The organism is Sphingomonas oligophenolica (assembly GCF_039522915.1).
GTDB classification, from domain to species: domain Bacteria; phylum Pseudomonadota; class Alphaproteobacteria; order Sphingomonadales; family Sphingomonadaceae; genus Sphingomonas; species Sphingomonas oligophenolica.
Window position 1 is genome coordinate 57,430 of sequence record NZ_BAAAEH010000016.1, and the last position, 57,671, is coordinate 115,100.

Annotated in this window: 50 protein-coding genes (2 of these 50 only partly in view); 21 read left to right on the top strand and 29 right to left on the bottom strand. The window is 61.1% G+C overall.

Annotated elements, in window-relative coordinates:
* A protein-coding gene (locus ABD050_RS09340; protein WP_343889018.1) for an NRAMP family divalent metal transporter crosses the window boundary here: on the top strand, window positions 1-764 show its 3' portion. The gene continues 436 nt to the left of window position 1, outside the view; 764 of the gene's 1,200 nt are visible here — the last part of the coding sequence; its start codon lies beyond the left edge, outside the window; the stop codon is at window positions 762-764.
* 121 nt (window positions 765-885) lie between these two features.
* On the top strand, window positions 886-1,107 hold the full coding sequence (locus tag ABD050_RS09345; protein ID WP_343889021.1) for a hypothetical protein: 222 nt from the start codon (window positions 886-888) through the stop codon (window positions 1,105-1,107).
* Between the two features lie 298 nt (window positions 1,108-1,405).
* On the opposite strand, the gene ABD050_RS09350 is transcribed toward ABD050_RS09345, so the two are convergent.
* The 6 genes from ABD050_RS09350 to ABD050_RS09375 form a co-directional block, all read right to left on the bottom strand.
* Window positions 1,406-2,716, bottom strand: coding sequence for a tyrosine-type recombinase/integrase (locus ABD050_RS09350; RefSeq protein WP_343889022.1), 1,311 nt, complete (start codon window positions 2,714-2,716; stop codon window positions 1,406-1,408).
* A gap of 130 nt (window positions 2,717-2,846) precedes the next feature.
* Window positions 2,847-4,448 carry a recombinase family protein gene (locus ABD050_RS09355; protein ID WP_343889023.1) on the bottom strand — a complete coding sequence of 534 codons (1,602 nt, stop codon included), beginning with the start codon at window positions 4,446-4,448 and terminating at the stop codon, window positions 2,847-2,849.
* A gap of 898 nt (window positions 4,449-5,346) precedes the next feature.
* Window positions 5,347-5,979: a class I SAM-dependent methyltransferase gene (locus tag ABD050_RS09360; protein WP_343889024.1), complete on the bottom strand. Its 633-nt coding sequence runs from the start codon at window positions 5,977-5,979 to the stop codon at window positions 5,347-5,349.
* Window positions 5,980-6,061: 82 nt separating this feature from the next.
* Window positions 6,062-6,520 carry a nuclear transport factor 2 family protein gene (locus ABD050_RS09365; RefSeq protein ID WP_343889025.1) on the bottom strand — a complete coding sequence of 153 codons (459 nt, stop codon included), beginning with the start codon at window positions 6,518-6,520 and terminating at the stop codon, window positions 6,062-6,064.
* A gap of 54 nt (window positions 6,521-6,574) precedes the next feature.
* A complete protein-coding gene (locus tag ABD050_RS09370; protein ID WP_343889026.1) occupies window positions 6,575-7,174 on the bottom strand; it encodes an NADPH-dependent F420 reductase in 600 nt (199 codons plus the stop codon).
* Between the two features lie 29 nt (window positions 7,175-7,203).
* Complete coding sequence (locus tag ABD050_RS09375) at window positions 7,204-7,956, bottom strand: SDR family NAD(P)-dependent oxidoreductase (RefSeq protein ID WP_343889027.1); 753 nt, start codon at window positions 7,954-7,956, stop codon at window positions 7,204-7,206.
* A gap of 272 nt (window positions 7,957-8,228) precedes the next feature.
* On the opposite strand from ABD050_RS09375, the gene ABD050_RS09380 reads away from it, so the two are divergent.
* Window positions 8,229-9,122: a LysR family transcriptional regulator gene (locus tag ABD050_RS09380; RefSeq protein WP_343889028.1), complete on the top strand. Its 894-nt coding sequence runs from the start codon at window positions 8,229-8,231 to the stop codon at window positions 9,120-9,122.
* A gap of 93 nt (window positions 9,123-9,215) precedes the next feature.
* On the opposite strand, the gene ABD050_RS09385 is transcribed toward ABD050_RS09380, so the two are convergent.
* The 7 genes from ABD050_RS09385 to ABD050_RS09415 form a co-directional block, all read right to left on the bottom strand.
* Window positions 9,216-9,680: an SRPBCC family protein gene (locus tag ABD050_RS09385; protein WP_343889029.1), complete on the bottom strand. Its 465-nt coding sequence runs from the start codon at window positions 9,678-9,680 to the stop codon at window positions 9,216-9,218.
* A gap of 195 nt (window positions 9,681-9,875) precedes the next feature.
* On the bottom strand, window positions 9,876-10,151 hold the full coding sequence (locus ABD050_RS09390; protein WP_343889030.1) for an HU family DNA-binding protein: 276 nt from the start codon (window positions 10,149-10,151) through the stop codon (window positions 9,876-9,878).
* Between the two features lie 75 nt (window positions 10,152-10,226).
* The gene (locus ABD050_RS09395) at window positions 10,227-10,901 is read right to left on the bottom strand and encodes a lytic transglycosylase domain-containing protein (RefSeq protein ID WP_343889031.1); all 675 of its coding nucleotides are present in this window, start codon (window positions 10,899-10,901) and stop codon (window positions 10,227-10,229) included.
* A 17-nt stretch (window positions 10,902-10,918) separates the two neighbouring features.
* Window positions 10,919-13,879: a MobF family relaxase gene (gene mobF / locus ABD050_RS09400; protein WP_343889032.1), complete on the bottom strand. Its 2,961-nt coding sequence runs from the start codon at window positions 13,877-13,879 to the stop codon at window positions 10,919-10,921.
* Window positions 13,876-15,924 (bottom strand): type IV secretion system DNA-binding domain-containing protein, encoded by a 2,049-nt coding sequence (locus tag ABD050_RS09405; protein ID WP_343889034.1) that lies wholly within the window; start codon window positions 15,922-15,924, stop codon window positions 13,876-13,878. Before ABD050_RS09405 ends, mobF begins: the two co-directional genes overlap by 4 nt.
* Window positions 15,924-16,085 (bottom strand): hypothetical protein, encoded by a 162-nt coding sequence (locus ABD050_RS09410; RefSeq protein ID WP_343889035.1) that lies wholly within the window; start codon window positions 16,083-16,085, stop codon window positions 15,924-15,926. The genes ABD050_RS09405 and ABD050_RS09410 overlap by 1 nt, the downstream gene beginning before the upstream one ends.
* A complete protein-coding gene (locus tag ABD050_RS09415) occupies window positions 16,082-16,381 on the bottom strand; it encodes a ribbon-helix-helix protein, CopG family (RefSeq protein ID WP_343889036.1) in 300 nt (99 codons plus the stop codon). The genes ABD050_RS09410 and ABD050_RS09415 overlap by 4 nt, the downstream gene beginning before the upstream one ends.
* A 522-nt stretch (window positions 16,382-16,903) precedes the next feature.
* Between ABD050_RS09415 and ABD050_RS09420 the strand changes: the two genes are divergently transcribed.
* Window positions 16,904-18,169 carry a tyrosine-type recombinase/integrase gene (locus ABD050_RS09420; protein WP_343889037.1) on the top strand — a complete coding sequence of 422 codons (1,266 nt, stop codon included), beginning with the start codon at window positions 16,904-16,906 and terminating at the stop codon, window positions 18,167-18,169.
* A complete protein-coding gene (locus ABD050_RS09425) occupies window positions 18,162-19,349 on the top strand; it encodes a tyrosine-type recombinase/integrase (RefSeq protein ID WP_343889038.1) in 1,188 nt (395 codons plus the stop codon). Before ABD050_RS09420 ends, ABD050_RS09425 begins: the two co-directional genes overlap by 8 nt.
* A 297-nt stretch (window positions 19,350-19,646) precedes the next feature.
* Here the strand turns inward: ABD050_RS09425 and ABD050_RS09430 are convergent, their stop codons facing one another.
* The 3 genes from ABD050_RS09430 to ABD050_RS09440 form a co-directional block, all read right to left on the bottom strand.
* The gene (locus ABD050_RS09430; RefSeq protein WP_343889039.1) at window positions 19,647-20,573 is read right to left on the bottom strand and encodes a nucleotidyltransferase and HEPN domain-containing protein; all 927 of its coding nucleotides are present in this window, start codon (window positions 20,571-20,573) and stop codon (window positions 19,647-19,649) included.
* A gap of 66 nt (window positions 20,574-20,639) precedes the next feature.
* Entirely contained in the window at window positions 20,640-20,879 is a 240-nt protein-coding gene (locus tag ABD050_RS09435) for a sigma factor-like helix-turn-helix DNA-binding protein (protein ID WP_343889040.1), read from the bottom strand.
* Window positions 20,876-21,826, bottom strand: coding sequence for an ArdC family protein (locus ABD050_RS09440; protein WP_343889041.1), 951 nt, complete (start codon window positions 21,824-21,826; stop codon window positions 20,876-20,878). Before ABD050_RS09440 ends, ABD050_RS09435 begins: the two co-directional genes overlap by 4 nt.
* A 680-nt stretch (window positions 21,827-22,506) precedes the next feature.
* On the opposite strand from ABD050_RS09440, the gene ABD050_RS09445 reads away from it, so the two are divergent.
* Window positions 22,507-24,876, top strand: coding sequence for a P-loop ATPase, Sll1717 family (locus ABD050_RS09445; protein ID WP_343889042.1), 2,370 nt, complete (start codon window positions 22,507-22,509; stop codon window positions 24,874-24,876).
* A gap of 145 nt (window positions 24,877-25,021) precedes the next feature.
* Here the strand turns inward: ABD050_RS09445 and ABD050_RS09450 are convergent, their stop codons facing one another.
* Window positions 25,022-28,399, bottom strand: coding sequence for a TM0106 family RecB-like putative nuclease (locus ABD050_RS09450; RefSeq protein ID WP_343889139.1), 3,378 nt, complete (start codon window positions 28,397-28,399; stop codon window positions 25,022-25,024).
* Between the two features lie 49 nt (window positions 28,400-28,448).
* Here ABD050_RS09450 and ABD050_RS09455 point away from each other — a divergent pair, with 49 nt between their 5' ends.
* A complete protein-coding gene (locus ABD050_RS09455) occupies window positions 28,449-29,498 on the top strand; it encodes a helix-turn-helix transcriptional regulator (protein WP_343889043.1) in 1,050 nt (349 codons plus the stop codon).
* 43 nt (window positions 29,499-29,541) lie between these two features.
* Here ABD050_RS09455 and ABD050_RS09460 read toward each other — a convergent pair whose 3' ends face one another.
* On the bottom strand, window positions 29,542-29,805 hold the full coding sequence (locus ABD050_RS09460; protein ID WP_343889044.1) for a DUF3892 domain-containing protein: 264 nt from the start codon (window positions 29,803-29,805) through the stop codon (window positions 29,542-29,544).
* A 2-nt stretch (window positions 29,806-29,807) separates the two neighbouring features.
* The gene (locus ABD050_RS09465) at window positions 29,808-30,020 is read right to left on the bottom strand and encodes a hypothetical protein (protein WP_343889045.1); all 213 of its coding nucleotides are present in this window, start codon (window positions 30,018-30,020) and stop codon (window positions 29,808-29,810) included.
* A gap of 243 nt (window positions 30,021-30,263) precedes the next feature.
* Between ABD050_RS09465 and ABD050_RS09470 the strand changes: the two genes are divergently transcribed.
* Window positions 30,264-31,994 carry a hypothetical protein gene (locus tag ABD050_RS09470; protein ID WP_343889046.1) on the top strand — a complete coding sequence of 577 codons (1,731 nt, stop codon included), beginning with the start codon at window positions 30,264-30,266 and terminating at the stop codon, window positions 31,992-31,994.
* Window positions 31,995-32,286: 292 nt separating this feature from the next.
* The gene (locus tag ABD050_RS09475; protein WP_343889047.1) at window positions 32,287-35,994 is read left to right on the top strand and encodes an AAA family ATPase; all 3,708 of its coding nucleotides are present in this window, start codon (window positions 32,287-32,289) and stop codon (window positions 35,992-35,994) included.
* Window positions 35,995-36,299: 305 nt separating this feature from the next.
* Here ABD050_RS09475 and ABD050_RS09480 read toward each other — a convergent pair whose 3' ends face one another.
* Window positions 36,300-36,470, bottom strand: coding sequence for a hypothetical protein (locus ABD050_RS09480; protein ID WP_343889048.1), 171 nt, complete (start codon window positions 36,468-36,470; stop codon window positions 36,300-36,302).
* A gap of 123 nt (window positions 36,471-36,593) precedes the next feature.
* Window positions 36,594-36,914 carry a DUF736 domain-containing protein gene (locus ABD050_RS09485; protein ID WP_343889140.1) on the bottom strand — a complete coding sequence of 107 codons (321 nt, stop codon included), beginning with the start codon at window positions 36,912-36,914 and terminating at the stop codon, window positions 36,594-36,596.
* A 414-nt stretch (window positions 36,915-37,328) separates the two neighbouring features.
* Here ABD050_RS09485 and ABD050_RS09490 point away from each other — a divergent pair, with 414 nt between their 5' ends.
* From ABD050_RS09490 to ABD050_RS09505, 4 genes are all read left to right on the top strand, one after another.
* A complete protein-coding gene (locus ABD050_RS09490) occupies window positions 37,329-37,718 on the top strand; it encodes a hypothetical protein (protein WP_343889049.1) in 390 nt (129 codons plus the stop codon).
* Window positions 37,719-37,727: 9 nt separating this feature from the next.
* The gene (locus tag ABD050_RS09495) at window positions 37,728-38,315 is read left to right on the top strand and encodes a hypothetical protein (protein ID WP_343889050.1); all 588 of its coding nucleotides are present in this window, start codon (window positions 37,728-37,730) and stop codon (window positions 38,313-38,315) included.
* 738 nt (window positions 38,316-39,053) lie between these two features.
* The gene (locus ABD050_RS09500; protein ID WP_343889051.1) at window positions 39,054-42,269 is read left to right on the top strand and encodes a DUF4062 domain-containing protein; all 3,216 of its coding nucleotides are present in this window, start codon (window positions 39,054-39,056) and stop codon (window positions 42,267-42,269) included.
* Window positions 42,270-42,692: 423 nt separating this feature from the next.
* Window positions 42,693-43,718 carry a hypothetical protein gene (locus tag ABD050_RS09505; RefSeq protein WP_343889053.1) on the top strand — a complete coding sequence of 342 codons (1,026 nt, stop codon included), beginning with the start codon at window positions 42,693-42,695 and terminating at the stop codon, window positions 43,716-43,718.
* A 36-nt stretch (window positions 43,719-43,754) separates the two neighbouring features.
* Here ABD050_RS09505 and ABD050_RS09510 read toward each other — a convergent pair whose 3' ends face one another.
* The 8 genes from ABD050_RS09510 to ABD050_RS09545 all read right to left on the bottom strand — a co-directional run bounded on the left by ABD050_RS09510 (window position 43,755) and on the right by ABD050_RS09545 (window position 51,831).
* A complete protein-coding gene (locus ABD050_RS09510; protein ID WP_343889054.1) occupies window positions 43,755-44,039 on the bottom strand; it encodes a helix-turn-helix domain-containing protein in 285 nt (94 codons plus the stop codon).
* A 29-nt stretch (window positions 44,040-44,068) separates the two neighbouring features.
* The gene (locus tag ABD050_RS09515; RefSeq protein ID WP_343889056.1) at window positions 44,069-44,410 is read right to left on the bottom strand and encodes a type II toxin-antitoxin system RelE/ParE family toxin; all 342 of its coding nucleotides are present in this window, start codon (window positions 44,408-44,410) and stop codon (window positions 44,069-44,071) included.
* Between the two features lie 56 nt (window positions 44,411-44,466).
* Window positions 44,467-45,636 (bottom strand): hypothetical protein, encoded by a 1,170-nt coding sequence (locus ABD050_RS09520; RefSeq protein ID WP_343889057.1) that lies wholly within the window; start codon window positions 45,634-45,636, stop codon window positions 44,467-44,469.
* A complete protein-coding gene (locus ABD050_RS09525; RefSeq protein WP_343889058.1) occupies window positions 45,636-46,124 on the bottom strand; it encodes a hypothetical protein in 489 nt (162 codons plus the stop codon). The genes ABD050_RS09520 and ABD050_RS09525 overlap by 1 nt, the downstream gene beginning before the upstream one ends.
* A gap of 289 nt (window positions 46,125-46,413) precedes the next feature.
* On the bottom strand, window positions 46,414-46,797 hold the full coding sequence (locus ABD050_RS09530) for a hypothetical protein (RefSeq protein WP_343889059.1): 384 nt from the start codon (window positions 46,795-46,797) through the stop codon (window positions 46,414-46,416).
* Window positions 46,798-47,139: 342 nt separating this feature from the next.
* Window positions 47,140-47,460: a DUF736 domain-containing protein gene (locus tag ABD050_RS09535; protein WP_343889060.1), complete on the bottom strand. Its 321-nt coding sequence runs from the start codon at window positions 47,458-47,460 to the stop codon at window positions 47,140-47,142.
* Window positions 47,461-48,187: 727 nt separating this feature from the next.
* Entirely contained in the window at window positions 48,188-48,790 is a 603-nt protein-coding gene (locus ABD050_RS09540; RefSeq protein ID WP_425542427.1) for a response regulator, read from the bottom strand.
* Between the two features lie 26 nt (window positions 48,791-48,816).
* On the bottom strand, window positions 48,817-51,831 hold the full coding sequence (locus tag ABD050_RS09545) for a sensor histidine kinase (RefSeq protein ID WP_343889062.1): 3,015 nt from the start codon (window positions 51,829-51,831) through the stop codon (window positions 48,817-48,819).
* Between the two features lie 294 nt (window positions 51,832-52,125).
* Here ABD050_RS09545 and ABD050_RS09550 point away from each other — a divergent pair, with 294 nt between their 5' ends.
* The 8 genes from ABD050_RS09550 to ABD050_RS09585 all read left to right on the top strand — a co-directional run.
* A complete protein-coding gene (locus tag ABD050_RS09550) occupies window positions 52,126-52,809 on the top strand; it encodes an alpha/beta fold hydrolase (RefSeq protein WP_343889063.1) in 684 nt (227 codons plus the stop codon).
* Window positions 52,810-52,919: 110 nt separating this feature from the next.
* On the top strand, window positions 52,920-53,321 hold the full coding sequence (locus tag ABD050_RS09555; protein ID WP_343889064.1) for a nuclear transport factor 2 family protein: 402 nt from the start codon (window positions 52,920-52,922) through the stop codon (window positions 53,319-53,321).
* Window positions 53,322-53,400: 79 nt separating this feature from the next.
* Window positions 53,401-54,318, top strand: coding sequence for a hypothetical protein (locus ABD050_RS09560; RefSeq protein ID WP_343889065.1), 918 nt, complete (start codon window positions 53,401-53,403; stop codon window positions 54,316-54,318).
* 114 nt (window positions 54,319-54,432) lie between these two features.
* Window positions 54,433-54,954 (top strand): ester cyclase, encoded by a 522-nt coding sequence (locus ABD050_RS09565; protein WP_343889066.1) that lies wholly within the window; start codon window positions 54,433-54,435, stop codon window positions 54,952-54,954.
* A 256-nt stretch (window positions 54,955-55,210) separates the two neighbouring features.
* Window positions 55,211-55,930, top strand: coding sequence for a hypothetical protein (locus ABD050_RS09570; RefSeq protein ID WP_343889067.1), 720 nt, complete (start codon window positions 55,211-55,213; stop codon window positions 55,928-55,930).
* A gap of 57 nt (window positions 55,931-55,987) precedes the next feature.
* A complete protein-coding gene (locus tag ABD050_RS09575; protein WP_343889068.1) occupies window positions 55,988-56,746 on the top strand; it encodes an SDR family oxidoreductase in 759 nt (252 codons plus the stop codon).
* 42 nt (window positions 56,747-56,788) lie between these two features.
* Entirely contained in the window at window positions 56,789-57,541 is a 753-nt protein-coding gene (locus tag ABD050_RS09580; protein ID WP_343889069.1) for an alpha/beta fold hydrolase, read from the top strand.
* Window positions 57,542-57,639: 98 nt separating this feature from the next.
* Window positions 57,640-57,671: the start of a nuclear transport factor 2 family protein gene (locus tag ABD050_RS09585; protein ID WP_343889070.1), read on the top strand. Its footprint extends 376 nt past the window's final position; 32 of the gene's 408 nt are visible here — the first part of the coding sequence; it begins with the start codon at window positions 57,640-57,642; its stop codon lies off the right edge, out of view.

Sequence of the window (57,671 nt, forward strand, 5' to 3'; positions counted from 1 at the left end):
CATGGGGGGAAGTGGCGCTCCGTACGGTCTGGCCCAAATTCACGCCCAACGCGGCGGCAGCCACGGTGGTGGTCGGCGTTTTCGGCACGACCATCAGTCCCTACCTGTTCTTCTGGCAGACCTCGGAGGAGGTCGAAGACATGCACCGCAACAACCACGCAGCGCCCCTATTGCGTGATTCGCGCGAGGCCGTCCCGGAACTTCGCCGGATCAAGTGGGACACCTGGAGCGGCATGTTATATTCCGATGTCGCCTCGTTCTTCATCATCCTGGCGACGGCGGTCACACTCCACGCTGCCGGCGTCACCGATATCCAGACGGCAGCCCAGGCGGCAAGCGCCCTGCGCCCGCTGGCCGGCAACTTCGCCTTCCTACTGTTCACCCTCGGCATTCTGGGGGTCGGCCTGATCGGTGTACCGGTGCTGGCGGGTTCGGCCGGCTATGCGCTGTCCGAGGCCATGGGCTGGAAGGAGGGGCTCGAGCGAAAGGCGACCGATGCGCGGGGCTTTTATGGCGTGATCGCCATCAGTGTGCTCGCCGCCCTCCTCATCCAATACTCGCCGATCAATCCGATGAAAGCCTTGTTCTGGAGTGCGGTCATCAATGGCGTCGTGGCCGTACCTCTGGTCGCGGTCATCACGCTGCTCGCGTCCAAGAAGTCGGTCATGGGGGCCTACACAGCTGGCCGATTGCTCGTAATCCTCGGCTGGATCACGACTGGGGTCATGGGTGTCGCGGCTGCGTGGATGTTCGTGCCCGGCTAGGATGCCTCCGATCGGGGAGCCTTTGGGGTTTATACTTGTGAAGCCGTGGCTGCCCTGGCGTTCGGGCGCGCTATTTCGATTGGATAAGCGCGGAGGGCCGCGTCATGGAAGCGGGTCGTCGGTGTCTTTCATCGGCAATACCAAGCAGGTGAGTGCCGCGATCAACGAGGCCGATAACGCGCTGAGCGTCACTGCGGTGACGGCCGAGGTGGCCGAGCGCGATCGTCGGCATTGCTGGTCGGCAGCGCAATGTTTCTCCTTCTTCAGCGACCGACCACTGCTGCGCGGGCGGAAAATACAGGCTGACTGCGTGACGGCGACGGACATAGTGATGACTGAATAGCCTGCAACAGTGCGCCAACGAGGGGGAAGGCTAAGTACGCGCGCCGCCACGTCGTCCGCCTCCCCATATCGAAATTCGAATATCCTGCACGACGGACTGGCCTGGTCCTTGCGCCTCTATCATTTCAGCAATTGCAGTCGCCGGGACGAGGTCTGCAGGCAGTCGGTTCAACGAGACGGACTCCGCGGCGCGAAGACCGCCGGCGCGGCTTTTTTTTCGACACCGCGCATCCGGACCTTCCGCTTGGGGTACGTGCAACGCGGCTCTTTCCCGAAGGCCGGCGGCTTTCCCGGCATGTTCAGGCCGCCGTGGCGACAAGCGGGACGACGGCCCGCACCGCCAGCTCGTCCAGGCCTTCAGTGATCCAGCGCGAATAATGCCGCTCGATCATCGCGACCGAGGTGTCGTGGACGGCGGCTACCAGGCGAATGGGCAGCCCCATGCGCAGCCCGCGCACGATTGACGAGTGCCGCAGCGCGTAGGGGATGATCCTCACGGCGAACCCTGCGTTTTCGCACGCGTCGTTCCAGAGCCGCGTCATCTCGGAAGCCGTGACCCAAGGACCCCGCGTGTCGCGCTCCCAGACGCGGGTCGCATCGCGCCGTTCTCCGGTCTTGACCTGAACGTAGCGCCAGCGCTCGAGAAGAGGGGCCGAGAGCGGTCGGCCCTCCATTGCAGGCGCCAGGACAGCCAGCGTATCTGTCCCGACATGGACGCGGATATAGCCGATGTCCCGCTTGTTTCCCTTGAAGGATTCCGGCACCATCACCCTGCCATGTTCGGCTTGGACATCGCCCACCGTCATGCGGCGGAGTTGCGCAAACCGCGCGCCTGTGGCGGCGAGCAGAACGACCAGCCGCCCGAAATCTTCATCTAGCGCGAGCGCCGCTGTGATGATCCGGCGGATCATGTCGTCGGGCAGGATCTGGTTGTCTCGGACCGTCGCCTGCTGCTGTGGCGGCCCCTCTACCATCAGACCGTGCTTGATGACCACGGGCAGATCGGTCGGGAGGGCACGGCGATGCTGTTTCCAGGCTCTGTTCAACGCGGCCTTGAAGTCGTTCACCACGCGCTGGATGGTGCCCCTTCTTCGAAGAACACGCAGTTGCCAGGCCTCGAGATCGGCCTCGGTGAGTTTGGCGAGCGCAACCCCTGCAACCTGATCCTCCAGCACGTGTCGGGTGAGGCTACTGGATGCGTCGGACAGGACTGTGCGCCCGGCTTGCGAGGCGCGCCGTACATTGCGCATCGCGATATAGGCTTCGACCGCCTCGGCGACGGTAACGTCGGCATTGAGCGCGGTTTCAATGCCGCCCTTCTCCTGGAGACCGAACCAGTGCGTCGCCTTGTCGAGCGCCTGCTTCCAGCTGAGCACCGTCTCGCCGTTCGCGTCGCCAACATCGTCGGCGACGCCGAGCGATTGCTTGGTGCCGTTGCCGTCAATACCCGGTGGACGATAGCGCGCGATCCAGGTGCCGCCGCGCGGGCCTTTGTAGTAGCCGAGATGCTGGCCTTCGCAGACCATGCGCCAATAGGGATTGCTGCGCACTTTGAGGCGTGTGCGAGCGCTACGATCCTGTAGCCGCAGATCAGCCGAAACGCGGGCCATTTCAAGTCCATCGTAAAAACGTCGTCCATAGAATAGCTGGATTTGGTCGGACGGTGAAGCGCAATTTCCTCGTAACTTATTGATTTTATTAATATCTAAGCACGTCCATCAGCGTCCCGGAGGTGCCCTCTCACGGCGAAAACACGAGTTCGATTCTCGTAGGGGTCACCAAACTGTCAAAACCCTGATTTTCGGGTTGGTCTAGCCTGCCGAGAGTGAATGCGGCCAGTGATAATTCTTCAAGCATATCAAATGGTTGCCTGAATTCTACGGTCAGCCGATCATTGGCCCAAGTGCAGTTCGAAAGTACCAAATTTAGAGCTCGACGCCGGTATTCCGGGGCCATCTCCGCAAAGCCTTGGTGGGCGTTTCTGACTATATCGAGCAGCGCCACGCCATCGTCGACATAGGCCTCGTCGACATTATTAAGGTGCTCGAGGCCGCGGATCGCCCTCGCCCTCTCCTCCCGCCAAGTGGTAGCGATGCGATCGTGGAATTCCTTGGTGATCCGTCCATCGACCTTATCGAGGTAGATGGTGTCGAGACGCTCCTGGAGCTTGTCTGCCTCGGCAATCAGGCGCGCTTTGGCTTCCTCTCGCTCGCGGCTCTCGTCGCCGTGGCTCTCACGCAGCGCTCGCTGTACGAGACCGAAAATCTCGTCGTCGAGTCGGAGCCGCGAAAGCATCTGTTCGAAATGGACGTCGAGCGCTTCCTGGCGAACGTAACGCTCAGGGCATTTTCCCTTAAAGCCGGTGCAATGGTAGTAGATGTATTTCTGTTTCTTGATCTCAGCCACGATCGCACAGCCGCAATGGCCGCACGTCATCAAGCCGGTATAGACGAAATCTTTGGGACTCGCGCGGACGTTGGACGCGCTACGACCATCGATGACCTCTTGCGCTAGTTCCCAGGTCTCCAGGGAAATGATTGGATCGTGCAAGCCTCGATAAAGCTTGCCGTCCCACTCATACGAGCCGGTGTAGAGGCGATTTCTGAGAATATAGAAAATTGTGCTCGTACTGCTGACGAGTTTGCCGCTTCGACGATACCTCAAACCAAGATCGCGCGCCTTCGCTGCCAGCTCGTTGATCGAGAAATTACCGGTTCCGCACAGCTCGAACAGGCGCGCAATGATCGGTGCGATCTCGGGATCGACCTCGATTACCTTCCGCCCCGCATCGCTGCGGATGTTGCGGTAACCGAGTGGAGCGAGGGTAGGCCAATAACCTTGCGCGGCCTTTTCCGTCATTCCTTTGCGCGCTTCCTCAGAGAGATTGTCGATATAGTTCTTGGCCATCAGCACCTTGATGCCGTGCATGAACTTCTCGGAAGATCGGGACTCGTTGGAAAGGACGACGCCCTCCTTGGCGAGGTGGATCTCGATATCCAACTCGTCGAGCGTCACCCAGTCCTTGAGGTTGCGATACAGCCGATCAGTCTTCTCGACGAGGATCATTCGAACAGAGGGATGGCGTCGCAGATAAGCCAGCATTGCTTCAAATTCGGTGCGGCCAGCCTTCCGTGCAGTTTCTACATCGACATGTTCGGCTACGATATCGATGTCATTGATCGCTGCGTAGTCTCGGAGAAGTTTGAGCTGGGCAGGAATCGAGAATCCCTCGCGCTCCTGCTCCGACGTTGAGACGCGAGCGTAGAGAACCGCTTTCTTCAGTGCGTGGCGGACCGACGCACGTGCTACCGTCCGTCTCAACTTCGCTCGGGGTTTCGCCATTGTTCCACATTTCCTTCTCTGCTCTCAATCACAGTCCTCCCCCACTTCCAACCGCGAAACGCGCCTATCACTGGGGGATTGTGGCTGTGCCCGCCGTCCCGTTCTGTTCACTATTTATTCCGCGACAGCGCCGACCGGTCAAGCCGCCGATTCGGCGTAGACAACCGCTTGGCTGGGTTATCGGGCATTCGTGTCGTCATCGCATTCTCTTGACGGTTTTCGATCAATAATGGTCCGACGTCGGGCGATGGCGAGCTCATAGTAGTCGGTCAGATCGCCTAGCAGAATCCTCGCTTCGTCCTGAGAAACTGGCCGGCCCAGCCGTCGTGCGAAGATCGCGCTGGCATCCTCAATCAGCTGGCGTGAGAATTTGTCGCGTCTCGCAATGCGAGGTTCCCGGGGATCCTTCTGCGGAGAGTTCTCCGTTGAGAGTTCGCACGCAGACGGAGTGGGCTCCCTATCCGAAGCCTGAGCCCCGCGATGCGAAGGCGCGTTGGACTGACTACCAGGCGTTCGTGGCCCGGCCGAGGCATCAGTGGCGGTCCCGTACCTCGTGCTCGGAGATCGGGCACGCCTCATCGCCGGACGGTACGATTATCGCGTAACGGACATTCGCATCGCCTGAAGTCCCGAAACAAGGCGCCACCGAGGCCCACGCCCGTCGTGATCACGTCGCTGCTCCAATCGATGGAGCTCGGTCGGAATGTCTTGAAGCAACGCTATCGTACTTCGGGTGCCATCAATTATCAACAGTTCCTGCGCTCGGGCATTGGGTCAGTTTGAATTTCCGCTGCCAACCACTTGAGGTGGCCCGGCCATCAGAGCACGGTTCTTGACACCTATCGTTATTCTCGATCGCGCACGGTGCACATATCCTCGTGAGCCAGCGGGTGACCCGTCAGGGCTTCACGAACCGGTACACGAACCGATCGGTCTTGCCCTTGATTGTGGGGTCGAACACCTTGATCGAGTGCGGATCGTCCTTGTTCGCGAGCGTCGCGCATTGCGCCTCGAGCGCGAAGCCCGCCGCCTCCACTTCCTCGCGAACGGACGTTGGGTCGATCCGATGCAGCGTTTGGGTGTTGCTCGTGCCCGACCCAGTGGCGGCGGCGTGATCGACGATGACATAGGACCCGCCGGACTTCAGCCGTTGGTAGACGGCTCGATTGAAGTCGGCCGCCGTCGCGCCCCTGGTTTGCATCAGCGCGGTGTGGAGATCGTGGTAGAACAGGTGCACCCACACGACATCGGCTGGTTGCGTGGCTTCCGCCATCGCGACGAGATCGGCCGAGACGGCCTCGACATTCTCCCGACCAGGCTCCTGCGCGAGCGTCCGCATCAGGCCAACGGGATCATTCTTGAAGTGGGCGACTTCCGCCGGAACGAAGCTGTAGACGCGTCCTTCGGGTCCGACGACGTCGGAGAACAGGCGCGTCCAGTCGCCGTCGCCAGGGTAGACGTCGATGACGGTCGAGCCCGCATCGATGCGGGCGAAGCGGATCAACTCGGATTGCTTGGATTGGTCGTACATCGGAATTCTCCTTCATGGTCGGGCACGCGATGCGCGCGGGACATGCGACGCGGCGATCGATGGTTCACCGGATTCGCAGACGTCACGAGGCTCGTTGTGCGGCTCCGGTATCGTCGGCGTCGATGAGCGAGGGTGTCTGGTTCGCGTCCGCCTCGGAGGCCCGCGCCAGTGCCTGCGTGTCGACATATTCCCGGATCATGGTCAGTCTTCCGTCCCGGACCGTGATGGCGAAGACCCACTCGTCCTCGAACGTCTTGTCCGTGGCTTTGATCCTTCCGCTCGCTAAGCCGAGCACGAGGACCCGGTCTCCTTGCTCCACGAACTCGCGTGGTTCCGTGGACATTTCGATCGACCTGGATGCCGTCTCGAGCAAATCCGCCAGCCCCGCATGTCCGCGGCGCGTTCCGGCCAGCGGCCAATCCTCACCCGGAATGATCCACTCGATATCTTCAGCGACCAGCGCGAGCATGGCCTCCCTGTCGCCACGGCCGAGCGCGGCAAAGAAGTCCTTCACGGTCTGGATGTTCTTCTCGATACTCATGGGAATTTCTCCATTTCGCAACGATCGTGGCCGCCGATGGACACGCCGTGGTCATCAGTCGAACTTGACCAGGTCCTTGAAGATCAGCCGACCCCAGCTATTTCCGCGCGCCTGCACAAGCAGTCCGCCGTCGGAAAGCCCGCCGAGATTGATCGGTGCGAAACCGAGCCGTTCCGTGAGCTGACCGATTTCCTCGGCAGCTTCTTTGTCGTGACTCGCCAGGAACACGGCTCTCTTGCCACCGTGCACGGCCGGATCCTGGTCAAGAGTAGCGGCGAGCAAATGGTTGAAGCCCTTGACCAGTTTCGCACCGGAGAAGGCTTTCGCGATGAACGCGGAAGATGGGAGACCCCCCAGATCTTCAGGCGGCACGCCGTAGGCATTGGTCACATCGATGATCGTTTTTCCATGCCAGCTGGGAAGTGCCTTCGCGACATCCGGATGTGACTCGAAATGGACGGCCAGAAAGATGACGTCTGCTTTGACGGCGGCCGCGAGTGTCGTGGCAGTGACCTTGGGTCCGATCGCGACCGCGTCGGACGCGAAGCTTTCCGGGTCGCGCGTGGTTGCCACGGACACTTCGATGCCGCTGCGGGCAAACGCCTTGGCAAGGGCGTGACCAATCTTGCCGAAACCGATAATTGCATAGCTCATGATACTTCTCCGATCTTCAATGAGGTCGGTCAGACCTGGGCCATGCCGCCATCGACAGCGAGATCCACGCCGGTGATGAAAGAGCTTTCATCAGAGGCGAGGAATGTGACGGCATCGGCGATTTCCTCTGGCTTGCCCCTGCGCCCCATCGGGATTTGTGAGGCAAACTGTTCGGCGGCCTGCGCGGCCTGCTCTGGGGTAAGGCCCGTCGTCGTCTCCAAGGCTGGAGTGTCGATTGGTCCGGGGCTCATCGAGTTCACGCGAATTTTTCGGTCTTTCAACTCGAGTGTCCAGGCGCGCGCGAAGTTGCGCACGGCCGCCTTGCTGGCGGCGTAGGCGCTGAAGCCCGGCACCCCCAGAACATTGGATACCGACGAGGTCAGAATGATCGAACCGCCGTCCCTGAACAGGGGAAGTGCCTTCTGAACCGTGAAGAACAGCCCCTTCACGTTCACGTCGAAGGTCTGGTCGAAATGGGCCTCGGTCGCTGCGGCGAGCGGCGCGATCGTCCCGGCGCCCGCGTTCGCAAAGAGAACGTCGATGTGGCCGTGCTTTTCTTTCACGATGGCGTAGAGCCGGTCCAGATCTTCCAGCCGGGCCACGTCGCCGACGACCGTGGTAACGTTTCGCCCGATCAGAACTGCAGCCTCGTTGAGCTCTCTCTCGCGTCGCCCGGTAATTACGACCGCTGCGCCCTCTTCCACGAAGCGCTTGGCCGTGGCCAATCCTATGCCGCTGCTACCGCCGGTGATGACGGCGGTCTTTCCATTCAGTCTGGTCATGTCGTGCATCCTTCCAGGCGTTTTGCCTTGGTCATTTCGGGGGACGCCCCAAGACCCTCAAAATGGGTCTGCCGATGTCAGGCGATGAGTGCGGAAGCGCGCACATCCGTGGTGCGAAAACCATCCAGTCGTGCCATAACGCCCGCCGCGACGTTAAGTGTCCGCCGTTCGGAACTGGGTCGCGCTCGTAGACATGTTATGACCGTCGCCACGTCCTGCCGTACAACGAGTTATAGTTTTGGGAGGCGCACCGCACGGTGCCGGAATGCACCATGATCGACTGGGACGACGTTCGCTATTTTCTCGCCGTGGCGCGCGGAGGCTCAGTGCGGGCCGCAGCCGGGAATCTCGGGGTCAATCACTCGACCGTGCTGCGACGCATCGCGCAGCTTGAGGAACATCTTGGGGCGCAGATGTTCGAGAGGTTGCCTTCGGGCTACCGCCTGACGGCTGCGGGCGAGGAGGTCGTCGAACTCGCGAGCCAGATGGAAGCGTCGTCGCATCAGTTGGAGACGCGCGTCTTTGGGCGCGACCAGAGCGTGCGCGGGCTTTTGAGGGTAACGCTGCCGCCGCCCCTCACGGCCTATCTGCTCATGCCGGATTTCGCCGATTTCGTGCGCCTGCATCCGGACATCGAGATGGAAATCCTATCATCCGGCGAGTTGGCAAATCTGACCAACCGAGAGGCAGACGTGGCGATTCGCGTCGTCTACGACCGCGAAGCCCTACCGCTCAATCTTCACGGCCTGAAGGGGCCAGAAACGTTCGGCGGCTTCTACCTATCCGGCGCGCGCCTCGCCGAGTGGCGCGCGGGCTCGCCAGAACCCAGATGGATCACCGTAAGCGGTCATGGAGTACCGGACTGGGCTCGCGAAGCGGAGGCTCGCATAAAGAATGTCCCGTTCAGGACGACAGACTTCGATGCGCAGCTCGCGGCGGTACGGCAAGGGATCGGCATCACGATACTGCCGTGTTTCGTTGGAGATGCCGATCCTCTGTTGGAGAGGGTGCCAGATACCGACCTGCACCTGTATGGATCGGTCTGGCTTCTCACTCAGGGGGAAACCCGCAAGACGAAGCGTGTGCGGCTGTTTACGGAGTTCGTGTCCCGGAGGCTCGCCGCCTACGCTGCGCTGCTCTCGGGGCAGTCCATAGAGCGCGATTGATGCGCAGCTCCCAAGCCCCGTCGGTCCACATCAGGGCGACGGTGATGGCCCGCCTCAGACAAAAATCAAACTGACCCACTACCTGCTGCGGACCTATTCAACCAAATTTGCGAGGTTCTTCAATGACGAATCCATACCCATGCGATGGTCAACGTCGCTGATCCCAGGAGGGACGTTCTCGGCGGTTAACGTCACTTTCGTGCCGTTCGCGATCGGCGTTAATACCGCAGTCATCGTCATGGTGCCGGCAAAGGCAGGGTCGTCGGACTTGAACTCTACAGCCTCGACAATCTTTTCATTCGGTATCAGCTCGATGAAACGTGCCACGACAATGTCCGTGTCCGTCGTTGGTTTGCCCCGGCTATGGTCGGTCTCGGAATAGACGAGGGCCATCCGATAGCCGCCTCCGACGCGGGGGTCGAAAGCGAGGATCTTTGCAGTCATGCCCTTGGGTGCGCGCCATGACGCGACGGCCTCGGCGTCGAGAAAAGCCCGGAAGATAGCTCGTGGGGACGCAATGATGGTGCGAGAGGCGGTGCGCGTTCGAGGGTCTGCCATGAAACCTATATAATAGAGGGCCGTCGCAAAGCAGCGCAGGCGGGCGGTTGAGACACAAGCAGCTTGAACACGTCACTGCCGAATGCTGGTGCGGGAAACCTTCGAAACCGGCCGGCACGCGAGGGAAAACGACGCCCCCTCTCTTGAAGGCCAGGCGCGATCGTTGAAGGACGCGCCTGGAGACCAAGAATCTGTTCAACCGTTCAGCTTGTCCTTCACCGCTTTTGCCGGCGCGAATGAGAGCTTCTTCGACGCCGCAATCGTGATGGTCGCGCCGGTCGAGGGATTGCGACCTTCGCGCTCCGGGCTCGCCTTCACTTTGAACTTCCCGAACCCATTGAGCGAAATCTCCTCACCCTTCGCCGCAGCATCCGCGATCGCTGCGAACATGGTATCGACGATCTTCTTGGCATCGGCCTTGCTCGAGCCGGTGGCGCTGGAAAGATGGTCGGCGAGGTCGCTGTTGTTCATGATTCACTCCTAATTGGTCCCCTGCCGATCTATCGAGGAGAGGATACAGCGACAAGCCTGCTGTCCCTACGCCGCTTAGTCCTTCACCTCTGACGCTGCGGAACGCGCCACGACGCCGAATCCGAGAATTCGCTCCCGCCTAGCTTCGTTAGCGGGCAAGTCGGGCGATTGCGGGGTCAGTGCGGCCGAAGCACCGCCGAGCCCAAGAGGTCTTTCGGAGAAAATCGCAGGACCAAAACGCCGCGTGAGGTGGCCTGCGACGCTCAGTGCATACTGTCTTTGGCGCCACGCTGTGGGGCTATGATAAACCCCGATTGCCGCCCAATAGTCACCCGTCGACCGCAAGTCTGATAAGAAGATCCAGCGGGCGACGTCGGCATTGAAGCAGGCGTCGAATTTCAGCCAGGCGCGAACGTCCTGTTCGGGCTGCCGCAGCACGGCCGCGAGCCTCGGCACCCACCAGCTGTTGATCTGAAGCGGCCCCAGGTCATGCGACCCGTTCGTGTTGAGAATCTCGGCGCCGACCCAGCCCCCCTCCTGGTCGCGCAACCCCCACAGGGTCTTTGCGAGCCAATCCTTCCCGCCTGCGGCGCGTGCAATGCAGCGTGCGATCTCGCCGTCCGAAGGTTTGGCCATCGCCGCCGAGGCTGTAGCCCCAGTGGATACCGTGAAAACCACGCCAAGGCAGCCGACGCGCAGAAGGGATTTCAGGCGGCCCCGGTTGGAGAACGGACAGCCGGTGTGGTTCATCGAATGAGTCTCCCTGATCAATGTTCGGGACCGTGGCCGGGATTGGCATCACGGGTGTCATGTACTTGGGCGGGCGCCTGCTCGGTTCGGGCGTCGGCGCGATCGGCTTCGGCAGGCGCGCGATCGACGACAGATTGCAGGAAGCGGTCGAGGACGTTGGCGATCCCGCGTGCGTTTTCTGCGATCCGCTCTGGCAGTCCCCGCGGCGCATTGCCGCGCTGGTCGAGTTGCCGACTAAGGATCATGTCGCGCCGCTCGGAACGCTCCCGTTCCTGGTCCGCGCGCGCGCGCTCTATTGGGTCAGTATGGCGAGCCGCGAGACTTTCGCGATTATCCCGGTCCAGCCTTCCCAGCCCTTCCAGCGCTGATGTCTTCTCGCCGGAATGGGTCTCGAGCTTTGCGGCGAGACGCTTCTCATCCTCGGTCCAGAGCTTCACGCCGAACCGCGCGCGGGTGATCGCCGTATAATAATTCTGGCCGTTCACGAGGCCGGAATTGACCGGCGCCAGCACATATACACGAGCGTAGGTCTTGGACTGCGCGGAATATACCGTTTCAGCATATCCGTGATCCCAGTGCTTGTGCTCGGACAGGTCGATCTGCTGCACACGCTCGCCCCGATCCCACCGGATCGTGGCGACGGGGCCATCCATCTTTTCGACCGTCCCACGCTCCGCATTTTTGAGATCGAGCGCGTTGTTCACAAGACGCCACTGGATGCGATCGCCCTCCGCGAGGTCGCGATTCTCGGTATTGAAGACGTTGATCTGCTTGACCGGACTCTGTCTCGGATCCCAGCGAATGATGCGGCCGTTTTCATCGGCCAGCCGGACGAGCTGACGACCGTTCTGATCGCGTCCGATACCAACGACACGATACTGGACGTCACGGGCTATCCCCGCTCCGATCTGATCCCGAGTGAAGGTTACGACCTGCCCGCCGGAATAAAATCTGGCATAGTGCTTCTCCTGGTCGGACATGCCGCTCGGCGTCAGCACCTGGAGGCGCGCATCTTCGGCCGCGATCGCGCTTTCCGCTTTCAACGTCTCGCGGATCTTGGTGTTGACGATCAGCCGGGTGGCGTTGTCGAGCACCAGGATGTTGGTGCTGGCGCGGTTCTCCGGCTTTAACCGAGTCCATTCCGCGACCAGACCCTTGGCCAGCGCCTCGGCCCCCTCCCCGCTCACGACCTTGTCCAGATGTGACAACGAGGCGGCATATTCCGCCGCGCGCGCATGCGTGACCGCCGCCTTCATGCTTTTCGTTTGCTGACGCATCGACTCGGTGAGTTGCGCGGTGGCGAGGCCGAACCGCTGCATCAGCCAGAAGGGCTTGCCCTGTTCGATCGCGCCGGTCTGTTTGTCATCGCCGAGAAATATCAATCGCGCGCCGGTCATGCGGCTGATCTCAAGGATACGAACGGCCTGGCGCGTACCGAGTTGACCGGCTTCATCGAGAAGAAGGACATGACGGTCAGTGATGCCACGGCCACCACTGGCGAGAAGGCTTTCCACCGTCCTCGATTCGACACCCGCGATCTGGCCCGTTGTCGCGGCCGCTGACGATGTGGGGGCCAGCGCGACCAGCACCGTTCCCGGCTCCGCGGCCTGTCTCAGGGTATTCATCAACGTCGATTTGCCGGCGCCGCCGACGCCGTGGATGCCAGTGACCCGGTCCCGCGACAACGCGGATTGAACGAGGGCCTGCTCCTGATGGGGTGTGAGGCCAGCGGTCTCCAGCGCGACCAGGAGGCGGTCGGCGGTAGCGATAGGCCGGGCATCATCCAGGGCCAAAGCGAGGTGCTGAGACAGCGCCATTTCCTGGCGCGCGCTACGCCTGCTGGTCCGGCCGCGTGTCAGAGTCTGGTCGCCCGTCGGCGCACGGGTGACGAGGAGCTTGCGCTTCGCCTCATGCTCCGCAAGCAACGGCCGAACATCGGCAAGCCGCACCTCTCCGACATGGCTGGCAAGCGCCAACCTGTACATGCGGCCGAGATTGTTCACCGCTTCGCGCGTCTCCGCCTGCCGGAGACCGAACAGGCTTGCGCGCCCTGCGGTTCGGCGATCGACCTCGATGATCGATGTCCCCCGCCCCTCTACCTGCGTGGTGAGTTTGGCGAGGTCCGCCTCATAGGGTTTCGCGCGCGCAACCCATTGGTCACGCAGTTCTTCGAGTGTCGCCTTCACCTTGGGACCGCGCGTCTGGTAGAAGGATTGGCGGCGCGCGGCCTGTCCGGTGAGCCCGTGCTCTTTGGCATGGGCATCGATCTGTTCGGCGCGCTGGGAGGTGTCCCTGATAAAATCCTTCGGAACGCCGACGATCTCGAAAAGGCCACGTCTCGGGTCGAATTCGACTTCGTATCCGATCTGGCGGAGCTCATGGGCGAGGTCGTTTCGATAGACCTGACCCGCAACCATCTGTTCGGCGAACATCGCCCGTGTCTCGAGGCTGGCCCAGGAGGAACCGTCCTCCCGGTTCGTGATGTTCATCACGACAACATGGGTATGAAGATGAGGATCAAGCTCGCGGCTGGCGTGCTCGGTGAAGCGGGCGAACACGAGCCGACCGGTTGTCTCGTGAACGATCTGACCGTTGTCGCGCCGACGCAGCGATGCATGTTCTTCAAGATAGTCGAGCGCGGTCCCCACCGCCTTCTCATGGACGGCGATGATGCGCTCATCGCCCATCACCAGCGCCATGATCGATACCGATTTCGGCGCATTGACCGCGAAGTCCCAGCCGGGATGATGCTCGATCTCACCATTGGCGCGGTGGCGCCCGAGTTGCTGCTCGCCGATCTTTCCGGCCAGCAGCTCCTGAAAAATCTCGGGATCGACAGGCCCCGACAGACCCAATTCGTCGGCTATCCGGCCACCCCATTCTGAATGTTCGTCACTCCCTTTGGTGTAATAATCACCGACGGTATAATAGCGGGAAATATTGGCGGGCGTGCCCTTCAGGCGGCGAGGATGGATCATGCCGGACGAGCCGGACGAGCCGGTCCATTCTCCCGGTCATAGACATCAAGCTCGATCCGGATCCGTCCGCGCTGAGGAGCAAGCGTGAAGGTTGGGCCGGGCATGACAGGACCGCTTGGCTGCTGTTCGACGGGCTTGGGTTCAGCAGCAGCACCGTTGCCCGCTTCGGTCCTGTCGCCGTCCTGGAAGAGGTCGGGTGACGGTGTTGCCGGCGGTGGGGGCGTCGGCCGCGCGGGCTTCCTGCGTCGCGGCGGTGATGGCGGTTCGGTTGACTTGGTTTCGGCGTGGATCGCAGCGATCAGGGCCTCGCCATCCCGGTCGCGCACTGGCGGCGTGTCACGTTCGATGAAGGCGTCGGCGATGGTCGCCACGGTGTTGAAGCGGTCCTGGAAATGCACCACCGGCAGGTTGCGGCCGAACCGCAGGAAACCCGACAGGTTGGGGAGATTGGTCACCTCGGTATGCATGACCAGCGGGCGGGTGACCTGCATGCGCGACAGGTTCACACCGTCACGCATGTCGTTGACGCCGTAAGACATGCCTTCGTTCGCTTCGACCTGTTCGACCTGGCCAAGATTCTCCGACACATGCTTGGCGGTAGGGGTATCGTTGGCCCGCAGCGCCACCCAGGTCGAGCAATAGCCGGTGATGGCGGCGGCATCTTGGATACCGTAGGTGGCCTCCAGCTGCGGATAAGACTGAAAGCCCAAAATCCCGCATCCCCCATATTTGCGGGCGCGTGCGAGGAAGTCCGACAGTGACGGAAGCTTCTGCAGCGTGGGGAGCTCGTCGATGACGCAATAGAGACGGCGGCGGCGGTCGGGCGCGAGGCTCATGATCGCCGAAATGGCGATGTCGAGCCAGACCGTGATCAGGGGGCGCAGCGACGGAAGCTGGTCGGCCTTGACCGTGATGAACAGCCAGCCATCCCCCTTCTCGTTTGCCACCCAGTCCCGGATCGACAGCCCTTTGCGGGTGTCGTCCAGGTAGGAGAAGCTGCGCATGACGGAGGCGAGTTCGGCCTGGATGCCAGCAGACGTCCGCTCGCCTTCGAGGCTGATGAAGGCGGCCGCATCGGTGCCGGCGGCGAATGCGGCCAGGTCCTTCAGTTTGGAACGGAGCAGCCGGTCGAGCAGAATCGAGACCAGCATCTCCTTCTGGTGCGCGAGCTTGCGCATGACGGCGACGAGGGTGCCACGAGCCGCCTTGGCCCAGAACGGGTCGCCGGCCTTGTCGGGGATCGTCGACTCCGCGATCTGGTCATAATGATAGTCGCGCGGAACGTCGCCCCAGGGCGACCAGCGGCTGGTGCGCTTGTCGAGCGGATTGAGGAGAATGTCCTTTTCCGGCCGGTAGAATTTCTCGACGAAGGTACCGGCGGTATCATAGACGATCGCCCGCTTGCCCTCCTTGCGAATGCCCTCGAGCATCTTGACGATGAGGTTGGTCTTGCCCGTTCCCGGCGCCCCGCACAGCAGCACATGTTCCGGCTCATAGGCGTCAGGAATGGGGACGCCGCCGATCGAGAAGCTCCCCTTGCGCTGGCGGCGCAGCAGCCGTTTGACCTGCCGGATCGTCCCGAAGCGGGCGCCGCGCAGATATTCGTTCGACCCGAGCCCCCTGCCCGTCCGGGTGAAGGTGAACCAGGCGAAGAACAGCGCCAGCAGAGCGAACGCGCCGGCGATCAGCGCACCGTGGATCAGATCGATCTCGACCTTGTGCAAGGTCTGCTTGCCGAGCTGCGAGGCCATCAGCCAATCGGCGGACGTCCAATATTGATGCCCCGCCGGCGTGCGGAAAAGCACCGGGTCGTTGGTCCCACCCGCGGCGTCGACCTTGAAACTGGCCTCGACCAGCTTTCGCAACACGAACCGCTCATAATCGGTCGACATTTCGAGGGCGTACCAGATCGTGCCCATCACCCAGAGCACCAGCCCCGCGACCACGGTCTGGAAGAAGACCTGGGTGGTCATCCGGACATTGTGGACGATCGCCTGCCCGCCGCGGGTCCAGGAGCCAAGCGTGTCGTTGCGAAAAATGCTCATCACGAGTCTCCCGCGTCCACATGGGTGGGAAGAAGCGGGCTGGGTTGCCCGAGATACAGGAGCGGCAGGACGCCGATCGTCCAGGGGATGGTCGGCAGGAGCGGCAATGCCTGACGCAGGGTGGCGGGGACGGGATCAGCCCGTCGATCGTCCCCGCTCATCGGTCGGCCTCGGGGTCTAGCAGACCCCTTTCCCGCAATATGAGGCGTGCTTCCGCCATCCCCTTTTGCAGGACGTCCGGTGTTCGCTGGCCGACCGAAGTGCCCAGGATAGTGAGGATCTGAATGCAGGTCGCGAGGATCTCGTCCTGCGATGAATAGATGTAACGGCCACGGGGATCGGCGGCCTGTTCGAGGACGGACCGAATGAACACCGAGAGGGAGAGATCGGCGCCCGCCGCGCGCCGGCTGAGGCGGTCGTGCAGGGCGCTGTCGACCCGCACGCTTATTCTGATCATGTCGTAGCTCCAGCACTGGGAGCTCGACGGGCAAGTCTTGAAGCAGGCGCACTATAGCGCGGATGCCGCTGTTTTTCAACGATTTATGGTGTCCGACATGTCAGGCACGGATAGACATGCAATACCAACGGTTTGCGTAGAGCGCTGTCGCTCGCGGGTGACATGTCCGACGCACCGCCCTGTCCCGCGTCCGACGTGTCGGACAGCACTATGGCGCTGATTTCAATGATAAATAGCCGCGCAGCACCCGTGCGTACGGTGCATTACAAATTACGCCTTTCAGGCGTGCGTCGAGACAACCGCATGGCCTTGCGCCATGCGACTCAATCGATGCTCGGTTGGGCGGCAAATAGCTGGTTCAGCGTCATAATTCTTCGATGCTGCGCCAGCCGGGTATGCTCCTCGGAGCGACCCGAAAGACCGTACGCGAAGGTGCTTCTCATAAATCCCAGCGTGCCCTGGGGATCATCCCCAAGGCGCGCGCTCTCCGGCTCCAGAGCCGGGATTTATGGAGTGCCGGTCATGCGAAACGCCGACCGTTTCGACCTCGCCGATCTTGATATTTCGACCATCGATCTACCCGCCAGCGGGGAGCGCAGCTTGCGCGATTCGGTGGTGCCTGCCCTCGCCCTCCGCGTCCGCTCCAGCGGCTCCCGGTCATGGGTTGTCCTGCGCACGAAAGACGGAAAGACCGTCCGCGAGACGCTCGGCGATGCCGTGTCGGTGCCCTTGGCATCGGCGCGGCTGATGGCCTCCGGCCCGGTCGTGGCGAAATCTCCGATCAAAGAAATTACCGAGCCGGACGAAAGGCTGTTCAAACCTGCGGCCACCGTAGCGGACATGTTGCCGCGCTTCCTCACCTTCGGCGCGAACGGGCGATGGAAACCATCGACGGGCCGCCAGATGGAGAGCGTCGGGCGAACCTGCATCCTCCCGCTGTTGGGGGACCGCAAGTTACAGGACATCACCCCGCAGGACGTTGCCTGCTGGCACCGGGACGTCACCGCGCAGACGAGTTCCGCGCGCATGGCGCTCTCCACCCTATCGGGGCTGATGCTGTTCGCTGAGGATCACGGTGTCCGTCCCGCCGGCTCCAATCCCTGCCGAGGCTTGCGCAAGAAGGCCAAGGGCCATCGCGGCCGTCATCTCCCTCCCGGCAGCGTGAAACGGCTCTGGGCGGCGCTTGACCGGCTGCACGGCAGGATGCCGGACTATTGCGACGCGGTACGCCTGCTCCTGCTGACGGGGGCACGGCGCAGCGAAGTCCTCGGCCTGCAATGGGACCTGATCGCCGGACCGCGCGCGGTGCTGGAAGATTCCAAGAGCGGCCCTCGGACGATCTGGCTGAACGCTCCCGCCCGAGAAATCCTCGACGCCCGGCGCGCGGCTTCCGCCAGCCTCTATGTCTTCCCCTCCCCGCGTATCGATGGCCCGCTGACGGCGATGGACGCGCCGTGGCGCGCCATCCTCAAGGAAGCAGGGCTATCGGGCATGCGGCTCCATGATCTGCGGCACCACTTTGCCTCGGTCGCGGTGTCCAACGGGATCGATATCCGGCTGGTCGGCCAGTTGCTCGGTCACCGGGATATCGACAGCACGCTGGGCTATGCTCATCTCGCCACGGGTGCGTTGACGAAGTCGGCCAGCCGGGTGTCTTCGATCATCGATCGCTCGATGAACGCAGGGGCAACGCCAAAGCCCCGGCACCAATGCCAAAAGCCCACCTCCCGCTCGCGCCGTGCCCTCGCCGCCGCCGTGGCCTCCAGCGGGGAGGCCCGTCATGCCTAACCTCCTCCTGTCCCTGACGGACGCGCTCTGCGCGCGTGCGCGGCCCGAACCCACCGAGTTTAGCCTGCGCGATACCGGCCAGCCGGGGCTGAGCCTGCGCGTGCAGCCCTCCGGTGCGCGAAGCTGGATTCTGCGTGGTCGCGCGGGCGGCAAACAAATGAAGTGGTCGCTCGGCTCGTTTCCGGAAACGAGGGTGAAGGCCGCCCGCCGCGCCGCCGCTGCCTTGCTTGCGGCGGAAACCCCTGCCCCCGCCCCGGCCGATCTGCCCGCCGCGCCGCTGTTCGCGGTATTCCAGGGCGAGCATGAGGCAAAGCATGGACGGCTCTACAAGCCCTCCGGGCTCAAGGCATATCGCAGCTATGTCCGGCTGCAATTGCTGCCCACGTTCGGCACCAAGAGGCTCGACCAGATCACCCGGCCTGATGTGGTCCGGTGGTTCGAACGCTACAGTGCCGCCAGCCCCGGCGGCGCCAATCGGGCGCTCGGTATCCTGCACCAAATCCTCGGCACCGCGCAGGACTGGGGACGGCTCCCGGCTGACTGGATCAACCCCACGACCGGGGTACGGCACAACCGCCGCAAGGTAGTCGGGTCGTTCCTGTCCGACTCCCAAATGGGCAGGCTCGGCGCGATCCTGAATTTCCGGATCAAGGAACTGAGTTGCGTGGGCGCAGCCCTGCTCCGGTTCCTGACGCTCAGCGGTTGCCGGGTTGGCGAAGCGATCAATCTGGAGTGGCGCGACGTGCTGCCGGACCGCCTCCGGCTCCGGGACAGCAAGACCGGTGCGCGAGATGTCGTCATCGGCGCCCCTGTCCGGCGGTTCCTCAAGGCGCATCGTGGAAGGATGGGCACGGACCGGGGAACGCGAGATAGCGACGCAGTATTTCCGCTCCCGATCGGGCAGGAATACGAGACGGTGCGAACGATCTGGTTTGCTGTTCGCCGCGCCGCCGATCTCCCCGAAAAGCTGCGGATACACGACCTCCGGCACAGCTTCGCCAGCCACGCGGTCATGTCGGGCGAAACCCTCCTGACGACCTCGCTCCTGCTCGGTCATCAGCGGCTACAGACGACGTTTCGATATGCGCATCTGGCGGATGAGACGCTGCTAGCGACAGCCGAACAGGTCGGCGCGCTGCTGATGATGCAGGCCGGGGGAACGACCACCGGGCGGCTTTGATTGGGAGTGGCCCGAGCGTGGCGGGGTCAGCCTTGGCGGGTGCTGCAAACCTCGAACGCTCGGTGCCGCCCTTCCGCTCACCCTCGATTTGGGAGGCGTCACCGGTGAGCAATCAACGGTGTTTGGCGCTCGTTCGAAAAAGCATACCCCCTAATCAGGGGGTGGCAAAATTCCGCGCGCGAGCGGTTGGGCGCACCGAGCTTGGTGCGCGCGTGGCTTCCGAGCAGACAAAAAGTGCGGCGCCGTTAGGCGCCGCCGCGATTTCTAGGGGGTGTTGGATCGCGCGACGCGGGGCCGTCAGGCCTTGGCGGCCGCCTCGATTTCCAAGGCTGCAATCTGCTCGGTGCAAATGGTGTGAACGACGCGACCAAGTTCCTCGATGCGCTCGCCAAGCCAGATCAATTCGTCACTACTGATGCGGTAATGCTTCGAATACCGAGCCTTCACATAGGCATCTTTCAGCTTCTCAAATGCTGCCCGATCCTTGCGATTGTCACGTGGCCAAACGTCGAAAAGGCGACGGTCTAGGCGCTCAGCTTGGGTGCGGAGGAAGCCAAGATTATGGACGTGCGGGGTATAGAACGTAAGGACAAGCAGCACGCAGTGGTAAAGCCTTTCGGTGGCCTGATGGCCCATGAAGGCGGCATCTTTGTTCCAGCCACGTTTGAGGTCGTCGCCAAAATTGACGTGCGCTCTCATGGCTGATGGAAACCATTCCTCGAAATACTCCCGCGCCATCGCGAGCGCCTGCTCCGGCGTCTTCGGCTTGGGCTGGTGAAGCTCGGTATCGTCGGACTGGTAGAGCGCGATCCCTTCCCGCTGCACGTCGATGAAAAAGTATCGGCCATGTGCGAGGCCGTCATTCACCTCCTGCAAGGTGTGAACGATGAAGTTGACCGGCGTCCTGAGCGTGCCGGTGATCGCGAGTTCACGGGTAAGCCGCTCCTCAGCCTTCGACCAGTAATCGAGGCGGTCAGTCAGTGCATCCTGATTGACGATGATCAGTAGATCGAAGTCCGACCGATAGCCTTTCGCTGTGTGCGGCTCGTCGACCCACCCGCCACGCGCATAGCTGCCGTAAAGTATTATCTTGAGGACGCGCCCCGCCTTCTTGTCGCCGGTCGGATTGCCGAGCGCGTCGCCAAATTCCTCGAACAGGATTTGCACCACCCGGTCGAGTTCGCGCTGTTTCGCGGCTGGAAGATGGTCAAGGTCGGTACGCATTGCGGTCACCCTACCAAAGGGTTCGACGCGATGCCCAGTCAAAACCGGGCATCGCGCCAATATGGATCATTGAAGCGACGGCGTGGGCTCGCCGTCTTCATCGGCGGCGGCCATCAGGTCGACCAAGGCCTCGGCCAGGTGGCGTTCCACCTCCCGGACGGTCAGCCCGAGCCGCCCCGCGACGGCATTATAATCGAGCCGCTCGCGCGCGCAGAGCAGATAGACCGAACGGCGCGGTTCCGGCATTGCCACGATCGCCGCCCGAAGGCGGGCGATCTCAACCGGCGATGGCCATGCCGCCTTCATGCCACCAACTCCAGCACGCGGGCGTCTGCGACCGGAACCTCTGAGTTCATGGGGCGGAACGACAGGAGATAGTCGGCAGCCTTGCTGGCCTTCGACGCTGCTCGGAAAATCGCGCGATTGTCGTTCTTCAACACCTCAAGCCACGAACCGATATAATCGGCGTGGCGCACGGTCGGCACGATCCCAAGCTCGGCACAGGCAAAGGCGCTGCACATCTCCGCCACCAGCTCCTCCCGCGCATATTCCTCGCCCTTTACCGCGCCACTGCCGAAGCGGCCAAGGCGCGACGCGTGCCCGGTCCAATGGCCAAGCTCGTGCAAGGCGGTGCGATACCAGTTGATCGGCTCGCGGAATGCGGATTGCGGCGGGACACACACCATGTCCCGCGACGGTGCATAGAAAGCGCAATCCCCGCCGATCCGGAAGTCAGCGCCCGTCGCCTCGATCAGGCTCGCGATCTCCGGGATGAGGTCCAGTTCGTCCACGGACTCTAAGGCATCGACCACAAGATCGCCGGGCAACCCCTCACACTGGTCGACATTGAAGACGGTAAAGCGTTTTAGAAAGGCAACCTGCCGCTGCTCCTGCCCGTCCAGCAAGGAAAGCTGCCCGCCCTCCGCATCGCGCGGCGTGAAGCGATCGGCATAGCAAACGGTCGTCCCGCGCTCGCCTTTGCGGACATTGCCGCCAAGGTTCTGCGCCTGCTTGTAGGTAAGCCAGCGCTGCGACGTGTAGCCCCGCTCAAAAAGCGTCGCCCACAGGATCAGGACATTGATTCCCGAATAGCGCCGCCCTGTCCCTCCATTGCACGGCATCCCCGCCCCCGCCTTCGCTCCCTCCCAGGGCTGGACCCATGGTAGGCGCCCGGCTTCAAGCTCGGCAATGATGCGGTCCGTCACCTCGGCATAAAGGCTGTTGATCGGACGCGGCGAACGATCGGTGGTCATCTTCTCTGCTCCTTCAAAACCACCGCAACCGGCGCCGGAATGGCGGGGTGGGCGGCAGGAGCGGACCGGCAGTCACGCTTGAGCGGCGGGCTGCATCCGAAGGACCGGAACGAAGAGGAGGACCTGGCCAAGGGCCAGGTTGCGACCCGCCGCGGCGGGACTAGAGGGCAGCGACGCCCACCCCGCTATTCAGACGCCGGAGGCCAACGCCATCGCGTCCGCGCGATGTCCGCTACCCTTCGCAGCGCACGCGCTGCCCGGCTCCAGCGGAGCCCACAGAGAAGCACCCTCGAATCCGGCTGGCCGGCGCGGCGACGTGCGCTCGGGCCTGGGGGCCAGCCGTCGCCGCGCCCTCCGGCCGGATCGAGCGTGCCACGCGAAAAACGAAGGCGCTGCGACCCCCGGCGGCTTCGCAGAAGTCCGCCAGTGCGCGCTCACTCGCCGTCGCGTTCCGCTTTGCCGGCCATCGGCCGGCCCACGTCAGCGATCGTCGCCCGAAGGGACGAGACGCCGAAGGTGGCCCGGTGGAGCGAAGCGGAATAGAGCGCGGCCACCCGCCAGGGTGGGACGCCACCAAACACCAACCCCGCCCCAGAATTTCACGCATCGCGGAATGCGATCCCATTGACCGCCACGAGTGACGCGCCGATACTTCCCTACCAAATTGCGGTTAGGGTCCTATGTCGATAAACTCGCGCGAAATTGCTTTTGTCGCTTATTCCTCCGGTGATCGCGTCGTCAGCGATATAGTTTTTGAGGCGGTTCGTCGGGCAAATGCTAAGCCCCTACCTGTGCAATTCGAACCTTGGGAATTCAATGATGTTCCAGGGACGCCGCTCATATCACCCATTCTGGAAAAAATAGACGAATCTGCCTTCGTGGTGGCGGATATTACTTATCTGAATTTGAACGTCATTTACGAGATTGGCTTCGCCATCGGGCGCTCCAAACGCGTGTTTCTGATCCGACATTCAGGTACTATCGGGGACAAGGCGTTAGCAAACACGGCCGGAATCTTCGACACGCTGGGTTATCATGAGTATTCGACCCTTGAGGACTTACAGGCCCGCCTTTCAGCCCATATCGATCTCACGCCGCTTTCAGTTGCCTTCCCGCTCAACAGAAAAGCGCTAATTTATATTGTAGAACCACCCACGCGTAACCAAGCGGTCAAGCTTTTGCTTTCAAGGTTAAAAAAGGCGGGATACAGTTACCACCGCACGTTTAACCCCGACGAGGATCTCCGACTTTCCGCGACGGAAGCCGTGCGGCAGGTCGCCGAGTCATCTGGGGTAGCCATTCCGCTGCAGGATGATTCCATCGACGGGTCTAAGCTGCAAAATATTCGAGGCATGTTTGTCGCCGGACTCGCCGACGGAATGGCAAAGCCTCGCCTCCTGATTGCCCCTTCAGCCTACATCGCCCCGCTTGATGTGAGAGATACAATTAGGGCTTACAAGAGAGAGGAAGATATCGTTGATGCCGTAGCCGATTTTTGCCCGGAAATTGTGGAGTACAGCTCGCAAGCCGACCCGAGCGCTATCGAGTTTCAGACAAAGCTCCAAGCGCTAGACGTCGGCGACCCTCGTGCCGAGAATGAGATGCCGACGCTCGGTCGCTATTATCTGCGGACGCATGAATACGAGCGCGCGCTCGGGGGTGAAGTTAACTTGGTAGTTGGACGGAAGGGGTCCGGCAAAACCGCACTTTGGATTAGCGTCCGAAACAAAACCCGATCCGACAAGCGCAACATAGTCGTTGATCTAAAGCCAGAAGGCTACCAGCTGATCAAACTCAAAGAGGACATTCTTGTTCATTTAACAGAAGGGGCGAGAGAGCACCTTATTACAGCCTTCTGGGAATACCTTATTCTTCTCGAAGTTGCTTATAAACTACTTGAGAAAGACCATAACACATACCGACATAATCATAGCCTTTATCAGCTTTATGTGGACTTGGAGCGATCATATCGCACACCAGACTTTTCGGTCGAAGGGGATTTTGCGGAACGGTTGTCTAAACTTTCCGAAAAGATCATAAACGAATATCGCGCTCGCTTTAGCCAAGAGGATGGCCAGCGTCTCAGCGCGGCCCAAGTCACAGAATTGCTGTATTCTCACGACCTTCGCGATCTCCGGAAGCGCATTTCTGACTATCTGGACCACAAAGAATCAGTGTGGGTACTGTTCGACAACCTCGATCGTGGCTGGAGCACTCAGGGTTTTGATGTGCTTGATGCCATTGTTCTCAGGTGCCTTGTTGACGCAGGCCGCAGGCTTGAACGAGAAATGCGAAAAGCTGATCACTCATTTCATTGCATCGTGTTCGTTCGGAATGACGTTTACGATCACTTGATGCGGCACAGCACTGACTACGGAAAAGAGCTGAGGGCGACGCTCGACTGGTCTGACCCAGATCTCCTGAGAGAAATGCTCCGACTGCGATTGGTCTCGGCCTTGGAGTCGACCCCAGACGTGCCATTTGACAGGTTCTGGAGACAGATTTGCGTCCCGCACTATCAAGGAGAGGAGACATCCTCCTACATGATAGAGCGATCTCTCATGCGGCCACGAAACCTCCTGAAGATTTTCAGTCACTGCAAGGGGTTCGCCACCAATTTTCGACACGAAAAGATCGAACACGACGATATAACCAAGGGCATAAAGGCTTACTCTGAAGATCTTCTGCAGGAATTGGATCGTGAGTTAAGCGATGTTCATCCCGAAGCGAGTGAGCTACTTTATTATTTTCTCGACTCCAAAAGCACGCTGTCCCGGCCTGAAATCGACGGAATCTTAAAAAAGGCGGGTATCGAAGAAGGTCAGCACACTACTGTCATCGATTTCTTGCTGTACTACGGCGTACTTGGCATTCGCTCAAATGGGTCGGATTATTTTATCTACAATGTAAATTACGATCCAAAGATCATAAAAGTGAGAGCCACCCGCGACCCCTCCCTCAGCTATATTATCAATCCAGCTTTTTGGCCGGCGCTAAATATTGAGCACGCCCCTTCCCCGCTGCTAGATATTGGAGTCCCCACATCCTAGCGCGCCTGCACAACGCGCCTTGTACCGACCGATCAATAGCGGCTTCGCGCGAATTCATAATTGCTCGGCGCGGCGCCTTCATGCTCCCGACGGGCGGCATCCGATTAATCGCGATGCTTATCAATATCCGCTTACGCCTACAGCGTCATAGAAGTGCCCCGATCCGTTGATTTTCGGCGAACTGCTTCGCCCAACACAAGCCGTCGACAAGCTCCATCTGCGCGATCGTCGAGCAGGGAATTTCGAGGAGCCGCGGGTTCGCATAGATCACGGCGAGGCATCGGGCTCGGCTGATAGCGACATTCAGACGATTGCGGCTGTAGAGAAACTCAATGTTGCGCGGCAAATCCTCTCCCGACGACGTCGCCATGGAAACCAGCACGACCGGCGCCTCCTGACCCTGAAATTTGTCCACGGTGCCGACACGCGCGCCCTCAGGGAGTAAGCGTTTCAACATCTCAACCTGCATGTTGTATGGCGAGACGACGAGGATCTCCTCCGTCCCGATCCAGTGGCGGTCACCGTACCGGTCGGTCCAATGGGACCCGATCAGCGCGCAATAGGTCCTAGCAAGGCGCTCGGCTTCCTCCTGCGAACGCTGGGTACATCCCGAATGGTCCACGTCCACGAAACGAAGGCCAGCGGGTGCGAGCGCCTCGGGGTCTTCGGCTACGTCCACCTCGATGCGCTGCCGCCCGGTTGTCGGTTCGGCCTCAAGCCGCCGGTCGTACACAGCTTCAGAGATGAAGCGGCACAGGTCCGGGTGCATCCGACGAGTGGTTGGAAGGAAGATGCCTTGATCCGGCGGGACTGTGGAATGCCCCTCCAGCAGATGATCGAGCGCGGACCGCCCGCTATCGCCCGGATGCGTTCCCTTGATCGGCTGTGATAGCTGCATCTGGTCGCCTACCAGTACGACGTTCCTGGCGGAGGTTCCCATCGCCACGACGTTGGCGAGACTGACCTGTCCCGCCTCATCGATAAAAAGATAGTCGAGCGTTTGGTCTAGGTCCTCACGGGCGAAGAGCCAGGCCGTGCCGGCAACGAGTTGGTGGTGTGGTGCCACGCCGCTGCCACTCCCACCCACGACGTCGACGATCCAGTTACCGGTGCCAAGCATTTGGTCTTCCCGCGTGGACTTCTTCATGCCGTGGCACGACAGTCCCTGCGCCTTGGCCATGATCTCCACTTCCTTGAGCAGATTGTTGATCGCCTTGTGCGAATTGGAGGCGACGCCGACGCGCTGACCGTCCGCCAGGAGCGCGACGATCGCCTGCGACGAGGTATAAGTCTTACCCGCGCCCGGCGGGCCCTGGATGAGGAGATAGCTGCAGTCGAGCGCTCGGAGGGCATCTAACACGCCCTCGGTCACATCGATACCTTCGGGGACGATAGCTTGGCCCAGCTCTCTGCCTTCGAGGCGCGGTCGGTCGCGGCACATCATCGCGGTGACCGCGGAGTACCTGTTGCCGCCCCCCGCAACGTCCTCGGCATAGCGGTGAACGGCCGCGCGGAGCACCTTGTCACCAAGTGGCCCCTCGGGAATCAGTGCGCAACCGGCCTCGATCGGCGAGCGGCTTGGCCCGACTTTCAACTCGACGACGCGCTCTTCCTCATCGAGCGAGACGATCTCGCCAGCGGGCTCCAACGTTCCGGACCGCACCGGCTCGTCGCCGACCCGCATTTTGAAATCCTGCGCGGGAAAGGTGAAGGCGTGAACCATGGACCTCTTGTCTTTCCATGGCAGGCGGGTCGGATGGGGCTGAAGGTTGGCGATGCTCTCCGCGTCGTCCAGCAGTGCCTCGGCGTCCATATCCTGCCGTGTAAACATCGCCCACCATGTGGGCTTGGCCTCACGACGATGGAATTCGAGCAGATCAACCAGCAGATGTCGCCAAGGAGCGTCATCGCCAGCGATCAGAGCTTCGGCCAACCGGCGGGTGCGCTCGTCCGCCTCTTCACGCGCCGCCACCTTGACCGGATCGGCGGGCTTCAAAGCCCTGCCGGTGAACCACTCAGTTTTCGCCGGACGCAGAGACAGCAGCCAGTCCCGGCACATGCGTGTCGAGCGGCAGTCGATCTCATTATAGTCGGCAATCTCCCGCAAAAGCTGTTCACCGCCGAGACGGCGCCAGCGCTCGTAGATTACGATGCTGTCGCCGGCGGTCTTGACCTCTCCGCGACGGCCGCCGGGCAAATAGAAGGCTTCCATGTTCTTGATGGAATATCGCGGTTCCGACGTCCGGATCGCCTCCGCGACAACCTTGTAGAGGTCGACCAGACGATCCCCGCGTAGCAGATCGTCGACCTCGCGCTCGCGCGTGCCGTGATACATCGCCAGCTTCTTCAGAGCCGTCTGCTCGTAGGACGCGTAATGGTAGATGTGTGCGCTTGGGCGGCGCGCGAGACGCGCGGTCATGAAGTCGACCGTCTGCTCGAACGCCACCTTCTCGGCAGCCCTGTCGTGCGCCCAGAAGGCGTGAAAGCGATCTTCTCCCCCATCCATGGCGACGAGACCGAACAGATATTCCAGGCCGCCGTCGTACAAAGGGTCTCCCTCCATGTCGAAGAACATGTCGCCGTCGTCCGGGCGAGGCAGCCGAGCAAACCCACGACCCTGTGTCGCCGGGAGAAGTTCGACGCGCTTTTCGCCCGTCCGCCGCTGATGGGCTTGCAGGCGTGCCTGTGCCGAGAGCTTGGCGACTGTTGCCGGTTGGATACCCGCGATTTTCGTGCCGGCGGGCACCGTCGCCAGGGCGGTGATGTCGTCGATACCGGCCTGGCGGAGCGCGGCGGTCTGGCTGCGGCCCATGCCGGCAACGATCGAGAGATGGTCGGCGGCCTCCCACTCGTCGTTGCACCGTTCTGACCAACGGCAAAAGGTGCAATGGCCGCAAGGATCTCCGGCCGAAGTCGCGGGCAGGCTCTCCACGAACGCTTCGTAACGTTGTCGCGCGATCGAGAAATAGTGGAGCACGGAAGAAGTGCGAAGTGTCGCGATTTCGCCAGTGCCGAGCACGACATGCATCGATGGCGGCGCAACGCCTTGCACGTCAGCCAACATGTCAGCGTAAACGCACAGCTGGAGAACGTGCTTTGGTTTGGCTGATCGGGCGAGCTTCGTATCTGCCACGTCGTAGGCGAAATTGCCGAGCAGTGAGGTCACGCCGTCTCGCTTCAAAAGGAAATCGGAATAGCCGTGCCACCGCCCCACCAGGAACGCGCCCTGGTAAATTACATCGTGTCCACCCTGCATAGCGCGACGGGTTGCACCGGCTCGATCCTCCAGCGTGCCATCTGAAGAAATCTCCACGACCGAGCGGCCCTCGTCCCGGAGTCGTTGTAGATAAGCCTGCTCATGCTCGATGCCCTTCTGCTGGAGAAGGACCGCGCTCTCGTCGTCGGGCGGAAAGCTGGCGGGACTGACCAAGTTCCGTACGTCTTGCACAGTGGCGTGGGCGCATCCCATGAAGTTGACGAGGTCGCTCGCCGAAAAGATCGTCCGTCCTTGGTGCCTCAGCATTCCCGTCACTCCCAATGCGGATCATGATCCGCTCGACTCATCATGCCAAATGATCATGATCACCGTAGACGACAAAAGCTGTCATATCCGGGTGGAGGCTCACATTTCCTATCGTAACGCGATTGATCTGCTGACGATAGCGGCTCGCGCCGCCTCGATGCGGGGCGTCAGTCTCGCCGAGATCGAGGAAATCCTCGAACGGGATTATCGAACCGCTCAGCGCGTCATTACTGCACTTGGCGAGCGGTTTCCGGAACTTGAGAAGGTCAAAGACGAGGAAACCGGTAAGGCAAGATGGAAGCTGCCGTACAAGGCGGTCGCACCACTGCTGACCCCAACGGCCGAGGAACTAGCCGCTCTTACTTTGGCGGAGGAGATACTCGGCAAGGGTGCCGGCATAGATCAGGTCGAAGCGCTTCGCTGCCTGCACGCAAAAATCCTTGCACTAATCCCCGGCGATCGCAGCCGCCGCATCGAGGCTGACGAAGAAGCCCTTCTCTTGGCACTCGGCCACGCTGCGCGACCGGGTCCCAGGCAGGTGGGGCGAGAGAACGTCGACGTGGCGATTTCGACCGCGCTTAAGGGCTCCTCCCTCCTGCAAGTCCGATACCGTGGTTGGAAAGATTCCGCCGCCCGTGATCGCGTGCTCGCGCCACATGGCCTTCTGCTCGGTGCGCGCCGCTACCTCGTCGCCGTCGACCTTGGAAAGATCGGCGGCGGATTGCAGCACTTCCGCGTGGACGCGATCGAGGATGCGACCGTTCTATCCAAGTCGTTTGTAAAGAAGGAAGGGTTTGATCTGGATGAGCATGCCGAACGCTGCTTCGGCTCCTATCAGCAGGAAAGCGGAGTTCACGACGTCGTGTGGCGCTTCGCGCCGAAAGCGGTCACTCGGGCAGAGGGGTTCCTATTCCATCCCACTCAGACGACCGAGCAAGGCGCGGACGGTTCTCTGATCGTGCGATTCCGCGCGGCAGGCCTGCTGGAAATGTGTTGGCATCTCTATATGTGGGGTGACGCGGTAGAGGTACTATCTCCCCCACAACTCGCAGAAATGATCAAAAATCATAGGCGCTCGGACTTCCCCTCGATGCCTTGAACCACAAAGGGCCGGAGCGAGGCTCCGGCCCCAGGGCCCGACTTCAGCAATCCGGCAGATCGTCCAGGTTGTTGCGCGTCGTAGTATCGCGATCGGTCCGGAGGTATTTCCCCGTCGGACCGTTCACTACCCGAATTTTTGTTTCCGGGTAATGCGTCCAGTTGACCCAATACTCATGGGTGTTGGTTTCGATGTCGCTGATCGCATCAGCCTTGCTGCGGGGCGACCAACTTTCCCCCGCGTTACAAAGACGGGTGATATCACCTTGCGAGTTCTTGCCGCTGGCGCGGACATAGCGCTTGGCCATTGCTAGTTCTCCTTGACGGTGGTGTTGGGGCTGGCCTTCCCGTGCGCGGTGGTCACGTACCGCCCCGAGATGGCACTTCTGTAGTGGCTACCCGAGCCGCCGCTCGGCCCCGCGCTCTCGCGCAGCGTCGTGTTTGGGCTGGCCTTGCCGTGTTTGGCGGTGACGTACCGCCCACTGATCGCGCTGCGGAAGCCGCCGCCTCGACCCTTGCTCATTGCGTTCTCCATCGTTGCTGCGACTCGTGTTTATCGCTGCGGACAATTTGGACCAGAAGGGCGACAGATCGTGTCGCATTGAAATTCACTCAGCGCGGAGGAAGTGAGAAGACGCGATTCCAGATGCCTTTGAGCACAAAGGGTCAGGTTAGCCTTGTCTTTGCATCAGTCAGGCCTAGTCTTGCGGTCCCGAGCGTCCATCGTAATCGCTCTTTGCGTAATTCCGAAGTGGTCAGGGGCGCAATGGATAAGCATCTTGGACTGCTGGTCGTGCACGGGATCGGTGAGCAAAAGCGGTTTGAGACGACGCGGCAACTCGCGCGCTCTATTCTCGCCGGGCTTGAGGCCAGGGGCGCGGGAGCGCGTTTCTCACTGATTGACCGGGCCAGCACCCCCGAAAGCATGCCGATGAACTGTCCTCGCGTTGATCTCGACGGCAGCCCCTTCATGATCGCCTGCGCGACCAAAGGCAGCAACAGCACAATCTATGTTCACCTCCACGAGGTGTGGTGGGCTGACCTCGGAGCGCCGGCAACCCTGGGTGAGCAAATCCGCTTCTGGCTCTGGGGTCTCGGTCAATGGGGGGCACAGGTAATCTGGAAGTCGCACTTCAAAGAAAATCCGAGCAACACCGACCTATTCATGGAGCCTCCCACCAAATACTGCGACGTCAAAGATAAAATACCCTCTGCAAAGCCGCGGCCGTTTGCGCGAGCGATGCTGTTCCTGTCGGGTTTTCTCGCGCTCCTCACCCTCTTTTCCTGGGAGGCGGTCAAGCGCGCGTTCTCATGGCTGTCGCCCGTCGCGGGTTCGCCAGCTATTCTCACCAGTTATATCGGTGATGTGCGCATTTACACGCAAGGCCCGGGCAAAGGAGGTGGCAACATCACCGATATCGGTCAGCCGTGGCGGGCAACCATCCGCCGCCGAATGGTGAGCCAGATGGTCGCCATGGCCGAACGCGACTACAATCGCTGGTATATTTTAGGTCACAGCCTGGGCAGTGTGCTGGCCTTTAACGGCGTGCAGGAAACCGAATGGAACCTACCTAATTATCTGGATCCGGCGCAGGTCGAGCGGTTGAAGCAAGACCAAGCTGACAACAGAGATCCAAAGAAGGTAACGCTTTGGACTTCAGAGACGCCAGATGCGGGTGATCCCGAGCCCGACCTCGGGCGAATGATGCCGCGGAGGCCGGTATGGCTCGACAAAAATGACCGAATTTCACGGCGTGCGTTGTTCGCCAAATTCGGCGGACTGGTGACCTACGGCTCGCCACTCGACAAGTTCGCGGCATTATGGCCGCGCATCGTTCCGATCAATAAGCAGCGTGATGTCTTCCCCACCGACGCTGACTGGATCAATCTCTCGGACGCGACCGATCCGGTTGGCGCTAACATCACAGCATTTGAGGAAGGCTGGAGTATTGGTACAGCTCCGGCGAGCTCACCGCTCAACATTCGCGTAAAAGCGTCCGCATTCTTTCTGCTCGCGCATATTCGCTATTTCCTGGCGCCGTCGCCAAGTAAGGACGACCATCCCGAAACCCGCGCGTTGGTGAACCTGCTTTTCCCCCAAGACGGCAAGACCCCGCGCCTGAGCGAAGCGTTCGCGCGCGCCGGGAACCAATACGGAAACAGAGCGGCGCGCGTGATGCTCGCGATCGCCTGGGTGATCGGACTGGCGTTAACCCTTATCGCTGGAACGTCCTTGCTTGCTCTAGTCCTGAAGAGTCTCGGGGATACATTCTTCAAAAAGCTGACGGCGTCGCTCAGTGGGAACTGGCCGGACTGGACATGGCTCCACAGTCTTCGGCTCTGCCCGAACCTACCGGAGCGTACCTGGCATCGCTTTACCGGACTACTGAAAATCCTTCCGGTTGAGGGTTTCGCCGGGACAATGCTGACTACGCTTTGCCTAGCATGGCTAGTTGTGTTCGTTGCCGGATGGTGGCGACGGTACACCGAGATCTGACGCCGACTGTTTACATGTAATCTCGGTGCGAGAGCCATCTCTCAATCGAATTTGCTGCTGGTTCTGTGATCGACGTGCGCTTGCGCTGCAGCGCGAATTTTGGTCGTGATGCGAATCGCGTGACAAGAAGTAGAATATTCGCGAAGCTTCGACGGTGGCAACCAGGCACGATTTCTCCCTTGCGGTTCGAAACCTACTTGCGCGACGCGTCGGCGATATTTGCTCGCGTCCAGGCTGTGACCAGACTACTTCCGGTCCTGGCTTCGATCCAGCCAAGGCAATCAGTCTCGGTGTGGCGGCGCACATAACCGCCGCAGCACCGGGCGGTCCGCGCTATAATCCGACCCTCACACAACAAGAGCGCAGCGGCTCTGGTAACGGCATCTGGCTATGCGTGCAGTGCTCAAACCTTATCGATAAGGACGCGTCAGCCTATCCAGTCGAGATTCTCCAAAATTGGAAGGTCAAGGCAGAAGAGCGGGCGCGCGGTCGGCTGGCGGTTACAAAAGGAAATCTCGCCCAAGACTTTATGGTCCCGACAGTCGAGTCGCTCTATCGCCGAAATTTTGAGCGGTTCGTTAGGGAATATCTCGGCGGCCCCGGCAAAGTCGTCGCCTTTGGTGGCCGCGACGAAGTTTTCGATACCCTGGACGCTTGGCTTTCAGATCCCGGCGGCATGCGTCGCGTGTTGGTGACGGCGCCTGGCGGGATGGGCAAGAGCGCTCTCCTGTTGCGTTGGAGCGAAGCCGTCCGCGCGCGCGTCGCCACGGTTTATGTTCCCATCAGCATTCGATTTGAGACCAGCTCGGCGCAGGCATTTTATAGCCTGATGGCCGCCAACCTCGCCCGCATTGCCGGCCGTCCACTACCACCGACGACCGCCGATATCGCGGCGACGCATGCTGAATTCTGCGCTGATCTCCTCGATGCGTTTGATGCAGAGGGGCGGCCGCTGTTGATCGTGATCGATGGTCTTGACGAAGCGATCGGCTGGGAGCCGAACGAAATTCTATTCGGACCCGATCGCCGTAACACCAAAATCTTGGTCGCTGCGAGACCGATGCTAAGTGAGCCCGATCAGCGACCTGGCGAGCGATGGCTCGAGCGCCTGGGTTGGCATCTCGACCGAGACGCTGAGATTGTTGATCTGACGGCCCTCGACCGCGGCGGTGTGGCAGCCATCGTCGGGGGTCTCGGTTTAGGCATCTTGGACGGCTCTGTAAGCGTAATCGTCGACGAACTGTTTCGGTTGTCGGAAGGTGATCCGCTGCTGCTCGGTTATCTGCTCGAGGATCTCGCTAATTCGCCATTTATGACCTCCGCCGAGCTCACCGTAGATTTGCGTACGCGTGCTGCTGGATTTTCTGAATATTTTCGGATGTGGGTCGATCGCCAGCGACCGATCTGGGCGGCGGGCGGGCGTGATCCCTTGATCTTTGAGTCCGTACTGGCTCTTCTTGCTTCGGCGATCGGACCGCTCGCCCTTGGAGACATTGAAGCGCTACTCGACCGGATGGGGCATCCACCGACTGTCCTAGAGCGTCCTCTTCAGGATCTCGCGCGCTTTGTCCTGCGAGTCGAGGGTGGGTTTGTTCTCGCCCACCCACGACTCGGCGAACATCTGCGGACGAAGTTTTTCCGGTCTGGGGCACTCGTCAAGCGCGCCTGCCAGGCGATTATCGACTGGGGCGTTGCGACCCTCGATGCGCTAGAGAACTCAAGCGGAAGCGATAATGCTTCGATTTACCTGGTTCGGTTTTTCGTGCGGCACATGATCGACGCGGGCCTTCCCGCCGCAATGCTGGCACGCGTAGGGAAGGCAAGCTGGCTACTTGCCTGCGAACATGCCGAGGGGAGCCTGCTCGGCTACACACTGCAATTGCGGGCCGCAGCCGATTACGCCGTCGAACACGCCGCGGCCGACGATCCAGTGTTGGGTTGGTGGCTCGCCGCCGAGATAATCCTGAATTCTGTCCGCAACGCGTCGGCGATCCCGCCACAGCTCCTAGCGGCGAGTGTAAAGCATGGGCTGCTAAGCCCGAACCAAGCCGTCCAACAGCTCGCATATTCCAATCTCGACGCTCGAGCGCGCGGGTTGGTCGCCCTGCTGCCGTTTCTTCCCCAAGGCCAGCGCGTAGCGCGCCTCGAGGAGGCACTCGCGATCACGCCGACCATCGCTGATCCCGCGAGCCGGCTGCTCGCTCACGCCGCTGTGGTCGGCGCGCTGCCGCCGAGCGAGCGCCGCGACATATGGGAGGAAGAGCTCTGCGAGCTTTTCCCCACGGACCGCTCGATGCTGACCTGGCTGGAGCAGATCGACGCCGTCGCCGCAGTGGTGACCGACGAACGCGCACTTTGGATCGCCGAGAATGGGCTTGCTCAAGCGCAAGGGGGGACATGGCGCTATCTGCGCGAAGCGCTCAAGCATCTCGATGGGCGCGCGATCGCCTATGCCTGGGCGAGGATCCAGGACAAGGAGTATCCCAAGGAAACCGCCATATCGAGCATCGGAATTCCCTCAGGAGCGCTGGCATCGCTATTTCGATTTCTCCCTGCATCTACCCAGCAGCAGTGCTGGGCGGAGGCCCTCCAAATTGCTCGCGGCTTGCAGGACGGGTTCGAACGCCCACTCGCACTTGCAGAAATCCAGCCGGCGGTCCCGATCGCACTCCGCGCCGCGCTGGACGAAGAAATGTTGGAAATGACGCGCGAAGCCAATGTTAACGACCGGATCTGGGGCTTGTCAGCAATTGCCGAGCGGGCCCATGGACCCGTTGCAGTTCGTGCCCTCGAACTTGGTGCTGACTGCGCGATCGAGGAACTGTCGGGCTCGTCCTATTACCGGCTTGCGCCGTTCACCCCAATGTTGTCGGGGCCTCAGCTCGACCGCGCATTCGAAACAGCGGTCAGGGCAGGATATTCGGTCCGCTGCACGGCGCTTGAAGACCTTGCACCGAAGCTTGACGCCTCGCAGGTGCGCAGAGCTTTAGACAACCTGCGATGGTTCGACGATGCGTCCAGCGTGGGAGCGACACGCGTCACATTGGCGGGGCATTTGGGGGCCGCCGCAAGCGAGGCTGCCATCACTGCCTATCTGAACCGAATTGAGTTGACGGAGACATACTCAGAGCTGTGGTTGCTGCTTGAGTTCCTAGGCGGAGCTGCAATCCAGCGGGTGCCGATACCGCCACGAGTCTTGGTGGGGGGTATCCTAGAACAGCTGAAACGGGCAGTCCCGATCGATAATGAGGCCTCTGCTTTGTGGTGGCGTAGGATCATGGCCGATTTGGGAGAAGTCGCTGGGGACTGGACTTTGATGTCCGTCCTGGCGCCCTTCGTGCCTGATGAACTGATAGAGGTATTTCTAAAGCGCCTACCCGTCACCCCAGACTGGAACAAGAACGCGTCGCAAGTGGAAACGTGGGCGCGTCTGGCACAGCGCGATGACGCATACCGGCAGCGAGCGCTTGACCGCCTCGAGCGCTACAGGACCTCCATCAGTGACCGCAGTTGGCCAAGCGTTGCGGTCGCCGTCAGGCCCCTTCTACCGACCAACGAATCCGTCGCGCTCACCCAGCAGGCCATTGAAGCTGGCATACGCAGTGGTCCCGATCGCGACACGTTGATCCCGCTCCTCGAGTTAGGGGCCGATCCCGAGCTTGTAGTCGATCTGTACCTAGAAAGACCGGTCGGCATGAACGAAGCCATAGTGGACGGACTTCTCGCCCGGCTCGATGGCGCGCCATTGTCGCGCGTGCTCGACGACCTGACGGGCGGTACCGAAGTAACTCGTTCCACGGCGGTTATTCGCGAGGCCCGGATTTCGGCCGCCAAAGCTTTCAGGGTGCGTCAGCGGATCGCGGAATCCTCTCATAAATCGCGCCATGACTTGATGCGCGCGATTGCCGAGCAGGCAGAGCACCTTTTCCAACTCGAGGGAGAAGAAGGCATCCGTGCCGCGCTAGTAGGGATCGACACGATCGAACGGCGCTTTTCCTGAAGCGTAGAGCGCTCGTATGTCCTGACCGCCGACGTGTAGGATGCTTGATACACAAGCCAGACAATACACCTAAAACTGGTTGATCCGTCGTCCAAGTCGATGCAAAATGTGCCCTGACGGTTTTTGAGAATCTCTCTCAAGTTGTTGAGAATATGCCATTTATGAGCAGCACTCGTGCGTACGGTGGATAGCCCGTGCGCGGCGTGCATTGTAGCGACCCTCCGCACCTCCGATGCGCAGTCAATGAGTTCGCGGCAGCTCATCGCCGGGCAACGGTGGACGGTCAGGTACCCGCGCGAGGATCGCTAAACCTTCGTCGGGTTCGTGAAGACGATCGGTGATCGCGCTGATGCCGAGGCCGCGCCGACGTCATCGGCGGCGCGATGAAAGCACTCACGCCCCCTGCCCTTTTCGCCGTTTGCGAAAGCAATGGCGTCTCCAAGGCCTGCGGCAATCTTGTCGGCAGCGCTCTTCATTTGTGATCCTCGCGGCATGCTCCAGTTGCCAATGCGAATGCCTGATATCGTGAAACGTGGTGTCATTCGAGCCGCTTGCGGCGAGGGTGCCGCGCCCAGCATCACCGGGCGCGGTCACCGTGATCAGTCCCGCCGGCTCTGGCGCGACCAAATCAGAGAGTGGGTCTTGCCATCGCTGTCCTCGAAGAGGTTTGCATAGATCGGAGCCGTGAAGCTCGGATCGTCGAGCTTGAGGCCGAGATACTCACGGCCCTCATTTGAGGTCTTGGTCCATGCCGCGCCGATCTCGGCCCGCCCGACGAGAACCCGGTGGCTGGGCGATGCATCGCTCGGTCGGCTGGTGTCGGGCACCAGGCGAACATTCCTGGCCTGAAGCGAAAGGGTGATGATCTCTCCGGTGAAGGAGCCGTCCGACGTCTTCGTGAAAATGCCGATCTGTGCCATGTCGATAGTCCTTTGCTGATCCTCGAAGCTGCCCATTGCGGCCTCGATGGCGGTCGACCGGCGCCGGGCGGGCTGCTCGCACCCAGAGGGCCGCAGCGAAGCGGAGGACGGCGAAAGCCCAAGCTTCTTGTCTCGCGAGGAAGCGTGGCACACGCGGGGAAGAAGGTTTGGCGAAGCCGTTGAGAGCAAAGCCCACCCGGTGCCAGACCCGCAATCAAGAGGCTGCCGGCGGCTTCGAGATCAGCAACAAAGAATGCAGACAATGTCGCTCCCAAGCGTAGCGACAAGATCGACGGAAGCGGATTCCGCGAACAATGTTCCTGCGCCGGGATTTCCGATTTGATCCGTGCTCAGAATGTCGTCGACGTCTTTCCCACAACGACGTACGTTACTACGATGCTCTAGGAGGGAAGCATGGCAAGTAGGGCTCAACCACCATCGGGAGGAGGTTACGACGCGCTAGCGGTTGCCGTCCTAATCGAAACCACATTTCGCGAATTTGAAGATTCAGTTGATGGAAGTTATCGCATTCCGCCTGAAGGTCGGGCTGCCATTCTCGACTTTGCGGGAAATCATTTTGACGAGATCGCGGGCCGGGCTCAGAATGTCGGCATCGATTCTGAGGAGTTCGCCCAGCAGATCGTGAGTCTGACACGCGAATTCCTGCAAATGGTCCGTTGGGATGCGCAGAATTCCGGATCACTGCGGCTTACGAGTGACGGCAGGCGCGAACTACCGTCCGACATGATTGAGAGGAACCTACCGTCCTTTGTGGCGTCACGGTGTCTTTGTTGGCCACAGTGAGCGACCGGCATGGCGAATGAGCTAGTCAAGGACGAGATCGACGCCCAATCCGGTCGGTTCGAGTTCCTCAAGCAAGCCCTGACATTAGGCCTTGCAGGGCTTGCAGGAACGGCAGCCTTTTTCACCGATACGTCGAAGATCCCCGTTGACACCTGGTCGATTTGGACGATCATCGTGATGGGCATTGCTCTGCTGACGACCGTGGCCATGAGCCTCATGGGAATCAGCGTTTATGCCAATCTTTTGAAAGCGATTTCCACCGGTGATGCACCAGACGATTTTCGCGGATCGTTAATAAGTCACGCACGGTCTGTCTTCCTTGCCATTTCTGCCACCGCCTTGGCGTTCGTCATCTACGCGGGCGCGCAGCTCGCCAATCATAAGGCACCAGCCTCCATGACCTCGGCGGAAGCCATTGGCGTCGCGAGGCGAGCCATCGTTGCAGGCGGCTGCGAAACGACATTTGAGACGCTAACCTACCGGAGCAACTCGATCTCGGCTGCTTTTGATTCGCATAGTTGCCACCGCCATTATGTCGTCGCGCTCGACCGGAAGGGCGGCGAGATCGCGTCGATCTCGTCGGTTCCGACGCCTTAGTAACGGTCCACGGCGCCAAATCAGCGCGTTAGGCAGATGTGAGCGGCGAGATGAGTTGCCGACGAAACGGCTAGTAGTTGAGGGCATGAGAGGTTGGAAATCCGAAGGTGGAGTTGATCGTCCCGGCGCAACGCCGAGCGCTCCCGCCATACGTGGGAATGATGATCGGCGTTGCGGCGACCAGAATCCCGAGGAGAAATCCGCGCCGCGACTTCAAATTTTGCTGGTGACCTATGATCCCAGCCGCCTCACATTGTGCCCTGACGGTTTACAAGATCATCTTGCAAGCCGTTGAAATTAGCTCGTTTATGAGCAGCACCCGTGCGTACGGCGGATTGCCTGTACGCTAAGTGCATTACCTCGACCAATCACCTCACACGCCTCGTCATTGCCAATCAAATGAGTCAAGCAGGGCTTAGCTTGGCTCTGTTCGTGGCAACGCGGTGCGAGCAAAATGGCGGACAACGCGGTCGATGGCGCACGGTTGACCGAACGGCCGTTCGGAAGCCCTGCCCTACATCCGGGCGCCAGCCTATGACGGCGGGGCACTATCTATTACCGCCGCTGCCGGATAAGGACGCAGACAGATTTCGAGCTGGGTCCTCCTGACGGGAATGCCCGTGGCTTGGCGCAGGTAAGTGTGACCATCGATCAAACAACGTCGACTGTTTCCTTTCGCAGCTTTCTTATTGACCTCATCTCTGCCAGAAATGGGTTGTTAGCAGAGGCGAAAATTAGGTGGCAAGAGAACCGAAAAACTATCTTGGCATTATGGTGTCCTCCACCTTTGCCGATCTTGAAAAGCATCGCGCGCAAGTAATCAAAGCAATCGATGATCTCGATTTCAAGCCCGTCGTCATGGAACATAGCGGCGCCAGCCCAGCCGATGTCATCACCCAAAGCTTAAACATGGTCGCCGATTGCGCCGCCTATGTACTCCTAATAAGCCACAGGTACGGGCAGACTCCCAAGGACAAGTCTAACCCGAATTTTCTCTCGATCACTGAACTGGAGTTCAATGAGGCGGTCAGGCTATCCCGCCCCCGCCTGCTCTTCGTTATGTCGGAAGATCACTCGATCACCAAGGCTCAGGTCGAAACCGATAGCGCCAAGCAGGCCAAGCTCGAAGCCTTCAAACAGCGGGCCAAGCTTGCCCACCCCGACAACCCTGACAGCGACCTTACCGCGATCTACCAAGAATTCTCCAGCCCCGACGATCTCGAGAGAAAGGCGGCGATCGCGATCGCCCGGTTGACCGCAACGTTACCGCGCCAACCGCTCCCCCCAACCACCCAGGACTTGACCGACTCCGAACTCGTAATGCCGCCAATTGTGCGGCCGAATCCGCCCGCGCTTCGGGCCGTTCCGGCCTATGGCGGCTTGCATAATTTCGTCGGCCGCAGAGCCGAACTTGAAACACTTGATGACTGGGCCTCTCCCAATGATGCGCACCCGATTCTGCTATTCGAGGCGATCGGCGGCAGCGGCAAATCGATGCTCACCTGGTACTGGCTCAAATCGTGCGATCATGCTGCCGCGGGAGATTGGACGGGCCGCTTCTGGTATAGCTTCTACGAACAAGGCGCCACACTGGGCGAATTCTGCCGCGAAGCGCTCAGCTACATGACAGGGCTTCCCGTTGAAGTCTTCCGGAAAGTGCGCGACCCCCAACTGGCCAACCACTTGATTGCGCAGCTCGATGCCGGGCGCTGGCTGCTGGTGCTCGATGGTATTGAGCGAATCCTGGTCGGCTACCAGCGCCTCGATGCCCCGCAAATGCGCGACGAGGAGGTTGGCGCCGCCACCGATCTCCTCGGGGAGCGCAATCCGTGCCGCTGCATCCGGCCAGAAGATGACGACGTGCTCCACCGCCTAGCGCAAGTCGCGAGATCGAAAGTCCTTGTTTCCAGTCGCCTCATCCCCGCCGCCTTCATAAATAATAGCGGCATCGCAGCTCCCGGCGTGCGCCGCGAACTGCTCAAGGGACTGCGCCCCCCCGACGCGCTGGCACTGTTCCGGGCTTGTAAGGTCGCGGGGCCCGCATCCGAAATCGAGGCGTTCCTCCAGGCGCATTGCGATGGCCATCCGCTAACCATCGGCGCGCTCGCCGGGCTGATCAACGATTACCCGCGCGATCACGGCGACTTCGTCAAATGGCGCGACGATCCGTGCCACGGCGGCGCGCTAAACCTTGCCAACTGCAATCTGGTGCAGAAGCGCAACCACATTCTCGACGCTTCCATCGCTGCTCTCGCGCCAACGACGCGCGAGCTGCTCCAGGGGCTCGCGATCCTGCGCGGCGGCGCCGACTACGAACTTCTGCTCGCCATCAACCCTTTCCTCCCGGGAAGGCCCGAAGAGGTTAAGGAACCCGAGCATCCTGAGAAGGCTACACCTGATTTATGGTCGAATGGAGACGACGCCTGGCGGCAGGAGAAGTTGGAAGAATTTGACCGTGCCTGTCAGGCCCATCGAGCCTATCAGGCCGATCTAGCAGTCTGGCAAGCCAATCCCGCAGTCAACTCCGCCCCGCGCGAACTCGACAAGGCGCTCGCCGATCTCGAGAGGCGGGGCCTGCTCCAATTCGACAGGCCCACGCACCGCTATGATCTGCACCCCGTCGTACGCGGCGTCGCCTCGGGCCGGATGCAAGCGGATGAAATTCAGGCCAGCGGCAGCCGCGTCGTCGATTATTGCCAGGCCAGGAGCCCCAAGCACTGGGATGACGCCCGTACACTCGCCGATGTTGAACTCGGCCTGCAAACCGTCTCCGCTCTGCTCCGGATGCGCCGCTTCGAGCAGGCCGCTGAGGTCTTCTTGTGCGGCCTCTCCACGTCCCTGATGGCCAATTTCGAAGCCAATGACTTGGTGCTGGCGCTGTCGGCCGGCTTTTTTCCCAATGGTTGGGACCAACCTCCAGCCCTGTCCTCAGCACCTTCGCTAAGCGGCATGCTAAACTATGCGGCGGTGGCGCTGGAATATGCCGATCCTGATCGCGCCTACGATCTGCTGGAGCGGGCGATAACGCTGGATTTGCAGGAGGATAGCGTCGAATCGCTCATGGCTCAAATCGCAAACTTCGCTCGGTTTTTCTCTCTTCCTGTCAAACAACGATTTCTGCAACTCAATCTTTCCCTGGCCAAATCCAGTCACGACGACGAACAGATTTTTCGGCGTTTGCTCAGCAGCGCCTCCCTAGCGCTTGATATTGGTAAGTATACTCAGGTGGAAAATATAAATGCTGATCTTGCTACACGTACACCACCGCTCGGTCGCAATTTATATCGCGCTGGAGAATGCGAATTTCTTGCAATAGTGTTAAACTATCAATTAGGTACTTTGGTCGAAGCTGAGTTAAAAGCCGGCGAGGATGTTGCGCACGCGGGGAACACGCGCGCTCTCCAGCGCAGTCTCGCGGCGCTGCATGGACGGTGGCTGCTAGATCAAGGCGCCCCTCTGCCCGCCATCACTCACTTACAAACCGCCATCTCCATGGCGCGTGACGTCGGCCGGAAGGACTTGATCGCCGAGGCGGCGCTAGCCCTCGCCCGCCTACGCTGCCAGGACGAGGATCTGCAAATCGAACCGGAGCGCTGGAACAGGTTCGGCGGCACCGCCGCACTTTACATCGCCTGGTTCTGGCAGGAATGCGGTGAGAGAGAGCGCGCGATTACCGCCGCTTCACGCGCCTTTCGCGATGCCCACGATCCCGGTGAACCCTATGTCTACCGCTGGGACGCGGACCGCGCCCGCGCGCTGCTGCTTGAGCTGGGCGCAACTCCGGAGGAAATCCCGCCCTACGATCCCGCCGCCGACCTGCCGTTCCCCTGGGAAGCTGATGTCCGAGCACTCATCGCCAAGCTCGACGCCGGGAACGCCGCCAAGGAGGCCGGCGACCAAGAGCAGCAGCCTGCGCCAATGCGGAAGCCACAGCGGCGGCGCGCTTCTAGCTGACAAGCTGTGCTTCGTCCCTGCTATGGCGGCAAGGACACCCACAGCAACATCGAGAAAAATGCGGCTAGGTGGCGCGCGGCAGATCGACGTGGCGTTAGGAATCCTGCTCTTACCTGCCCTACGCCACTCTTCGCCCGATCTCGGGGCGACATCCGACCACCGCCGCGGTCCGAGAAGGGACGCCGGAAGGCGTTCCTCTTGATCAAAGCGGTCCCGCTCAAACGAAGAACGAGACGGTCTGCTGAGCGCCCTAATCTCGGTCATTCGTGATAGGCGCTGTTGATCCTGAAATTGTCGTAGCTTTGGCATCCGGCGAGCCGCTGCTATTGGGTAGACAGCCGACGACATGGCGATCAGGCTGGCACCACATAGATGACCGATGGGTATCCATCGGCTCCGCAGCTCCGCTAAAAGCATTGAGGCATGAAGAAACTACGCGGCAAATTCGGCCTGGCGCTCGCGAGCTATGGCGTCATCTCGGCCTGCATAGTCGGCGAAGTCGGCTTGGCATACGCACTCAAGGCGTTCATCTGGGCACCGGATTGGACTGCGCTCCCGTTGATTCGCTTGAGCGCCGTGGCCGTACTGTGCGTCGTTACGCTCTGGTCTATGTACACCACCGCCGCGGTATTCGAGAAACGAGCGATCACCTCTTGGTGGCAGCCGGCCAGCGCCAGTGACGTATCCGACCTCAGCTGGGACGACGTCTATAAGCTCGTGGCGTTCGACAGGAAGCTCGACCCGCTCGGCGTCGAAGCCCGCGTGCGATGGAAATGGTGGATTCTCGCGCTGCCCATACAGATCTCGTTCCAGCTGGCTCTATGCAGCGTCGCGCTCAGCCTGTTCGATCTCCTGCAGAACCCAAGGCCCCGTGCGTTCCTGCTCGAAGGGTCCTCCGTCATGGGGGACAAGGCTCTTGCAAAGCCGCTCGCGGCCGTGATCGCGAACCCAGCCGCCTATCTGGTGCTCGTGGTGGGCCTCGCAACGATCTTCTTCACCCTCCGCCAGATCCGCGCAAAGGTCCGAGCCGACAGCCGCCAAGCCTGGATCCTCAAAGCACGAGAGTTGCTCGGCGAGGTCATCGCCTCGGTCGACGCGCACAAGATCGCACTGGCGGCGAACGACGCCAAGAAGGCCGAGAAACTCTGGAACAAGCTCAATCCGAAACGGCTCGAACTGGAACTGATGCTGAACCCCTCAGAGAAGGATCACCGCTTGCTGATGTATCTAATCCAACACTTCTCTGTCTGGAGAACGCCCGGCGTTGCCGCACAGGACGCGGAGATCCTGAAAGAGATCATCGCTGAGACCACTCCCGAGCCCAAGCGGCTGCTCGAATGGCACGGGATCCTGCTCACCCCGGATCGGTCCGCACTGGTGTCCTATATCCTGCGGCTTTCCCATGTTGTGCTGAAGCGCGAATGGGAACGGGTCAAACGTATACAATAATGGTCCGCGCCGCCTCCATTCCTCGATCAGGCGAACTCAAACCTTGGCAATGATCTTCTGAACACCGATGGGATCGGCCGCGATCATGGCGAGAAGCGTCCGCGCGCCGGCATCGGGCTGAAAGCGCTTCTGTTCCCAGTCACGCACCGAGCCGAGCGGCAGATGATAGGTTGCCGAGAACTGCTCTTGGGTCAGTTTGGTCACTTTGCGAATGGCCTTGACGTCGAGCGGCGCAGCTTCGCGCGCCCTCGTCTTGTCACCTCCCGCGTAGGCAATGGCGTCCTCGAACCCCGCCGCCATCTTGTCGAATGCACTCTTCATACCCTGCCCTCCTTGGCGTTTGGGATCGGTCAAAAACTGTCTTTCAAAACCTTGGCCAGCTTCGCCAGCGCGTTCTGCTCGGCCTTGGTCAGGTTGGCCTTCTCACCCTTTGCAAAGACCGTGATCAGGAACACCGGAACAGTCTCACCCGCAAAGTAGGTGATGACCCTGTAACCGCCTGACTTGCCGCCACCTGGCCGCGCAACGCGAATCTTGCGGGCACCACCACACCCCGGCATGATCGCACCAGCCTCGGGATCGGCCGCGATGATGTCCACCACCGCCGAACGCTCCTCCTCGCTCATGCCCGCGTCGTCCGCCGCGGCAAGATAAGCCTTGGTTTCGATCACTGTTTGCACAACCATCTCCATATACGGGCTACCCGTATTCTTTCAAGCTAAAGCTACGGGTAACCCGCACTACGGATTTAGGCCGCTGCCCAGACCTGATTCAGGATTTGCGCGGCGAGCGCAGCCTTGTCCTGAGGAAGGAAGCGCCCATAATGCCTAGCGACCATCTCAGGCGTATCCTGGATCGCGTAGCTCGCCTGCTCATACGATCCGGTCTGTTTCAGGATATGGGTCGCGAGAACGTCGCGCACATTATGAGGACCGTGAGGCAGCAGGCACTTTATGGCGCCCCGTTCGGTGTAGGGATTGAAAATCCCGTAGCGCTGGATGGTGAGGCGCCACGCCTCGTAGAATGCTTCCTGATCGTAAGCAGCGTCGCGCGTGTTGGCCTTGACGGTTTTGACAAAGAAGGTGCCGGGGTCTTCCGCATTGCCCAGAAGAGCTTGCCGATGCGCCTGCACATAGGCGTCGATGCGCTCGTACAATCCGTCGAGGTTCGGTAACATCAGGCGAAACGGCTTGCCACCGAAGAAGGAGGAGTTGGCGTTCTTGAACGCCACCGAAGGAACCAGCACCTCCCATCCCTTTTCACGCTCACTCCACCGGAGTTCTCCCCGCTTAAGGGACTCAAGCTGCCGTTCCGACCTCGGCAGCCGTCCGCGCGGGCACAGCATGAGTTGTCGCAAATTCTTCTGGCGTAAGCCGAGATGGAGCCCAAGCCTGAGCATGAGGAAGGACCGGCTCGCCTCGGCCGCCGCGCGTGGATAGCGGCGAGCGTCCGGCGTCAACCGGACGATCTCCGCGGTTATGCTGCGGTATTCGCCAACGGGGCTGTCCGCCTCCAGAACCGGCAGGATCGGCTCGAACGGATGGCGGTGAACGCGTGCCACTCGATCGATCTCCGTCGCGCGTGCCAGTCCATGCTTGTAGAAAGCGTCGCACGCTGACGGCCAATCCGACTTCGCGGCGTCGATGTCCTCGGTGGAAACAAGACCCAGGATCGGGCGCAGTCGTTCATCAAGCAGCGGGTTTTGCCGAAGCCATCCCGTTTCCACGCGCGTCAGGGCCAAGCCTAGGCGCAGCATCTCCACTTCCCAGCGTGTGTAAAAGCCGCGCCGGCGCTCGCGCCACTGGACATACCAATCCCAGACTTTCGGGAAAATGAGCATGGCGAAGGTCAGGCTAGCCAACGGAGCGCCATATCCGCTGACGGCGCCGCGTGGAGACGCGGCCAGCGCACCAAACATCAGGCCGAGATGCTCGATCTTCTGCGCCGAGGTTTCTCGCCCCAGACGCCGTTGCGCTGAAAGCCGATCTCCGTAAGGGTCGCCGTCTTGAACGCGATCAGCGAGCCCATCTCGCCCGCAAGCTGTGGTGGAGCATCCACAGCACCGCACAGCAATTCGGCGTCCATGTCCTCACGGTCTCCGTCATCGTCAGGGCTCGACGTCGGCGGCTTCGCCGAATTGGTACTGAAGAAATCAGGAAACCGAACAGCATAGCGGTGCTTCACCGCCTCAGCCTGGAAGCGTCGATAGTCTGTTGCGCCGGAAATGATCACCGTCCGGACCCATTCGAGGATAGCGTCGCGCTCCGCTACGGGGCGAAGATCGAAATCATCCGGAAGGTGCCATGCAAGGCGGCGCCGCTCTGATGGCGCGATGCTCGCCAGCTTGTGACCGCGCGCCGCGCGGCCCGGATGCGGTAACTTGGCTTTGAAATAGCCCTCAGCCAATCGGTAACGCCTCTCCATCCGTGCGAGTATCTCCAAACTGGCGATGTCTCTGGGTGACTTCGTCCCCCCTCGCCAGACCTGGAGCGTCGCTCTGTCAAAACGCTCCCCCGGGACCGCAATGGCTTTATACAAGTGCCAGCATGAATCGCCGTGGCGGCGCATATGAAGGTCGAGGGCCTCGTGGAACGCGTCGGGCTCGTCCCATGTTGTGAAAAGAGGGGTCGGGAACTCAACGATTGGTCGTGGCTTGGGGCCTCGCTTGCGGCGAGGTTCGGCTTGATCTGAGGCGCTAGCACGTTGTGGACGGCGAGGTATTTTGCCAGTGGAACGGCTGGTAGTTGAAGGCATGAGAGGTTCGAAATCCAAGTTTGGGGTTGATTGTCCCGGCGCAGCGCCGAGCATTCCCGCCATAGGCGGGAACAACGATCGACGTTGCTGCCACCGTAAACCCGGGGTGGAATCGGCCCCGCGACTTCAAAATTTGCTGTTGATTTATGATCGCAGCCGCCTCACAATGTGCCCTGACGGTTTTTAAGATCACCTTGTAAGCCGTTGAAATTAGCTCATTTATGAGCAGCACCCGTGCGTACGGTGACTTGCTGGCGGCGTCTGAGCTTCCGCCCCCAACGCCCTTCTCCGATCGCTTAAAATCAATCAGATCCGAGCGCTTCATCGCCACCGCGTGGCGACCGACCCAGGGTGCGGCAATAAAGACTGGCAGATCCTTTAGGCGCGCTCTGGCGACCCGGATTCTGCTCTCGGTGCCACAGGTGCATTACCGTCGCCAGCCGCTCGCGGAGTGCGTTCACGGCCCCTGCCCTTGTCACCATTTGCATAAGCGATGGCGTCTTTAATCCCGGCGGTGATTTTCTGAGCAGCGCGTTTCATTTGAGTCCCTCACCGTCGTCGGCATTATATGCCCAATCGCGGATATGTATCGCGGCCGACTGTCGTTTTCGAGCCGCGATTGCGCTCGGAGTGCCGCGCCCGGGTGCAGCGGGCGCGGCTTTGCCGGTCAGTCCTGCCTGCTCGGGCGAGACCAGATCAGCGAGTGGGACTTGCCGTCGCTATCCTCGAAGAGATTCGCGTAGATCGGTGCGAGGAAGCTGGGATCATCCAGCTTGAGACCAAGATAATCTCGCCCTTCGCCGGAAGTCTTAGCCCAGGCCGCGCCAATCTCGATCCTGCCGACGAGCACCCGGTGGCTTGGCGACGCGTCGCTTGGCCGATTGGCGTCAGGCACGAGCCGAACATTCTTTGCCTGGAGCGAGAGGGTGACGATCTCACCGGTGAACGAGCTATCGGGATTTTTCGTGAAGATGCCGATCTGTGCCATGTCGAAGTCCTTTCTAACCTTCGAAGCCGCCCTGTGCTGCCTCGATGGCGGTCGACCGGCGCTGGGCGGACTGCTCGCACCTTTGGCCGCAGCAAAGCGGAGGACGGCGAGAGCCAGGCTTCTTGTCTCGCGAGGAGCGTGGAACACGCGGGGAAGAAGGTTGGCGAAGCCGTTGCGAGCAAAAGTCCGTCTTGCGCCAGACCCGCTATCACAGAGGCCGCCAGCGGCTCGACGTTAGACGACGCGCGACATGGCGCCTGCGAGTCATCAGATCCGATGGCCTCACCACAGAAATACCCCGGATAACGGGCAAGCAGCATTGTCGTCCTCAGCCCGGTGAGGTCTCCGACGCTGAACCGGCACTCGGCGTTGTCGTTGAGGTTAGAACCGTCAGCCCCTGCGAAGAAAATTTTGGTGGCACGACCGTCTCCAGTCGACCAATGCCGATGTACCTCGGATGCGATGGAAACGTCCGCTTCCCAAAAGAGCAGTCGTTCGCGCCCGGCGGAGCGGATGATCAGGCATGCGCCAACCCGCAGTCATTCGTCATCGACGACCTCGATCCTGAAACCGGTCGTTCGCTCAACGAGCGCGCGAATGCGAAGGATATCGGGCACCGGCAGGTGTGCGATATCTTTCGCGCTTTCAGCTGTTCGGAGGCAACTCCAATTTCCCGAAATTGGCCGTTCTTTGAGATCGACTGCCAGCGGCTCACTGGATCCGATAGTTACAGTTCGATTATTCCACGCTTCGCCGCAACAACCACTGCGTGCGTCCGGTCCGCCACACGTAACTTCGACAAAATGCTTTTCATATGCGTTTTTACCGTTTCCTCCGACAGGCCCAGGGAGTGGGCAATCCGTTTGTTGGAATGGCCGCTGGCTGCCAATTGAAGGACCTGAACTTCACGAGGGCTGAGCGCGTCATCAAGTGTGCCGAGCGCAATCGCTGAGGCGATTTCCGGCTGAAGGTAACGCTGGCCCCGATGCGCGTTGCGGATCGTGTCCGCCAAGTCGCGCCGCAAGCTGCTTTTGAGAAGATAGCCTACTGCGCCTGCCTTCAGCGCGCGCGTTGCCTGCACGTCACCAGCGTAGGTCGTGAGGATGATGATCCGCGCCAGGGGAAATTCGGCGATGATTGCGATCAGTGCTTCGAGCCCCCCGATCTCGGGCATCTGAAGGTCCATCAGCGTGACGTCGGGTCGCCAACGACGATACCCCTCCAGTGCTTCCCGGCCGTTGCCAGCCTCGCCCAGCAGAACAATGTCCGGCTGCGGCTCAAGAACCGCTGCAACACCTTCGCGCAGCAGAGGATGATCGTCGACCACCATCACTCCAATTTGGCGTGGTGGATCTGTCATGTCGTTGGCTCGATATTCCGGATTCCCAACAGGGCTTTAATCCGCCGGGCAAAATGCGAGTGATATGCAACGCGCGCAGGCACTGTGACGGTGATGCGCGTGCCGGACTTACCGATACCCGGTTGAACCTTGAGCGTTCCGCCTATGCGACGTGCCCGTTCGCGCATTCCGATCATTCCGAAATGGCGGCCATTTTTTGCGCGTTTATCGGCGTCCTCCGCCCATGTGCCATTGTCGGCCACCGAGACGACCAACCTGTTCCAGTGATGGGCAATCCTGATATCGACCGCAGAGGCGCCGGCATGTCGGGCCACGTTCGACAGTGCTTCGCGAACCACGCCGACCACTTCCTCCTGCACGACCGGGTCGATCGAGCGCGCGACCCCCGATTCACGAATGCCGACCGTGGTGTCGGGACTCAAAGAAGCCTGGCCAGCCATTTCGGCGATGGCCGATTTGAAGTCGAAATGCATTGGCACCGAGCGCAGCCCGTGCACCCGTTCACGCCCTTCGACCAGCAATTCCTCCGCGCGTTCCAGCGCCTTTTCCATCAACCGCCCCGGAACCTGTTCGCGCGGCAGCCGGTCGGCGATCCCCTGGAACCGCAGGATCAACCCATGCACGCCCTGAAGCAGCGTGTCGTGGAGTTCGCGCGCAATGCGTTCGCGCTCAACGAGGCGCGTCTCGAGTTGCTCACGCAAACGAGCGGTGATGCGCCCAAGACGAATCTTGTACACCATCCATAGCAGCAGCAATGCTGCCCCGGCGCACAGCAGCTTGAAGGGCCAGGACTGCAGGAAGGTAGGCGGCAGCGTCAGGTAAATCGTCGCGCCACGCCTGTTCCAGACACCATCGTTGTTCGCGCCGATCACCGTGAAGGCATAGCGGCCCGGAGCCAGGTTCTGGTAAAAAGCCTGGCGCCGTGCCCCGGGGTTTATCCAGTGATCGTCGGCCCCCACCATGCGATAGCGAAACTGTACGCGCTCAGGGGCCGCGAGACTGAGGGCAGTATAATCTATTTCGACGTTTTTCGTCCCGCTCATCAGCGTGACTGCCGAAGGATCGTTTACGTGTCGCCCATCCGCGATCATTCGCGTGATGACGATTGGCGGGAGAACGCCGTTGAGAACCATGTGAGAAGGATCGATCCAGACAATCCCGGCCGTCGTCTGCAACCAGACCCGGCCGTCGCCGCCGATCGCGGCGCCGTTGTCGGCATAGTCAAGAAGATTGGCACCAGCCAGTCCGTCGCTAGGATCGAACCGTGTCGGGCGGAGTGCAGTGCCGGGTTTTTCAAATGCGGCCTGCAAATCGGCCGTCCTGAGCTTGAACACGCCGAAAGACGTCTGAATCCAGGTATCGCCTTTTGAAGTTTCCGCGATTCCCGTGACGTGCTGAAGCCACGGGTTATTGCCTTTCAGCCTATCTACGCGGTTGCCGTTGATCCTCGCCAGCCCGGAAACGCCACCGACCATCACGCCGTGAGATGTCGACATAAGGGGTCCTATCCTTCCCCCCGGAATGCGCGCCGCCGGCCAGATCATTGACCAGCCGGCAGGGTCTCTTCGGAGCAAGCCCTTGTCCTCGAAAAAGACAAGCGGCCTTCCTTGTCGATCGAACGTGAAGCGGCTGGCCGAGGTCGCGCGCTGTGCCGGAACTTCTCGAACCCAGTTGCTCCCATCTCGACGAACGAGGTTGCCGAGCGTGTCCAGAAACCAGGGGGCGTGGTTTTGGTCGCCCTGGCAGCGCATGAAGCCGGTCAGTGCGGGGGGTGGCAGCTTCCGCACACCGCCTGAATTCACGACATACATCGTCCCATACGCGGCGAGCCAGATGTCCCCGGGCTTGCCTTCGCAAAGCGACATGGGGTTGTTGATCCCCTTGAGGATCGCCGTGGGCGAGCCGCCGGGCAAGACTCGATACAGCGTCTCGCTGTCGGTGACGTAAACGACGCCTGCCCGATCGGCGAACAATCCGTAACCATAGGTGGATTTGGCCGGAATCGCTTCTTCCAGCACGACATTGGCTGGCCGAAATCTGTCGAGGCCGCCGCTCGTTCCGACCCAAATCGTGCCTTCGCGATCTTCGAGGATCGCGCTCGCGCCATCTGACGAGAGTCCTTGCAGCGCTCCGAACCGCTCGATGCGCTGCTTCCCCCGAACGGCAGTAAGGGACGGTGTTATGCGAAAAATTCCGTCGGAGGAGATACTTCCCCAGATGGCACCATCGCGATCGAAAAACACGCGACGAAGCAGGTTGATGCTGTCAGTCAATGCGATCGTTGGCGAAACGGGGCGACCGCCGAACGGGATCTGCCACAAGCCGCGTTCGTGCTCCGCCGCCCATACCCGACCGTTTGGATCCTCGAAAATGCCGTCGATCTTGTCGTTCAGCTTCGCCAGAATCGTCTCAAAATGATTAGTTCCTGGCTTCATGACCTGCACGGCGTCTTGCGTGAGCACCCACACGCTACCGTCGCGCGTAGCGATCGTGTCTTCGATCAAATAATCCTCTGAGATACCGCGCGAGGGGCCATAGCTCGTCCATCTGCCATCGAAATATCGCGCAAGTGCGATCGAGGGGACGATCGTTTGCGCCCAGATGCCGCCCGCCCGGTCTTCGACAATCTTGCGGATATACTTGGCCTGCACGCTCGGCGTGACATCTGTCTGCCGACCATGCTGCAAGAGAAGCATGTGCCCGTTCTGGAATCCGGCGAACAGCCGACCATCGCGTGTCGCCAGCAATGCGGTAACGCTGATTTCAGGGCCGATCGTCGTGATCCGCTCGAATGTCAGTCCATCGAAGCGATACAGCCCGGTTCCCGAGCCGATCCACAGAAAACCGTCACGCGTTTGAGCAAGCGCCTGGACGGGCGCTGGGGTGCCGTCATTCGCCGTCCACCGCGTATGCGTCATCTGTCCGAGCGTTCGATCCGCCGGCAGCGCCTGTGCTGCAACGGCAGCCAGCAGCAGCGACAGGCTGAGGAGGCGGGCGATCGTGCGAACCATGCGCTTCTCCTCGCTGTGCCGAAAGGACAGCGACGCTACCCTACGCCAACCGATGCCGATCCGTAAGCGCCCCGCCGGGCGATGCAGCACTCCCTCGATCGAGGGAGCGTAGCTCTCTTCGGAATGGGCTGAGCGCAGAGCGCGGCGCAGCGCGGGGGCATCCGCTCTTCCCTTAAATTAGGCAGCATGTCCTCCCTTGGCCGGGGCTGTCGCATGATGCCGCCTGCTGCGACTCTGTCAGCAGCAGAAAAAGCCGCATGGACGCGGCTTACCCGACACATTGGAGCGACGACGATGGCACAGGTATCGACGATATTGCTAGCGCACGGAGCGTGGGCGAACGCATCGGCTTGGGCCAAGGTCTTGCCGCTGCTTCAAGAAGCGGGTGCATCTGCAATCGCCGTTTCGCTACCGCTGATTTCCCTCGAAGCCGATGTGGCGGCACTGACGCGCGCGATCTCGCTAGCCGACGGCCCGGTTCTTTTGGTGGGTCATTCGTACGGCGGCGCCGTCATCACCCAAGGCGGTAACGACGCCAAGGTGGCCGGCCTCGTCTACATCAATGGCTTCGGGCCGGATGCGGGCGAGTCCGCCGGAACCCTCGGTGCAGGCGGCCCACCGACCAGTTTGCCCGAAAATCTACAGCCGGACGCGCATGGGTTCCTCAAACTCACTCGTAGGGGAGTCGAAGTATCCTTCGCGCAAGATCTGACGCCTGCTGAGCAGGCTCTCATCTTCGCGACCCAAGGACCGGTTTCGGGTCCCTTCGCGCTCGGCGGAGAAATCGAAACACCGGCCTGGAAGACGAAGCCAAGCTGGTATCTGCGCGGCACCGACGATCATGCAATCCATCCCGAGCTTCAGACGATGATGGCCAAACGGATGGACGCGACAACGGTCGACGTCGCCAGCAGCCACGTGCCGATGCTGTCGCATCCCCGGGTAGTTGCAGACCTTATCCTCAAAGCGGCCGGCTGACCGCTCGCTGTCGCAGCAGTGATCGAGAATGCCGCGAACGCCCAACGCTAATGCTTATCGCGGCGACCCGAAATGGTCGCCGCGGCACCCCGGCACAGAGAGGCAATGCCATGCCCAATTTCACGCCTGACCAGAATAAAGCGATCGTCCTCGAAGCGTTCGACACGCTGTTCAATCAAAGGGATGCGATAGCGGCGGCCCGTTTCTGGTCGCCCGACTATATCCAGCACAGCGCGCATGTTCCGGCGGGGCGCGACGGCCTGTTCGCCCGAACAGCCGCCGCTCCACCCGACATGAGCTATGAACATCAGCTCGCCGTCGCTGAGGGCGACTTTGTCCTGCTGCATGGACGCTTCAACAACATCGGCCAGGCCGCCGCCTGGATCGTGGTCGATATTTGTCGGCTCAAAGACGGCGTACTCGTCGAGCATTGGGACGTCATCCAGGACGAAGTCGGCCAGGCGCAGTCAGCCGGCGGTCACCCGATGTACGGGACCGCCTTTCCATCCTGAAACCGTTGCGAGCTCGCGGCGAGATCAGCCGAGTGCCGACCCTAATCTTGATTCCGCCGTGTCCGGAAAGGACCAATCGATGTCGACGATCGACTATTCCGCGCGCGACGAGCGTGTCCGTCGCAACGTTTATGCCTCCGTCCGGAGACGCGATGGACTGCCGCACGAGCTGTTCGCCAATTACTGGCGCGACGTACACGCCACCCTGTGTTCACGACTGCCCGGTCTGGACTTCTATGTTCAGCAGCATTTCGATCGAGACCACACCGCGAACCTCTGGCCGGTCGCCGATGGCATACGGCGGATCACCGCCGTCCTCGACGGCTCCGCCGAGCTGGGCTTCGTTTCTTCGGAGGGACAACGGCTATTCGGCGACGCGAGCACGATCCTCTACGCCGATGAGCGCAACCTGTTCAGCGAGGCGATCGCCTATTTCCTTCCGACCGGCTCATTGACGATCGTCGATCGCGAGGAGGACGGTGTCCGCAATGGACCTGACCGTCTGCACCGCGTCCATGTCTACATGAATCGAAAGCCCGGAATCGACGCAGATCGGTGGCTCGAGGACATGAGCGCCAGCCTGGCCGCCGACCCCGCCATCCAGAAATGGAAGCTTCACCTTCCCGACCCCTACGACAATGCGCGCCCCTCCCCACCGTCGCCGGATGTCGGCCATCATATCGAGGACGACCGGCTCAATCTCGCGGTTGCCGAGGTCGCATTCGAAAATGCGCGCACTGCCACCGGGTTCTTTGCGAGCAGCAGTGTGCAGAGGATGGTGCGCCACCAGCATCGCCACCTGAGCGCGATCGGTGCTTATCTGGTCACCGGCTTCTACACTTTCGTGCGCGGCGGCATTCCGACCTCGGCAGGGTTACGCGGCAGCCGACCGGCTGAACTCATCGACACTGTCGGCGCTGCCAATCAACTCGCACCAGAGATCGTCGCCCGGTTCGCGCCGGTGGCTGGCGACCGACCGCGCCACGAGAACGCTTAGAACGGGGCCTATTTGCCGAGCGATGCGGGCGCCGATGTGGACCCAAGGACAGGACACGGCATGACCAGCATCGCAGACAACGGTGCCCGGCTTTAATCAACGAAGGATCGGATCATGAAGTCGAGCATGCATGCCTCATTACGAAGCCTGTTCTGGCCACTCACATTTGCGGTGCTTGCAGGCGTCACGTCGCTCGCCGTCGCGCGGGAGCCTCAGTCCCTGTCTCCCGAACAAGCGCGAAAGATCGTGGCGCCGCTGTACGAAGCACTCAACGAACCTTCGAAAAAGGACGTGCCCAAGCTTCTGAGTCAGGCGACGAACCCGGACTACAGGTCGTGCTCGACGAACCAGGACTGTCTCGACCGAACGCAGCTCGCCGGCCAGTTCAAGGTTTTCGGTGCGATCATCCCCGATCTGCACTGGAAGGTGCTCGACGTCTGGACATCAGGCGATCGGATCGTCGTCCGTGGCGAGGCGACTGGCACGCCCGTGAAGCCCTTGTTCGGCGCGCCACCGACCGGTCGGTCTTTTCGAACGATCTCGATCGATATGTTCACGGTCCAGAACGGCAAGCTGTCGAGCGCCTATCATGTTGAAAACTGGGCCGCCGCGATCGATCAAATCAAGGCACCATGATGGCGTTCACGCCACGTCGCGATGCTGTCGCAGCTCCGACGGGTTGCCGATCTGATCGCTCTCACAATGCTCTGAACCGCCGCGCCGCAGGTTCACCGGGCGGCCATTAATGCGCAAAGCACATAGATGATAGCCTGGATGAGCGGCTACCCGGTATCGCCGGGAACGCTCATCTCCCTCCCCACCGGCGGCGCCTCGATGCGTTGCCCTCGCCCCGGATCGATATCGTGTCGATCCCGAACCCTGGAGATCCGGCATGAACGACCTGCTCGCATTCGCGGTTGAAGCCCATGGCGGCATGGAGCGCTGGAACGCGTTCACCCGGCTCCGAGCGGAGCTCTCCGTCGGGGGCGCGATCTGGGAGATAAAGCAGCAGCCCGGCCTGCTTACCGACAAGCTGTTCGAGATAGAGACGCGCCGCGAGCATCTGACGATCACGCCATTTGGCGATGCCGATGCAAGGCTTGATTTCGTTCCTGGTCGCCTTGCCATCGAAACCCTTGATGGAAAGATCGTCGAGACGCGCAACAACCCGGAAAGCGCTTTTGTCGGCCAGGTCCGCGAAACGCCCTGGGACAGACTCCATGTCGCCTATTTCGTCGGCGAGGCCCTGTGGACTTACCTCACCTCACCGTTCCTCTACACCTATCCCGGCTTCGAGACCGAAGAGATAGAGCCGTGGCAGGAGGATGGCGAGGAATGGCGCCGGCTGCGGGTGACCTTTCCCGACCATATTGCCAGCCACACCCGCACCCAGATCACGCATTTCGGACCCGACGGTCTGATGCGCCGGCACGATTACACCGTCGACATTCTCGGTGGGGCGACCGGCGCCAACTACCCGTCGGCGTACAAGCAATTCCAGGGGCTGATGATGCCGACCCGCCGGCGGATCTACGCCTATGACGAAACCCTGCGAAAGCTGCCCGAGCCATTGCTCGTCTCGCTCGACTTCGGCGAGCTCATTTTCAGCTGATCCGACACTAGTCGCGCCGTCCAACCCGGCTGGCGCACACTTTCAGAGGACTTACCAATGCACATGACCGGCAACACCATTTTCATCACCGGCGGCGGCTCCGGCATTGGCCAGGGCCTGGCCGAGGCATTCCACCGCCTTGGCAACACGGTCATCATCTCCGGTCGCCGGATTGACCGGCTGCGGGCGACGATCGATGCCAACCCGGGCATGGTCGCGGTCGAACTCGACATCACCGATCCCGCCAGCATCAAGCGTGTCGCGGCGCAGCTGATCGAAGACCATCCGGCGCTGAACGTGTTGATCAACAATGCGGGCATCATGCTGATCGACGATGCGGCGGGCGCGGTGGACGAGCAGCTGCTCGTCTCGACTCTGACCACCAATCTCGCCGGACCGATCCGCATGTCGGCCGCGCTGGTCGATCATCTGAAGACACAGCCCAATCCGGTCATTGTCAACGTGACCTCGATCCTCGGTTTCGTGCCGCTGGTGCCGACCGCGATCTATTCGGCGACCAAGGCGGCGCTTCACTCCTACACCCTGTCGCAGCGCTACGCACTTCGCGCGGACGGCGTGCAGCTTATCGAGCTCGCCCCGCCATGGGTCCGCACCGAGCTTCTCAACAGCACCGAGGAGGAACGCGCGATGCCGCTCGACGCGTTTATCGACGGCGCGATGGCCGAGTTCGCCGGCGGCGCGGACGAAATCCTGGTCGGGCAGGCGGCGTTTATGCGCGCGAATCCAGGACCCGACGAACATGCCTGGGTCACCGAGTTCAACGACCAGATGACGAGCGGGCCTGCGCTCGGCTGACGACCACACCATTGCCTTCAAGCCTTTCTCAAGGAGACCGTCATGACCAGCTATTCCCGACTTCTCGCCGCTGCCACCTCCCTCGCCGCCATTACCGCGGGCATTCCCGCCGAAGCAAAGACCGGCACAACCAGGAATATCGTGCTCGTCCACGGCGCCTTTGCTGACGGCTCCGGCTGGAAGGCAGTCTCCGAGATTCTGGTGAAGGACGGCTACGCTGTGAGCATCGTCCAGCCGCCGGAGACGTCGCTCGAGGACGATGTCGCCGCAACCAATCGGGTGCTCGACTCGCTCGACGGCCCGGCTGTCCTGGTCGGCCACAGCTATGGTGGCATCATCATCACCGCTGCCGGGAACAATCCACATGTTAAGAGCCTCGTCTATGTCGCGGCCTTTCAGCCGGATACGGGCGAGAGCCTCGCCTCCCTTGGGGACAAGATGCCGCCGGCGTCCAAGGCGATCCGGCCTTCGGCAGACGGATTTCTGTCGCTCGATCAGGGCCTGTTCCACGGCGATTTCGCGGCCGACCTTCCCGCCGCGGAGGCCGAGCTGATGGCCCGCTCACAGGTCTATCTTTCAGTGAAGTCGGCGACAGCCCCGGCCACGGCACCGGCCTGGAAGACCAAGCCCAGCTTCGCTGTCGTCGCAACGCACGACCGGGCAATCAACCCGGAACTCGAGCGGTTCATGTACAAGCGGTCGCATTCGGAGACGATCGAGATCGACTCGAGCCATGTCGTCTACATCTCGCAGCCGGCCAAGGTCGCCGCGCTGATCGAGCGGGCCGCCCAATAGGCGGCCGCGGCAGCCGGTCGTCACGCCCCCGGCGACCGGCTGCCGCACCCCGACCCGACAACGCCGGTTCCGGCGACCCTCGAAACAGGTGACCGATAATGACTGACATCACTGCGACCGAGCGCGCGCG

Bases quoted from the DNA above. Each gene is read 5' to 3' on its own strand.
- ABD050_RS09565 (WP_343889066.1), top strand. From the start codon at position 54,433: ATGAAGTCGAGCATGCATGCCTCATTACGAAGCCTGTTCTGGCCACTC.
- ABD050_RS09450 (WP_343889139.1), bottom strand. From the start codon at position 28,399: ATGCTGAGGCACCAAGGACGGACGATCTTTTCGGCGAGCGACCTCGTC.
- ABD050_RS09555 (WP_343889064.1), top strand. From the start codon at position 52,920: ATGCCCAATTTCACGCCTGACCAGAATAAAGCGATCGTCCTCGAAGCG.
- ABD050_RS09540 (WP_425542427.1), bottom strand. From the start codon at position 48,790: ATGGTGGTCGACGATCATCCTCTGCTGCGCGAAGGTGTTGCAGCGGTT.
- ABD050_RS09410 (WP_343889035.1), bottom strand. From the start codon at position 16,085: ATGAGCGGGGACGATCGACGGGCTGATCCCGTCCCCGCCACCCTGCGT.
- ABD050_RS09465 (WP_343889045.1), bottom strand. From the start codon at position 30,020: ATGAGCAAGGGTCGAGGCGGCGGCTTCCGCAGCGCGATCAGTGGGCGG.
- ABD050_RS09515 (WP_343889056.1), bottom strand. From the start codon at position 44,410: ATGGAGATGGTTGTGCAAACAGTGATCGAAACCAAGGCTTATCTTGCC.
- ABD050_RS09445 (WP_343889042.1), top strand. From the start codon at position 22,507: ATGTCGATAAACTCGCGCGAAATTGCTTTTGTCGCTTATTCCTCCGGT.
- ABD050_RS09370 (WP_343889026.1), bottom strand. From the start codon at position 7,174: ATGAGCTATGCAATTATCGGTTTCGGCAAGATTGGTCACGCCCTTGCC.
- ABD050_RS09530 (WP_343889059.1), bottom strand. From the start codon at position 46,797: ATGAAGCGCTCGGATCTGATTGATTTTAAGCGATCGGAGAAGGGCGTT.
- ABD050_RS09455 (WP_343889043.1), top strand. From the start codon at position 28,449: ATGATCATGATCACCGTAGACGACAAAAGCTGTCATATCCGGGTGGAG.
- ABD050_RS09420 (WP_343889037.1), top strand. From the start codon at position 16,904: ATGCGAAACGCCGACCGTTTCGACCTCGCCGATCTTGATATTTCGACC.
- ABD050_RS09535 (WP_343889060.1), bottom strand. From the start codon at position 47,460: ATGGCACAGATCGGCATCTTCACGAAAAATCCCGATAGCTCGTTCACC.
- ABD050_RS09485 (WP_343889140.1), bottom strand. From the start codon at position 36,914: ATGGCACAGATCGGCATTTTCACGAAGACGTCGGACGGCTCCTTCACC.
- ABD050_RS09545 (WP_343889062.1), bottom strand. From the start codon at position 51,831: ATGGTTCGCACGATCGCCCGCCTCCTCAGCCTGTCGCTGCTGCTGGCT.
- ABD050_RS09415 (WP_343889036.1), bottom strand. From the start codon at position 16,381: ATGATCAGAATAAGCGTGCGGGTCGACAGCGCCCTGCACGACCGCCTC.
- ABD050_RS09560 (WP_343889065.1), top strand. From the start codon at position 53,401: ATGTCGACGATCGACTATTCCGCGCGCGACGAGCGTGTCCGTCGCAAC.
- ABD050_RS09480 (WP_343889048.1), bottom strand. From the start codon at position 36,470: ATGAAGAGCGCTGCCGACAAGATTGCCGCAGGCCTTGGAGACGCCATT.
- ABD050_RS09405 (WP_343889034.1), bottom strand. From the start codon at position 15,924: ATGAGCATTTTTCGCAACGACACGCTTGGCTCCTGGACCCGCGGCGGG.
- ABD050_RS09570 (WP_343889067.1), top strand. From the start codon at position 55,211: ATGAACGACCTGCTCGCATTCGCGGTTGAAGCCCATGGCGGCATGGAG.
- ABD050_RS09375 (WP_343889027.1), bottom strand. From the start codon at position 7,956: ATGACCAGACTGAATGGAAAGACCGCCGTCATCACCGGCGGTAGCAGC.
- ABD050_RS09575 (WP_343889068.1), top strand. From the start codon at position 55,988: ATGCACATGACCGGCAACACCATTTTCATCACCGGCGGCGGCTCCGGC.
- ABD050_RS09380 (WP_343889028.1), top strand. From the start codon at position 8,229: ATGATCGACTGGGACGACGTTCGCTATTTTCTCGCCGTGGCGCGCGGA.
- ABD050_RS09390 (WP_343889030.1), bottom strand. From the start codon at position 10,151: ATGAACAACAGCGACCTCGCCGACCATCTTTCCAGCGCCACCGGCTCG.
- ABD050_RS09580 (WP_343889069.1), top strand. From the start codon at position 56,789: ATGACCAGCTATTCCCGACTTCTCGCCGCTGCCACCTCCCTCGCCGCC.
- ABD050_RS09435 (WP_343889040.1), bottom strand. From the start codon at position 20,879: ATGAAGGCGGCATGGCCATCGCCGGTTGAGATCGCCCGCCTTCGGGCG.
- ABD050_RS09495 (WP_343889050.1), top strand. From the start codon at position 37,728: ATGGCGAATGAGCTAGTCAAGGACGAGATCGACGCCCAATCCGGTCGG.
- mobF (WP_343889032.1), bottom strand. From the start codon at position 13,879: ATGATCCATCCTCGCCGCCTGAAGGGCACGCCCGCCAATATTTCCCGC.
- ABD050_RS09510 (WP_343889054.1), bottom strand. From the start codon at position 44,039: ATGAAGAGTGCATTCGACAAGATGGCGGCGGGGTTCGAGGACGCCATT.
- ABD050_RS09505 (WP_343889053.1), top strand. From the start codon at position 42,693: ATGAAGAAACTACGCGGCAAATTCGGCCTGGCGCTCGCGAGCTATGGC.
- ABD050_RS09470 (WP_343889046.1), top strand. From the start codon at position 30,264: ATGGATAAGCATCTTGGACTGCTGGTCGTGCACGGGATCGGTGAGCAA.
- ABD050_RS09430 (WP_343889039.1), bottom strand. From the start codon at position 20,573: ATGCGTACCGACCTTGACCATCTTCCAGCCGCGAAACAGCGCGAACTC.
- ABD050_RS09440 (WP_343889041.1), bottom strand. From the start codon at position 21,826: ATGACCACCGATCGTTCGCCGCGTCCGATCAACAGCCTTTATGCCGAG.
- ABD050_RS09365 (WP_343889025.1), bottom strand. From the start codon at position 6,520: ATGAGTATCGAGAAGAACATCCAGACCGTGAAGGACTTCTTTGCCGCG.
- ABD050_RS09550 (WP_343889063.1), top strand. From the start codon at position 52,126: ATGGCACAGGTATCGACGATATTGCTAGCGCACGGAGCGTGGGCGAAC.
- ABD050_RS09490 (WP_343889049.1), top strand. From the start codon at position 37,329: ATGGCAAGTAGGGCTCAACCACCATCGGGAGGAGGTTACGACGCGCTA.
- ABD050_RS09355 (WP_343889023.1), bottom strand. From the start codon at position 4,448: ATGGCGAAACCCCGAGCGAAGTTGAGACGGACGGTAGCACGTGCGTCG.
- ABD050_RS09425 (WP_343889038.1), top strand. From the start codon at position 18,162: ATGCCTAACCTCCTCCTGTCCCTGACGGACGCGCTCTGCGCGCGTGCG.
- ABD050_RS09460 (WP_343889044.1), bottom strand. From the start codon at position 29,805: ATGGCCAAGCGCTATGTCCGCGCCAGCGGCAAGAACTCGCAAGGTGAT.
- ABD050_RS09360 (WP_343889024.1), bottom strand. From the start codon at position 5,979: ATGTACGACCAATCCAAGCAATCCGAGTTGATCCGCTTCGCCCGCATC.
- ABD050_RS09395 (WP_343889031.1), bottom strand. From the start codon at position 10,901: ATGAACCACACCGGCTGTCCGTTCTCCAACCGGGGCCGCCTGAAATCC.
- ABD050_RS09385 (WP_343889029.1), bottom strand. From the start codon at position 9,680: ATGGCAGACCCTCGAACGCGCACCGCCTCTCGCACCATCATTGCGTCC.
- ABD050_RS09350 (WP_343889022.1), bottom strand. From the start codon at position 2,716: ATGGCCCGCGTTTCGGCTGATCTGCGGCTACAGGATCGTAGCGCTCGC.
- ABD050_RS09520 (WP_343889057.1), bottom strand. From the start codon at position 45,636: ATGTTTGGTGCGCTGGCCGCGTCTCCACGCGGCGCCGTCAGCGGATAT.